The organism is Bacillus sp. (in: firmicutes) (assembly GCA_012842745.1).
GTDB lineage: Bacteria > Bacillota > Bacilli > Bacillales > Bacillaceae_J > Schinkia.
This window is the reverse complement of record DUSF01000035.1, coordinates 115,344-173,014: the sequence shown is the minus strand read 5'-3', so window position 1 is coordinate 173,014 and position 57,671 is coordinate 115,344. Positions and strand designations below refer to the sequence as shown.

The following is a 57,671-nucleotide window of genomic DNA, read 5'->3' as shown; positions in this document are numbered from 1 at the left end:
ATAGGCCATGGCATTTTAAAATGCAACCCTGGCTCAATAATGCCTGTATCCACTTTACCAAAGGTCAAAATAACAGCTTGTTCAGACTCATCAACTGTATACCAACTCGTTAAGCCGACCATTCCAAGAATAAATATGATGAAAAATAGTGCTATTGATGTATAAATTCGTTTCAAACTCACCAAGATCTACCTCCCCTAAATTGCTATGGTAGTCATTAATACGTTTTATGTTTACAATAAGTTTCAAAAATGATGAATCATTCTTGAATCTGATATTTCGGTAAAATTACCGCAAATATAGTTCCTTTATTTACATCACTTTTGACGGTTATTTTTCCACGATGGGCCTCGACTAAATGCTTGACAATCGCTAAACCTAAACCAGTTCCCCCAGAATGTCTGCTTCTTGCTTTATCAACCCTGTAGAAGCGCTCGAAAATTCTTGGTATTTCTTCTTTTTTAATCCCTATACCAGTATCTGTAATTATTACCTTTAATTTGTCACCGATATCAACACAATCGATTTTCACTTCACCACCATCAGCAGTATAGGTAAGAGAATTATTAATAAGGTTAATAAATATTTGTTTTAAGCGGTTTAAATCCCCTTCTATGATTAGACCTTCCTTTTCAATTACACTATGCAATGTTATCTTCTTTTCTTCCGCTTTACTTTGTAAAATGACGGTTACTTCATTAAGAATATTTTTTAAATCAACTTGTGAAATCGTTAGTTTAAAGCTGTCTTGTTCGATATGAGATAAATCTAATAGGTCATTTATTAAGCATTGTAAACGATCTGTTTCCTTTAACATTATATTTAAAAAATACTCAGACATTTGTTTATCTTCCAACGCTCCATCAAGCAGCGTTTCAGTAAACCCTTTTATCGATGTCATTGGCGTCTTTAATTCATGAGAAACATTGGCAACAAAGTCTCTTCTTACTTGCTCAAGTTTCTTTAACTCAGTTATATCATGAAAGACGAGTAAGACCCCTTTCCATTCCTCATTCGTCCCAATAATTGGTGCACCATATACATCAAAATGTCGTCTTTCTATTTTAAGAGGAAGATAGAGCTGTTTTCGAACAGACTTTTCAGTAATAAAAATTTGTTCCACCAATTCTTTGATTTCCTCATGCTCAAACGCATTATAATACAAACGAGTAAGATATTCATCAGCATTAATATCAAAAATATCTTCATAATACTTATTGACTAGATTTATATAACCCTTCCCATCTATTAAAATAAGACCGTTTCCCATGCTTTGGATTAATGTTTGCAAACGGTCTTGTTGTACCTCATAAGCAGCTGTCATTTGTTGTAGATTTCTTGCTAAAATATTCATGGACTGGGTAAGCAGACTTGTGTCGTTTATTCTATTTCCAAATATACGTGCCTTATAGTTGCCTCTTGCAAGTTCATTCGCAACAATAACCGCTGACTCCATTGGTTTAACATAATGCCCGATAAATCTAGCTCTTACTATTACTATAAGAATACATACTATTGCCATGATAGTAAAAATCAAAACGTAATTTTTCATATGAATGGATTGTAATAATTCCGCAAAGGTAGATAATTGCAAGCCAAGAAGAACCCCTAAAATCACTAACATGATCAATAAAATAAAAAAGGATAGAAAAAAAATATTAATCTTAAGTCTAATCATTAGGTGTATAGACCTCCATCTTATATCCTAATCCTCTAATTGTTTTTATATAATTTGGCTTTTTAGAATTTTTCTCGATTTTATCACGTAAATGGCTTATATGGACATCGACAATTCTCGAATCCCCGGCAAAATCATAATTCCATACAGCGCTTAACAGCTGCTCTCTTGTCAATACCCTTCCTTTATTCTTAACAAGATAGGCAAGCAATTCAAACTCCTTAGGTGTTAACTCTAATAATTCATCTTCAAAAAATGCTTCGTATTGCTCTGGTAAAATAACTAAACCGCCTAGAGTCATTTTTTCTGTATCTAATATGTCTTGTTCTGCTTTCTCATCAATAATTTGCGTTCTTCTTAATATTGCTTTCACACGCGCCACTACTTCTCTTGGGCTAAATGGCTTCGTCATGTAGTCATCAGCACCTAATTCTAGGCCTAATACTTTATCAAATTCATCATCTTTTGCTGTTAACATGATGATTGGCACTAATACTTTTTGTTGTCGAAGCTGTTTGCAAATTTCGATTCCATCTATTTTTGGTAACATTAAATCTAAAATCATTAAGTCCGGTGTTTCTGTAATCGCCATTTTCAAACCTGCTTCTCCATCCATCGCTGTTTCAACAGCGAAGCCGGCTTGCTCTAAATTATATTTTAATAGGGTAGCAATCGAATGTTCATCTTCAACAACTAAAATTGTTTTTTTCATATAACGCCCCTCCCATCACTATCATACTATGTTTTTTTCGTAATCTCAAAAAACATAAAATAACAAAAAGAGGCTGAATGGTTCAGCCTCTTTTAAAAGTTATTATGCTAATACGTTCATTACACTTTTAACAGATTCAACAGACTTGTCCAACGCTGCCTTTTCTTCAGCAGTTAATTCAAGTTCAATAATTTGTTCGATACCGTTTCCACCAAGAATTGTTGGTACGCCAAGGTAAATACCTTCATAGCCATATTCGCCTTCAAGATAAGCAATAGTTGGTAATACACGACGTTGGTCTTTAAGAATTGCTTCTGCCATTTCAACTAGTGAAGCAGCAGGTGCATAGTAAGCACTACCGTTACCTAATAGGTTAACGATTTCGCCACCACCAGTACGAGTACGTTGAACAATTGCTTCTAAACGATCTGCCGGGATTAGTTTTTCTAGCGGAATACCACCAGCAAATGAGTAGCGAACTAATGGTACCATGTCATCGCCATGACCACCTAATACGAACCCTGTAATATCTTTTACTGATAAGTTTAATTCTTGGGCAACAAATGTACGGAAGCGTGCTGTATCAAGAACACCTGATTGACCTATTACACGATTTTTAGGGAATCCAGATTCTTTGTATACTGTATATGTCATAGCATCAACTGGGTTCGTTAATACGATGATATAGCAGTTTGGAGAATACTTAACAATTTCTTGCGTAACAGCTTTCATTATTTTTGCATTAGTAGAAACTAAATCGTCGCGGCTCATGCCAGGTTTACGAGCAAGGCCGGCAGTAATGATTACTACATCTGAATCAGCAGTATCTTCGTAGTTTGAAGTACCAATAATATTTGCATCAAACATTTGAACTGGTGATGCCTCCAACATGTCTAGAGCTTTACCTTTTGTAGGATTCTCTAATTGTGGAATATCAACTAATACAACATCTCCAAGTTCTTTTTGTGCTGCTAAAAACGCCGCAGTAGCACCTGTAAAACCTGCTCCGATTACAGAAATCTTTTTACGCTTGATTGTCATTTCTATTCCCCCTGATTTATCTGATTTTGAGACTGACCGATACAGCCAGTCCCTAAAAAACAAACATTTTTCAGTAGTTTGTCCAATTTCATTTGGACCTAATGCTTAAAATTATGCCATATTTTTAATTAATTCGTTACCGAATTCTGAACACTTAACTTCAGTTGCTCCATCCATTAAACGAGCAAAATCATAGGTTACAACTTTGCTGGCAATCGTCTTTTCCATAGAGTTGGTGATTAGTTTTGCCGCTTCAGTCCAGCCTAAATGTTCAAGCATAAGCACACCGGAAAGAATAACAGAAGAAGGGTTAACCTTATCTAAGCCTGCATATTTAGGTGCAGTACCATGTGTTGCTTCGAAAATAGCATGTCCTGTTTCATAGTTGATATTAGCGCCAGGGGCAATTCCAATACCACCAACTTGAGCAGCAAGCGCATCAGAAATATAGTCACCGTTTAAGTTCATTGTTGCTACAACTTCAAACTCACGAGGACGTGTTAAAATTTGTTGTAGGAAGATATCTGCAATTGTATCCTTTACGATGATTTTGCCAGTAGCTTCTGCTTCTGCTTGTGCTTTATTGGCAGCATCTTTGCCTTCTGTTTCAACGAGACGGTCATATTGTGCCCAAGTGAATACTTTGTCGCCAAATTCTTCTTCAGCCACTTCATAACCCCAGTTTTTGAACGCACCTTCAGTAAATTTCATAATATTACCTTTATGAACAAGCGTTACACTCTTACGATTATTATCAATTGCATATTGAACTGCTGAACGAACTAAACGCTTCGTACCTTCTGCAGACACTGCTTTAATACCAATACCTGAAGTTTCAGGGAAACGAATCTTATTTACTCCCATTTCATTTTGAAGGAAGTCAATTACTTTTTGAACCTCTGGAGATCCTTGCTGCCACTCAATACCAGCATAAATATCTTCTGTATTTTCACGGAAGATTACCATATCAGTGTCTTCTGGACGTTTAATGGGTGATGGTACACCATTGAAATAACGAACTGGGCGTAAGCAAGTAAATAAATCTAATTCTTGACGAAGTGCAACGTTTAAAGAACGAATACCGCCACCAATAGGTGTTGTTAAAGGTCCTTTAATTGCAATTATGTATTCCTTAATAACATCTAGTGTTTCTTGTGGTAACCATTCCCCTGTTTGGTTAAATGCTTTCTCACCAGCTAATACTTCTTTCCATACAATTTTTTTCTCGCCATTGTATGCTTTTTCAACAGCTGCATCTAATACGCGTGATGATGCTGCCCAAATATCAGGTCCGATTCCATCTCCTTCAATGTACGGAATAACAGGATTATTCGGTACATTTAATACCCCATTGTCTACAGTGATTTTTTGTCCTTGTGTCACTTTCCCTTACCTCCTAAACATTTTGTTGGTCCTCTCTCTCTATTTGACCAAAAAACAATTATTTATTTTCACACTGAGAAAGAGGGAAGTAATATCCCTCCCTCAATGTAATTATAGTATAAAGTTTTTATTAACGATTTTCAATCGGTACCCATGCTTGTTTTTGTGGGCCAACGTAATCTGCACGTGGGCGAATTAAGCGGTTGTTGTCATATTGTTCTAAAATATGAGCTAACCAACCAGAAACGCGGCTAACCGCAAAAATTGGTGTGAATAAATCATGCTCAATGTCTAAACTATGATATACAGACGCTGAATAGAAGTCCACATTTGGAGGAATATTCTTTTTCTCTCTTACAATCGCTTCCATTTTAACAGACATTTCATACCATTTTGGCTCGCCTGTAAGCGTTGTTAATTGTTGAGACATTTTTTGTAAGTGCTTTGCACGTGGGTCGCCTTGACGATATACGCGGTGACCGAAGCCCATGATTTTTTGCTTGTTAGCAAATGCATTTTCTAAATATGAATCAACAGCTTCAACAGAACCAATTTCTGCTAGCATTTTCATAACTTGTTCATTTGCGCCACCATGTAAAGGTCCTTTTAATGCACCAATCGCAGCAGTGATACCTGAATATACATCAGAAAGTGTCGCTACGCAAACACGAGCTGTAAATGTAGACGCATTCAATTCATGGTCAGCATGTAATACTAATGCTTTATCAATCGCTTCGATTGCAATTGCCTCAGGTTCTTTTCCACTAAGCATATATAAGAAGTTTGCTGCAATGGATAAATCAGTACGAGGTGCTACTGGGTCTAATCCTTTGCGAATTCTTGAGAATGTAGCAACTAATGTTGGCATTTTTGCTTGGAGACGAATAGCTTTACGATAATTTGCCTCCTTGTCCATTACATCTGCTTCATCATCAAATAGACCTAACATTGACACCGCTGTACGTAATGCAGCCATTGGATGTACTTTATCGATAGGATATGATCTAAAATGATCAATAATCTCTTGAGGTATACTTGCATTTTCAGCAAGCTGTTGCTTTAATTCGGCTAGTTCCTCTTTATTTGGAAGTTTAAAATGCCATAAAAGATATACAACCTCTTCAAAACTTGCATTTTCAGCCAAATCATCGATTGGATGCCCCACATACGTTAATTGATCATCAATAATTGAACTTACTTTTGATTGTGTTGCTACTACCCCTTCAAGACCACGAGTTACTAATGTCATACTTGACCCCTCTCCTTTACTAATAAAATTTACTAATAAATTTACCCCAACCCTAAAGACTTTTTCTAAAAAGAAAATGCTTACATTTCCTTCATGCGAAAAATGTCGGAAGGATAGACACAAAATTATTATAAACAATAATCAGACTTTTGTGAATCAAAAGTGAATAGAAAATTAATAAAAATATACTTTTTTTCCTCAAAAAACTGAAATTGTAATAATAATTGATTGTTTTCTACCAATTACTGTTATAATTAACAGTAGAAGTAGAAATACAATTGGATTTACAATGTGCGTCAACCTTCCAATTTGCACGTTAACATTATCGTAACATATTCGACAAAAAATCGCCACAACTTCATGGCAACATGGCCGACTTTTTTTCTTTCTTTAAATCTTATTCCATTGTAAAATATTACAAAACAACAAAATGAAAGGAAGTTATCGTTGAACTCAGTATATATTTATAGAGCCTTACGGTTTTTGCTTGTCCTAGCCATTATAATTGTTGTGCCAATAGGCCTTTATTTTGTCTCATCCGTTACTTACCCATTTATTATTGCCTTTGTGCTCGCTTTTATAATGAATCCTTTAGTAAATTTTTTTGAGTATAAAACAAAAATGCCGAGGACCTTGGCGGTTATCATTGTATTAATATTAATTATCGGGGTTGTTGCAGGTCTTTTAACTTTACTAATTGCGGAAATTATTTCAGGCTCTAATTACTTAGCTAAAGTTGTTCCTACACAATTTGAAAATCTTGTTGCATATGTAGAGGAGTACGTAACGAATCAAATTATTCCTTTTTACAACCAAATTCTAATCTTTTTTAATGATTTAGATGCTGGGCAGCAGGATACAATCATAAAAAACATTCAAGATGTTGGCACAGCAATTGCATCTAGAGTAAGTGCATGGATCGAAGTGATTTTAAGGGCGATTCCGAACTTTCTAGGTGTTTTGCCTAATATAGCTACCGTCTTAATCTTTTCACTCTTAGCAACTTTCTTTATAAGTAAGGATTGGTACCGTTTAAAAGATTACGGACGTAAATTTTTACCGATGAAATTTCAATCAAGCGGCAGAACTGTTTATGATGATTTAAAGAAAGCTTTAATAGGATTTATTAAAGCCCAGGCTACGTTAATTTCAATCACGACGATTATCGTATTATTAGGCCTTCTCTTCTTTAAGGTTGAATATGCTGTTACGATTGCTTTAATTATTGGATTCGTTGATGTTCTACCTTATTTAGGAACTGGAGCAATCTTTGTGCCATGGATTGTTTATCTTATCTTTGCAAATGATATTTCGTTAGCAATTAAATTAGGAAGTCTATACATAGTTGTTTTAATCGTTAGACAAGTGATGGAGCCGAGAATTTTATCCTCGAGCATTGGACTTGATCCGCTTGCTACGTTAATTGCCTTGTTTGTTGGTTTTAAGCTTTTTGGATTTCTTGGTTTAATTATTGGCCCTGTTACCCTAGTCCTCTTTAATACGTTACATGATGCTAATGTGTTTAAAGACGTGTGGACGTATATTGTCGGCAAAAAAGAAGCGTAGAAAGTTATGTTACTTTCTACGCTTTTTTATCTAATTATATAAAAGACCAGTTTTCAGATGACGCTGGCAAGACCATCGTAAATATCGCCGCGGGCGGCATCGACAGTAATTTCCTGTCCATCTTTAAATAATGTCGTCGCATTTTGAACACCAACAATAACAGGTAATCCAAGACTTAGGCCGATAACGGCTGCATGGCTAGTTAAGCCGCCTTCCTCTGTAATAATCGCTGCTGCGTTCTCTAATACTGGCATCATATCGCGATCAGTATTCGTTGTAACAACAATCGCTCCATCTTTCATTTTCTGTTCTGCTTCTTTGACGTTCTTGATAATAACAACTTCACCTGTTGCACTTCTGCGGCCGATTCCTTGCCCTTTTGCAATTACATCGCCAATAATATGAACCTTCATTAAATTTGTCGTTCCAGGCGTTCCAATTGGTACACCTGCGGTTAAAACGACAAGGTCACCATGGGAAACTAAACCTGTCTCAAGTGCATCTTGAACGGCATTATCAAGCATTTCATCAGTTGTCTCCGAAGATTTCCCTACTTTTGTAAAAACACCCCATACAAGCGCTAATTTTCTTGAAATTTTATTGCTTGGTGTAACAGCAATGATTGGGGCTTTAGGACGATATTTAGAAATACTTTGCGCTGTTGATCCGCTTTCGGTTGGCGTTATGATTGCTTTTACATTTAAGTTTAAGGCTGTATGGGCTACAGATTGACTGATAGCGTCTGTTATCGTTACTTCGCTTTCTTTTCTACGATTTGTTAACAGTTCTAAGTAAGATAAAGCTGTTTCCGCCTTAGAAGCAATCCTGTCCATTGTTTGAACAGCTTCGACAGGATATGTGCCAGCGGCTGTTTCACCAGAAAGCATAATCGCATCTGTCCCATCAAATATAGCATTGGCAACATCGCTTGCTTCAGCCCTCGTTGGTCTAGGATTTCTTTGCATTGAATCTAGCATTTGTGTTGCCGTTATAACTGGCTTACCAGCGGTATTACATTTTTTAATAAGCATTTTCTGAACTAATGGAACATCTTCAGCGGGAATTTCGACACCAAGGTCACCGCGAGCAACCATCATCCCATCAGAAACCTCCAAAATTTCATCAATGTTTTCTACCCCTTGTTGATTCTCGATTTTTGGAATAATTCGGATTGTTGTTCCGTTATTCTTTTCTAAGAGCTTGCGAATGGCTAAAACATCCTGTGCCTTTCTTACAAATGAGGCAGCGATAAAATCAACATTTTGTTCGATTCCAAACAAAATATCTTGCGCATCCTTTTCGGTCATTGCAGGAAGATTAATAACTACATTTGGAACATTAACACCTTTTCTATTTTTTAAAATACCGCTATTTAATATTTTTGTACGGATTTCATTATTGCCTTTATGCAATACCTCTAGTTCAATTAAACCATCATCAAGAAGTATTTTTGAGCCCACTTCAACATCATCAATTAGCCCCGGATATGAAATAGAAAATTTTTCTTCTGTTCCAACAACCTCTGTCATTGAAACGGTAACTTCATTCCCTACATTAAGGTGAATTTCTCCACCTGTCATTGTGTGTGTACGTATTTCTGGACCTTTCGTATCTAATAATATCGCAATATCTTTTTGTAATCTTTTAGCTGCTTCACGAATATTTTTAATACGCTCCCCATGCTCCTCATAGTTCCCATGGGAAAAATTTAATCTAGCTACATTCATTCCAGCTTTCATTAGTTCCATTAAAATATCTACTGATTCACTTGCTGGCCCAATCGTGCAGACAATTTTTGTTTTTCTCATTTTCTAGGCCTCCTGTTTTGTTTAGAAAGATAAATTTATATTGATAACTCCTGAGAAAGTTTGTACATTTCAACATCGAGCTTATGTTCTCTCGAAAGGATTTCGATTATATCATGGTCAACAACTTTATTGCATTCAACCCCGACCATTCTACCTTTTTTCCCTTCAATCAACAACTCAACGGCACGAGCGCCTAATCGGCTTGCCAGTGTCCGATCAAATGCTGTTGGTTTTCCACCACGTTGGATATAACCTAATACAGTGACTCTTGTTTCTAGGTTTGTTGCTTCCTGAATCTTTTTACTAAATTCTAAACCGCTGCCAACACCTTCGGCAATAATGATAATACTATGCTTTTTCCCACGCTCATGGCCACGTAAAATTCGACCTGCAATCTCATCCATATTATATTGAACTTCAGGGATAATAATCGATTCAGCACCACCAGCCAGTCCCGCCCATAGTGCAATATCACCAGCATGCCGCCCCATTGTTTCAATTACATATGTTCTTTCATGGGAGGTAGCTGTATCACGAATTTTATCAATTGCATCTAGGACGGTGTTTAATGCTGTATTAAAACCGATTGTAAAATCGGTGCCAGGGATATCATTATCGATTGTTCCTGGTATACCAATACATGGGAAGCCTTTTTCAGTCAGGTCTTTTGCCCCACGGAAAGATCCGTCACCACCAATTACAACAAGTCCTTCAATTCCATACCTGTTCAGTTCTTCGATGGCCTTTTGCCTACCTTCCTCTGTTTTAAATTCTTTGCAGCGAGCTGTATAAAGCATTGTTCCGCCACGATGGATAATATCACCTACAGAGCCAAGTTCCAGTTTTCTCATATCACCAGATATTAAACCTGCAAACCCATAATTTATACCATAGACTTCTACACCGTGAAAAATTGCCTTTCTGACAACTGCACGAATCGCAGCATTCATTCCTGGGGAGTCTCCTCCACTTGTTAATACACCGATTTTTTTCATCCTCGGGCCACCTCATTATCTATATTATCTTTCATTTTTTTGGTAAATTTAATACTATCAGTATAAGAAAACGTGCTTCCGATTCAATGAAAGCACGTTTATGACAGTAATTTACTTTGCTTCTATATATTCATTACAAAACGAAATCTTTCCTATGTTCTTATACTTTAAATACCTATTATGAACGATAGCATTTTCATCTAATACCATTAATTCATCCATTGATTTGGCAAGCACTTTGTCAATTTCTTCGGCTTGCTTCACGATATCACGGTGGGCTCCGCCTTTCACTTCTGGAATAATTTCGTCTATAATCCCAAGCTCTTTTAAATCAGGTGCAGTAATTCTCATCGATTCAGCTGCTCGCTTTGCTTGGCTAGCGTCTCTCCAAAGAATAGAAGCAGCGCCTTCAGGTGAGATAACAGAATATGTAGAGTTTTCGAGCATATGAATATGGTTTCCAACGCCTATTCCAAGTGCACCACCGCTACCGCCCTCACCGATTACAATGCTAATAACGGGTACTGTTAAACCAGCCATTTCAAATAGATTTTTGGCAATTGCTTCACTTTGGCCTCTTTCCTCTGCAGCCTTTCCGGGATAAGCGCCTTTCGTATCAATAAAGGTAATAATCGGACGTTTAAACTTCTCCGCCTGTTTCATTAAACGCAAAGCTTTACGATAGCCCTCAGGGTGTGGCATACCGAAATTGCGGCGAATATTTTCTTTCGTGTCTTTTCCACGCTGATGACCAACAATAGTAACGGGTATACCGTGATATTTTGCAATACCACCAACAATCGCTTCATCATCACTATAAAAACGGTCTCCATGCAATTCAATAAAATCAGTAAAAAGGTGCCCAATGTATTCAAGAGATGTTGGTCTATTTGGAAAGCGGGCAATTTGAACTCGATCCCATGGGGTTAAATTGCCATATACCTCTTGCTCTAATTTTTCTAGTCTTGATTCTAATTTTTTAATTTCATCGGAAAGATCAATTTCTTTTTCCTCAGTAAATTTTTTTAATTCGATAATTTTTTTGCGAAGTTCTATAACCGGACGTTCAAATTCCATTTCTCCTGCCAATTAAAAAACACCTCCTATAAATTTGCAAATTTATGAATATCAAGGACAGTCGCTAATGTCTCTTTTAATTCCATTCTATTTACTACTTTGTCTAATTGACCATGTTTAAACAAGAACTCGGCTGTTTGAAAATCATCTGGCAATTGCTCGCGGATTGTTTGCTCTATAATTCTTCTGCCCGCAAAACCGATTAATGCACCAGGTTCAGCGAAATTATAGTCTCCTAATGACGCGAAGCTTGCGGATACGCCACCTGTTGTTGGATGTGTCATCACCGAAATAATTAAACCACCACTATTGCTTAATGCTTTCAAGGCAGCACTCGTTTTTGCCATTTGCATTAAGCTAAGAACACCTTCTTGCATCCGCGCACCGCCAGATGCAGTGAAAATAATGAATGGAATTTTTCGCTCAATTGCTTTTTCAATAGCCCGGGTGATTTTTTCTCCAACTACAGAACCCATGCTACCCATTCGAAAACCCGAATCCATCACAGCAATAACCGTTTCAAGTCCATTTATTTTTCCTTCACCTGTTACAATCGCTTCATTTAAACCTGTTTTCCTGCGGTCTATTTCAATTTTTTCAATATAATCCGGAAAATTCAATGGATTTTCTGAAATCATATTTTGATCATATTCTACAAATGTCCCTTCATCAATAACACTGGCAATCCGTTCACTTGAATTCATTTGAAAATGGTGTCCACAAACTTGGCAGACCATTAAACTTTTCATTAATTCTTTTGTGTACATAATTTTTTTACAATCAGGACATTTCGTCATTAAGCCTTCTGGTACATCTTGTTTGCCTTGTTCAGAAGGAATTGCAGCATACTTCTTTCTTTTTTTCCCTAATAAATCCTTAAGCAACCAAATACCCCCCTAACAGCCTAGCTCATCAACTTTTTTTAAAAAAGCGATACGCCCTAATTTTCTTCTAGTAAAGATAGTTTTCTTGTTTTTTCTTTGATGTCTTCTGGATCTATAACTTTCCTAGCTACACCGGTTTCAATCGCCGCTTTAGCTACAGCCGCTGCTACCTCTGGTGCAACCCTAGTATCAAATGGAGCTGGAATGACGTAATCAGATGAAAGCTCCTCGTCTGAAATTAAGCCAGCAATAGCATTTACTGCTGCTATTTTCATTTCTTCGTTAATATGGGTGGCATGCGTATCTAATGCCCCTCTAAAAATACCTGGAAACGCTAAAACGTTATTAACTTGATTTGGAAAATCAGAACGGCCTGTTCCAACAACTTTAGCGCCGCATTCTTTAGCAAGCGATGGCAGGATTTCCGGATCAGGATTAGCCATTGCAAAAATAATCGGATCGTTGTTCATTGATTTTACCATTTCAGGTGTTAACGCACCTTCAACAGAAACACCAATAAATACATCTGCACCTTTAATAACATCTGCTAAAGTGCCTTCAATTTTCTCGAGGTTTGTCATTTTAGCCACTTGTTCTTTGATTTCATTCATCCCATATGGGCGGCCTTCAAAAATGGCTCCTTTCGTATCACACATAATCGCATTTCGAACACCAAATTGATATAGAAGCTTAACGATGGCGATTCCGGCCGCACCAGCACCATTCATAACAACTTTAATATCGGAAATTGATTTCCCAACTAATTTCAGCGCATTTACTAATCCTGCAACTGTAACAATGGCCGTACCATGTTGATCATCATGAAAAACTGGAATGCTCGCTTCTTTTTTCAGTCTTTCTTCAATTATAAAACAGTTAGGTGCTGAGATATCTTCTAAATTAACACCACCAAATGTAGGCTGTAATAATTTGACAGTTTCGATTATTTTTTCAACATCCGTTGTATTTAAGCAAATCGGGAATGCATCTACACCTGCAAAACTTTTAAACAAGACAGCCTTTCCTTCCATTACCGGAAGAGCTGCTTCAGGTCCGATGTTCCCTAATCCGAGTACGGCTGTTCCATCAGAAACTACAGCAACCATATTGCCCTTCATTGTGTATTCATAAACTTTATTTTTATCCTCATAGATTACTTTACACGGCTCAGCAACTCCTGGTGAATAAGCCAAGCTTAAATCATTCGCATTCCGAACCGGAACCTTTGATTTGATTTCTACTTTTCCTTTGTTAATTTGATGTATGTGTAATGCTTCCTCCCGTGTAACGGACATTCATTTCACTCCTTCAGTAATTGCCTAGCTCGTTTGTATAAAGTAAGACCTAGTCTTAAAAATAAATACTAAACTCCTTTATTATATCAAAAGTGATTATCCTGTAAAGATGCTTCATTTTTGTGACTATTTCTTTTATTTCAAATTTACTTTTTTATTACGACATTTTTCGCACCTAATACCATTTTTAGCTTTTTCAGGCATTCAGCAGTTAATTTTGCCGACCACTCTTTCGGAAGCAATACCGTTTTTTGTTCATCGGCATAATGGATATAAACTGCTGTTGTTCCTGGATATTGTTTTAAGATATTTTTGATTTGATGTAATTTTCCAGCTTGTTGTTGATTTTTATCTACTTTCAAATAAAGCTTTTCAAAAGCATGCGCTTTTAAAGTTTTTATTGATGTTACAGCATTTATAATGAGCTGCAGCTTTTCCTCTCTTTCTTCTATTTTGCCTTGAATAAATAAAATTTCCCCTTTATTTAATAATGTTACATATTTTTTGTAGGTCGCTGGAAAAGCAACGGCCTCGATTTCCCCAGTATCATCACTTAAAGTTAGAAACGCCATTTGTTCCCCTTTTTTTGTCTTAATCACCTTTTCATTAGCAATCAGTGCACCAACATGGATAGATGTGCCGACAAGCGCTTTGAGATGGGCAATCGTTACAGCATTCATTCTCGTTAATAAAGTTTTATAAGGCTCAATTGGATGATCGGACAAATAAAAGCCGAAAACTTCTTTTTCAAATTGCAGCTTAGCTTCAGTTGAGAATGGTTCAACCATTACATATTGCGGCTTTGGTACAATATCATCCGATAAAAAAAGGCCGCCATCCTCTTCATTTACTAATTCAGCATAGTTCACCGCTGCATCAAGACTAGCCAACAATTCGGCCCGGTCTTTTCCAAACTCATCCAAACTCCCTGATAAGATTAACGATTCAATTACTCTACGGTTAACGACTCTAAGTGATACCCTTGCACAAAAATCGAAAAGATCTGTAAATTTGCCTTTTTTCTTGCGATGATAAAGAATTTCCTTGAGCGCTGTCATCCCGATATTTTTGATCGAGGCTAAACTAAATCTAAGCTTTCCATCTTCAACCATAAAGCGGTACGTGCTTTTGTTAATCGATGGCGGAAGGATTTTTATATGTTTTTGCTTTGCCTCACCAATATATTGAGCAATTTTATCTTCATTTCCAACAACGCTCGTTAAGAGGGCTGCCATAAAATACAATGGATAATTCGCCTTTAAGTAAGCCAACCAGTAGGCAATAACACTATAAGCAACAGCATGGCTACGATTAAAGCCGTAATTTGCAAAACGGACAATTAAATCATACACCTGTCCTGCAACTATTTCGTCATAGCCATTTTTAAGACAGCCTTTCACAAAGTGTTCTCTTTCTTTCTCTAATATTTCCCGCTTCTTCTTGCTAACGGCACGTCTTAATAGGTCTGCTTCACCTAATGTAAAGCCAGCCATTCTCGAGGCGATTTGCATAATCTGCTCTTGATAGACGATGACGCCATAGGTTGGTGCGAGAATCTCTTTTAAATCCTCATGCGGAAAAGAAATCTTCCTTTCACCGTGCTTTCTTTCAATAAAAGTCGGAATATTTTCCATCGGGCCGGGACGATACAAGGCATTGACAGCTACAATATCTTCAAAATTAGTAGGCTTCAAACGGGATAATACTTTCCTCATTCCTGTCGATTCAAGCTGAAAGACCCCTGTTGTATCACCTTCTCCAAGCAAAGTAAATGTTTTTTCATCGTCCATTGGAATATCTTGGAGATTCATAGTTTGCCCCATTTCTTTCTGAATTAACGCTTGAATATTTTCAATAAGCGTCAAGTTGCGCAAACCGAGAAAATCCATTTTTAATAAGCCCACTTCTTCAAGTATTTCCATTGGATATTGAGTTAATAATACATCGCCATGCCCTTCCTGCAATGGAACAGAGTCTGTTAATGGGGAATCACTGATTACCACCCCTGCTGCATGTGTTGATGTATGCCTAGGAAGACCTTCAATTTTTTGAGCAATTGTAAATACTTTTCGGGCGACATGATTTTCTTTTAGTTCATTTTGTAGTGCTGCTGATTCTTTCAGTGCCTGCTCTAACGTGATGCTAGGCCGTCCAGGAATGACTTTCGCTAAGCGATCAATTTCATTTACTGGCACTCCAAGCACTCTGCCAACATCTCTGATTGACCCACGGGCAGCCAATGTGCCAAACGTGATAATTTGGGCGACATGCTCTTTACCGTATTTTCGTGAAACATATTGAATCATTTCATCGCGGCGGTGGTCAGGAAAGTCAATATCAATATCCGGCATCGAGATTCGTTCTGGATTTAAAAAGCGCTCAAATAATAAATTATATTTTAATGGATCAATATTGGTGATTCCAAGAACATAAGCAACTAGTGAACCCGCTGCAGAGCCCCTTCCTGGACCTACTAAAATTCTTTTTTTATGTGCATAGCTCATAAAATCCCAAACAATTAAAAAATAATCGCTAAATTTCATTTTTTGAATAACCGATAATTCATATTCTAATCGTTCCCCAGCACCACTTGGCGGCGAAGCTTTATATCTTTTTTCTAATCCTTTCAAGCATAAGCTTTTTAAAAACTGATCTGCAGACATCCCTGTTGGCAAGGGGTATTTCGGCAAGACCATTTCACCTAGCGGAATCGTCACTTCGCATTGGTTGGCAATTTTCACAGTATTGGCAATGGCCTCGGGAAGATGGTGAAACTGCCTTATCATCATTTCTTCATCTTTTAAGTAATTCTCTCGTCTTTCAATTGGACTTTCTTTTTCATTGAGCTTTGTGCCATGCTTTATGCATTGCAAACAGTCATGAATGAGCGCATCTTCCTTTTTTAAATAGTGAACACGGTTCGTTGCTACAGCTTGAATGTTTTTTTCTTTGCAAAATTTGATTACTAAACTATTGAGGCGCTCCTCCTCTTTTGTTGTACTTGGTTCAATGCCGATATAAAAATTTTCTTTAAACACTTGCACGTATTTTTCAACTGTTCGTTCAGCCTCTTGAAATGATTGTTTCAAAAGGTGTTGATTCATTTCACCTGAAGCAGGAGAAATGGCAATAAGTCCTTCTGAATGGGACATTAATATTGGTAAGGGGACACCGTTTTTATGTTCGGTTTGAACAATGGTTGAAAGCTTAAGCAAGTGGCGATAGCCAGTATTCGTCCGGGCTAATACGAGCATGGGATAACTGGCATGCTTACCTTCCATACTAACTTCAGTTTCAGCTTCTACTAAAAGTAACATACCTAAAATTGGTTTAATGTGCTGACGTTTGCATGCTTTGTAAAATGCAACCGCCCCGTACATTACATTTTCATCTGTGATTGCCAAAGCCGCATGTCCCTGTGTAGCTGCTGAACGTACAAGCTCTTCAACATTCATCGTACTATTAAGCAAACTATAAGAACTATGTACATGAAGATGTACAAATTTCATTTTCCTCACACCCTAATAAATATAAATGTCGATAGTATAAAACAAACATACTAGTCTGCTTTTGTCCATATGTATGTATTGATAAACTTTATTAAGCGGTTTTAAGGAGTTGGCTATATGGGTGAAGAACGCTTTATGGCTACGATGATCCATTGTTATTTTATAGCTCTAGGTGTCCTGTTAGGAGGCTCTTTAGTTGGCGGCATCTCAGCCTTTCTTATCGGAGAACCACCCCTTATCATTATTGGCAGAATAGCGAAAAGCTTAAAAATCTGGGCCATCGTTGCTGCTATTGGCGGGACCTTTGATGCGATTACAAACTTCCAGCGTGGATTATTTGACGGTGTCCCACTAGATATTTTCAAACAAGTGTTATTAATTGTTGCCGCAATGGGCGGGACGCAAACCGCTGCAAAAATCATTAGCTGGATCATTCAGGAGAATGTAACGCAATGAGAATCCCACCTTTTTATCAACTCCGCTCATGGCAGAGGTTTTTAGCAGGTGTTTTTGTTGGAACTATTGCTGGTTGGCTCGTCTTCCTATTCATGTATGGTCATATACAAGATAAACAGATTAATTTACTTTTAGAACAGAAGGCAACTATACGGGATCTTGAAAACGAGAAAGCCATTTGGCAAAAAGATTATGAAAAATTTAATGAAGAAAACAAAAAGAAGCTAATTATTGAAGAAATTAACTTTATTTTTACAAATGAAAAAAAATTAATGTTAAACGAATTTACTAAATTTAATTTAAAAGAAGCAATCAAGCAGGATATTAATTCATTAATAAAACAAGATATTGAAACGGTTGCTGCTAATACCCAATTAATAATCAACACGATTGAAAATAAAATCATCACACTTGAAGGTCAAAAATATCAAATGAAGGTCGAACAGCTTCATTTATATACAAGGCTTGATCTTTATTTAAAGGTTGAGTTGTTATAAGGAGGCAGGGGACGGTTCAGGAAGCAGAAAAGCCGTCCCCTGCTTCCTAATTTCTAAATTGCAGACAAGCTTCTTCCAAGTCTTTGATGACTAGGTCGGTATCTTCCCATTTGTAGATGGTTGCCCCAGATGCGAGCGGATGGCCGCCGCCATTGTATTTTTGGGCAATTGTATTGACAATCGGACCGCGCGAACGTAAGCGGACACGAATTTCACCATTTTCCTCAACAAAAAATACCCATGCTAAGACTTTTTCAATATTTCCAAGTACGCTTACTAATTGAGAAGCATCAGCAGGCGTTACTTTAAACTTCTCTAATATTTCCTTGGTGATTGAAATATAGGCAACACCCGATTCAAAATGTTTGAAATTTTCAAGAATGTAACCCTGTAGGTGTACAACCTCAATAGTAGTATTATATAGTTGATCGTATAGCGAAGTTGGATTAAACTTATATTCCAACAAATCGGCAGCATAGCGAAACGTTTTTATATTTGTACTTGGGAATAAAAATCGACCTGTATCCCCGACAATGCCGGCAAAAATTAATTGTGCCGCTTTTTCATTCATTTTTAATCCTTTTTCCTTACCAAATAGATAAAACTCATAAATTAACTCACTTGTGGAGCTTGATGTTGTGTCTACCCATAAAATATCGCCGTATTGATCATGATTCGGATGGTGATCAATTTTAATAAGCATCTCTCCACGATTATAACGGTCATCACTAATCCTTTCTTGGTTGGCAGTATCACAAACAATAACTAATGCACCGTCATAATAGTCGTCGGTAATATCATCCATTTTATTTAAAAATAAAAGCGAATCGTACATTTCACCAACAACAAATACTTTTTTTTCTGGGAAGGAAGCTTTAATCATTTCAGCCAAACCACCTTGGGAACCAACCGCATCTGGGTCAGGACGAACATGACGATGAATAATAATTTTTTCGTAGCGTTTAATTGCATCTAATATTTCAGCCTTCATGCCTATCTCCTTTTACAAACGAAAATTTAACACTTGCAATTCTCTTCATTATATATTGATTATATTCATCCTGCCACTTATAGCAGTGAGAGGAAACTCTGAATAAAGTTAAACCATAAGACTAGTTTTAATGTTACAATAATATTATCTAAAAGAGAAAAATAGTTGGAGGAGCTTCACATATGCCTATTTTCGGTATTCTTTCAGTCCTTTGTATAAGTCTTTATATTTTTTTTAGAGTAAAATATTTCAGAACGAAGCAGCCCTATCATCGTCAGTGGATTTCTAGCAAAGCGACGATTTCTTTAGGTCTTTTTATGCTTTTCTTTGGGGCCGACCAGCTTATCCTCTGGAAGGATAAAGTATCAACGATTGTTGGAATCGTCTTTTCCGTTGTTGGACTTGCCTATGCCTTTCAAGGATTTAGAACTTATAAATATTATCAGCCTAAAGCAATTGAGGAAGCAGAACAGAAAAATTAGGATGAACATAGTAGGCTGACAAGCTTGTCAGCCTATTTTTTAACGATCAATTAATTGTGCCATTAATAATGCCTTCCCGACATTTTTACCTTCATTGTAAACATCTACATCAACCTTACCAAACTTGCGACCAACTTCTAACACTTTCGGATGGATTTCTAACGTAGTATCAATTTGAACGGGCTTCATAAAATAAATAGTCAAGTTTTCGATAACAAGATCACCTTTTTTATAATTTCGTAAAACACGGCTACCAGCTTCTGTTACAATCGTCGTAAACACCCCGTAGGAAATTGTACCAAGGTGGTTTGTCATTTGCGGACTTACCTTGCAACGGAAAATATGCTGGCCTCCTTCACTTTCTTCTGTAAATTGGCTCGTCACAATATCATCTAATGTTTCACCCATTTGCGGCTGTCGCTGAATGACCTGCAAGGCCTTTAATACGTCCTGACGGCTTACTATTCCGAGCAGGCGTTGATGGTCATCAATAACTGGAAGAAGCTCGATTCCTTCCCAAACCATCAGGTGAGCGGAATTAGCTACTGATGTGCGCGCATTAACAGTAATTGGATTTTTCGTCATAACCTTTTCGATTGATACTGTCCTGTTAGCACCCATAATATCTTTAGATGTAATGATACCTTGGATTTTCATATTTTCGTCAACAACCGGAAAACGGCTATGTCTTGTTTCAGCATTTAATTCATACCACTCTTCAACCGTATCCGTTGTTTTCATAAAAAACGTCCGGTCAACAGAGGTTAAAATGTCATCGACAACAACAATTTCTTTTTTAATAAGCTGGTCGTAGATTGCCCTGTTGATCATCGTCGCAACCGTAAATGTATCGTAGCTTGATGAGATAATTGGCAGCTTTTTTTCATCTGCTAATTGTTTAACCTTCTCATTAGCATCAAAGCCTCCTGTTATTAATACTGCAGACCCAGCCTTAATCGCTTCCTCATGTGCCTTATCACGATTTCCTACGATTAATAGATCTCCAGCGCCAACATAGCGCAGCATCGCTTCAAGCTTCATCGCCCCGATGACAAACTGATTCAGCGTTTTATGTAGCCCTTCCCTCCCACCTAAAACTTGTCCATCGACAATATTAACAATTTCGGCATATGTTAGCTTTTCGATATTTTCCTTTTTCTTTTTTTCTATTCGAATCGTGCCAACTCGTTCAATTGTACTTACTAACCCTTTATTTTCAGCATCCTTTATCGCTCGATAAGCGGTACCTTCACTGACACTTAAATCTTTTGCAATTTGGCGTACGGAAATTTTATTTCCCACTGCCAATGATTCAATATGCTGTAGTATTTGTTCATGCTTTGTTGCCAACCATCTCACCACACCTTTAGCAGAAATTACGCGTTTTTTTAAATTATACTTGTTGATGAAGTTGACTTCAATGCATCAATGTTAGAAACTCGGATATTATCAAATCTTTTCGACAATAAATCCTTCCATTAAAGTAAAGACACGACATTTGTCGATAATAACAAATGTCGTGTCTTATTTAAAATTCTAATCCTTCACCAGGTTTTAGAAGCTTGCCATTAATGCCTTCTACTGCCAGTCTTGAAACAAATTCAACCCCATCCTGCTTAATCACGGGGAATGTATTAAAATGAATTGGAACAACTGTTTTCGCCTTTACCCATTTTGCTGCTAAAAGCGCATCTTCTGGGCCCATCGTAAAATTATCACCAATTGGTAGGAAGGCAACATCAATATTATTCAGTTCTCCAATTAATTTTAAATCAGAAAATAACGCTGTATCACCGGCATGATAAATTGTTTTTCCCTCATTCGTAAATAAAATTCCCGAAGGCATGCCCGTATAAGTGATTTCCTGCGTTTCTTCATTCATGATTGATGAACCATGGAATGCTTGCGTAAATTTTACCTTCCCAAAATCAAATTGATAAGAACCACCAATATGCATTGGATGGGAATGTAACCCTTGCCATCCTAAATAAATCGCTAATTCATTAGGTGCGACAACTACTGCATTATTCCTTTTCGCTAATTCAATCGTATCTCCTAAATGATCACCATGACCATGTGTAACTAAAATCACATCTACTTCAAGTTCATCGGCTTTCAAATCACATAAACTATTGCCTGTAATAAATGGGTCAATAATAATTCGCTTTCCTTCTGTCTCAATTAATACAACCGCATGTCCATGAAATGAAACCTTCATATAATCTCACTCCTTGAAATATATTTCCCTATAACAATACTACGACATAGAGGCCAAAATTCCTCTATACTATTCATTTTATTATCATTAAATTTTACTTCATAACCCTATTTCTGGTAAATTTATTGTAAAATAATGTTTAGAGGGGTTGCTATGATGGAACAACGTATTGGTGAACTTGTAAAGTGGCTTAAAAAGGAAAATGTAAGCTTTGCTTTTATTACTTCAACCGCAAATATTTTTTATGTAAGTAATTTTTATACGAATCCACATGAAAGAATTGCAGGTGTTTGTTTATTTCAAGATGAAGAACCATTTTTAATTTGTCCAAAAATGGAAATGACAGCCGCTAAAAATGCGGGTTGGGGCTATGAAATTATTGGCTATGATGACACTGACAATCCTTGGGAGTTTGTTCAAAAAGCTGTTCAAAAAAGAAAAATTGATGTGCATACAATTGCTGTGGAAAAAGGCCATCTAACCTTTGAGCACGTCGAAAAACTGCAAACTATTTTTCCAAACACTTCTTTTAAAGCTATCGAAGAAAAACTAAACGAGCTCCGTTTAATAAAAGACGAAAATGAATTAGCCATTTTAAGAGAGGCGGCAAAATTAGCTGATTTTGGAGTTGAAGTGGGCATTAGTGCCATTAAAGAAGGGAAAACCGAATTAGAAATTGTCGCGAAGATTGAGTATGAGTTAAAGAGCAAAGGCATAAGGGAAATGTCCTTTGCGACGATGGTGTTAACTGGTGCGAAAACTGCCTTGCCACACGGTGTACCTAATTTAGAAATAATCGAAAAAGGGGAGTTTGTTTTATTTGACCTTGGGGTTGTCCTTGATGGGTATTGCTCTGACATTACAAGGACTGTCGCTTATCATTCCGTTACTGATCAACAGCGGGAAATATATGAGACAGTATTAAAAGCACAGTTGGTAGCCGTTCAGGAAAGCAAGCCTGGCGTTGAAATTGGAAAAGTAGACCACATTGCTAGGGATATTATAAGCGAAGCTGGTTATGGAGAATTTTTCACACACCGAATCGGACACGGTTTAGGGATTGATGTTCATGAATTCCCTTCGCTTCATAGTGCTAATCAAGATTTTTTAAAAACAGGAATGACGTTTACCATTGAGCCTGGAATTTATGTACCTAACGTAGGTGGAGTACGCATTGAGGATGATATTTATATTGCAGAGAACGGAAGAGTGGTACTGACAAAATATCCGAAGGAATTGCAGATTATTAAATAAAATTCCGTCAATCGATTAGGGAACAATAATCGATTGACGGAATTTTTATCGAACCCAACTCCATGTCAATAATTCCTCATCAAAATATTTTAAGCGTACGACAAATTTTTCAAGTTTGTCATAGCCTTGCTTTTCAAGAATTTGTTTTATTTCTTCCACTTCCGTTGATTTTGTTAATTGTAAAGCGTTATACATTTTTTCAACTTCTTCTTTTGCATTTTGCCCTTTTATCACCGTACTCCCGACTTCATATTCAAACCCATCAGGATTTTCATACTCCCATTCGATTTCCTGTCCTTCCGAAACTAACGTTATTTTAAAGGCTACACAATTTATCAAATCGTCTGCAGCAGTATTGAAAGGAAAACCAGCGAGAATAACAAACGTCGAAATTGCGATTATAATAAAATGTCGCAACACTTCTATCACCTCTGCTAATTTTTTCATTATTTTTTCAACTTTTAGCCATTTATTAGAATTGTAAAATGATATAATGAGCTATAGTAGTTGCCTATATTACCATCTAGGGGGAATTTTTTATGAGTTTAGCTTATAAAAATGTTTTGGTCGCGATTGACGGTTCAAAGGAATCAGAAAGAGCTTTTAAAAAAGCAGTGGACATAACCAAAAGTAACAATGCTAAACTATTGATTGGACATGTTATTGATACAAGAGCATTTGCAACGGTTGAAGCCTATGACCGCACGATTGTTGAGCGTGCTGAAGTATTCGCAAACGAACTGTTGGAATCGCATAAAAAAGAAGCAGAAGAAGCTGGCATTGCTCAAGTTGATGTCATTATTGGATATGGCTCCCCAAAAGTAAAAATTGCTAAAGACTTTGCACCAAATCATAATGTTGATTTAATTGTTTGTGGTGCAACAGGTTTAAATGCTGTTGAACGTTTCTTTATTGGTAGTGTATCCGAACATATTATGCGTTATGCAAAATGTGATGTGTTAGTTGTTCGTTCAAACGATGTAGAATAAAAAAGCGTTGGGTTTAACCCAACGCTTTTTTTGCTTTATCTAATGCACTTTTCACTTGTTCAAAGCCTGTCCCACCAAGACTATTACGTCTTGCCACAACTGTTTTCGGTTGCAGAACTTCGTAAATATCCTCAGCAAACAATGCTGATGCTTCTTTGTAGTCATCCATTGAAAGATCAAGTAAATAGATTCCTCTTTGGATGCATGTGAAAACTAACTTGCCAACAACTTCATGAGCTTCACGGAACGGCATCCCTTTCGTTGCTAAATAGTCTGCAAGCTCTGTTGCATTTGAAAAGTCAGCCTTAACGGTCTCCTGAAGCACTTCAGTTTTCACCTTTAAAGTGTCAATCATGCCCGCAAATATTTCAAGAGAGCCTTTTACTGTTTTAACAGCATCAAACATGCCTTCTTTATCTTCTTGGAAGTCTTTGTTGTAAGCTAAAGGCGTACCTTTCATAACCGTTAACAAGCCAAATAATGCGCCATAAACTCGTCCTGTTTTTCCGCGGATTAGTTCTGCCATATCAGGATTTTTCTTTTGCGGCATGATGCTGGAGCCTGTTGCAAACGTATCATCGATTTCGACAAAATTGAACTCCGAGGAAGACCATAAAATTAATTCCTCACAAAAACGCGATAGATGCATCATCAATATTGATGAATTGCTTAAAAACTCTAAAATATAATCCCTATCACTTACAGCATCTAAGCTATTATTATATACACTATCAAAGCCCAACAATTCTGCCGTATACTCACGATCAATTGGGAATGTTGTGCCAGCTAATGCCCCCGCTCCTAACGGAGAAATGTTAATTCGTTTATACGATTCTTGCATTCTTTCGTAGTCACGCTCAAGCATCCAAAAATAGGCTAAAAGATGATGAGCAAACGAAACTGGTTGGGCCCGCTGCAGATGCGTGTAGCCAGGAATAATCGTTTCAACATGCTGTTCTGCTTGCTTCACAAGAGCTTTTTGCAGCGACCTAATTGCCTCTAAAATATCGAACACTTGGTTGCGCAAATATAGATGTACATCTGTTGCCACTTGGTCATTGCGGCTACGACCAGTATGTAGCTTACCGCCGACAGGACCGATTAAATCAATGAGCTGCTTTTCAATATTCAAATGAATATCTTCATATTGAACAGAGAATTCCAGCTCATTATTTTTCGCTTTTTCTAGCAATGTTTCAAGGCCTGCTTTGATTTTCGTAGCTTCGTCATTTGTTAAAATTCCACATTTCCCTAGCATTGTTACATGTGCTAGACTACCTTCGATATCCTCTTCAACTAACTGTTTATCAAAGTGGATCGATGCACCAAAGTCATCGACCCACTCCTCAGCTGTTTTTTGGAAACGGCCACCCCAAAGTTTTTTCACGCGTTCACCTTCTTCTTACCATTCACCATGCTGTTTACTTGTGTTGGTAGACCCCAAAGCTTCGTAAAACCAATGGCAGCTGTATGATCAAACGTATCTTCTGTTGTATATGTTGCAAGATTTTCATTATACAATGAATAATCAGATTTACGGCCATCAACAATAGCATTGCCTTTATAAAGTTTGACACGTACAACGCCTGTTACTGTTTTTTGTGTTTCTGTTAAAAATGCTTTTAATGCATCTGTTAACGGCGAGAACCAAAGGCCATTATAAATAACTTCTTCTAGCTTCATTTCAATAATTGGTTTGAAGTGTGCTACTTCACGTGTAAGTGTTAAATCTTCAAGCTCTTTATGAGCTTTAATTAACGTAATTGCCGCAGGTGCTTCGTATACTTCACGAGATTTAATACCTACTAAACGGTTTTCAACATGGTCAATGCGGCCAACACCATGCTTGCCAGCAATTTTATTTAAAGTAAGAATTAATTCATCTAAAGGATAATGTTTACCATTTAACGTAACTGGTTTCCCTTGAATAAATTCAATTTCAATATATTCAGGTGTATCAGGTGTGTTCTCAACTGGATTGGTTAACTCATAAGCATCTTCAGGTGGTGCTGCCCATGGATCTTCTAACACACCACACTCATTTGCACGTCCCCATAAATTTTGGTCAATCGAGTAAGGGCTGTCTAAATTGATCGGAATTGGAATACCATGTTTTTTTGCATATTCGATTTCTTCTTCACGTGACCAGCTCCACTCACGAACAGGAGCAATCACATCTAACTCTGGATTTAATGCTGCAAATGACACTTCAAAACGAACTTGGTCATTTCCTTTACCTGTACAACCATGAGCAATAGCGTCAGCGCCTTCTTGTTCGGCAATTTCAACTAGTTTTTTCGCAATTAACGGACGAGATAATGCTGATACTAATGGATATTTATTTTCATACATTGTATTTGCATAAATTGCTGGCAATACAAAGCTTTCAGCAAATTCATTTTTTGCATCAATTACGATAGATTTAATTGCGCCTACTTTTAACGCTTTTTCTTTAATAAAATCTAAATCTTTTCCTTCACCGACATCAAGGCAGACCGCAATAACATCAAAGCCTTGTTCTGCAATCCATTTAATTGCAACGGACGTATCAAGTCCACCAGAATAAGCAAGTACACATTTTTTATTAGCCACTTAAGACTCCTCCTTAAATTCCTGTATAAAGATTCTTAATAATTCATAAATATTCACACTAAACAAAAATGAAAAGGGATTGATTGTCCCTTAATAATTAAATGCAATATATGATTACTCATTAATAAACTATACTGTAACAAGTTTTACACCATTTTTCAATAGGTTATCATAAAATTATTTTTAAAATTAAAATCACATAAATGGATATGGGTTTTCAATGCATGTATAATGGAAAAAGGCTAAGATAAGGAGAGATTATTGCAATGAATCAATTTTTTCAAATGGATGATAGATTAGGAATTTTATTGCCGCTTTTAAATAAAGAATGGCATCAATATAGTGCGGTCGAGCAGCAAACAATTGTAGCCGCTTGGGAAAATAGTAGGGGACATATCCCAGACCGAATTAAAGAGCTTGAAACAACCATCAATGTAAAACAGTCCAAGTTAGATATAGAGGAGGACTTTGTGTGCTCATGTCAATTAAATTCTGAAATATCTGAGTTGGCATCGATTATTAATGATTTATGGATATGGTATCGAATGAACCAAAATGTTATTGAGGAGAAAATCCATGGGTAAGAAGCAGAGAGCGGTGCTCTCTGCTTCTTACCCCTTATTTATCCTTTCGTATTTCCCTAATGACATGAGCAAGCTCAGGGAGAATTAGTTTGTTCATCGCTAATCGAACAGCGCCCGTTGACCCAGGGGTTGAAAAGATTGGCTTGTCCATCGCAACCCCGGCAATCGCTCGACTTAAAAGCGCAGCAGAGCCGATATCCTCTGTATAGCTTAACATTCTAAATAACTCGCCAAAGCCGACGATTTCTTTCGTAATGATTTTCTGAACGGTTTCGATTGTTACGTCTCGTTTAGCAATTCCTGTTCCACCGTTTGTTACTATGGCTTCAACTTGATGATTATCAAAGCCTCTTATAAGCGCGGCCTTAATAGACTCCTCATCATCTCTGACAATTTCATATTTCACAATTTCATGTCCGTATTCTTCAAGTAACTGTTTCATAAGTTTGCCGCTTTTATCAGTCTCCTCAGTCCGTGTATCGCTTACCGTTATAACCATACAACGCACTGATTTTGGTGCTTCTTTTTTATGCTCTAGAACGCTCAAATGATCACCTCATTTTATTCTTCGCTGTTTTTTTCAAGTAAGTAGCGCATTTGATAAAAATGATGCGCAAAGTCAGTCACTTGGCGTGATAGCTTATAATTCATTCCTGCACCAAAAGCCATGCCGATTAGCGGAAGCCCTTGAATTACTTTTTTTCGAAACATAATAATAACCATCGATTTCAAAATCTGAATGAGTGGCTGCTCCAACCATGTCGCATTTGTCAATTCTTCATCTTTTTCATAATAGTAATACAATTGTTCATCGAATTGTTTCACTTCATTCACAAGATTGGACCACCCCTCTGCCCTCATCCGTTTAGGTAATGTGGCAGCATGAAAAACCTTTAAAGAGGTCATCGTTTCATACGGTATATTGACATCATACCCATATACATTTGCGATATTTTGCACAGCACGCAAATTTAGCATTATCATCGCTGGAATATCGGTCCCTAACAGGACGCCACCAGTTCCTGCTAAACTACCCTGTGCAAATGAATAGATGCGGTATTTTGCAATTTGCTGATCCGCTAAATAAGCGAGCTGGTCGACCGTTAGACTCTTCATATCCACAATTTGGTCAATATCCTCTTTTAGAATCCTCGCAGCTTTCAAGAGACGGTCTCTAGCAATCATTTGTGAATCCGAGCCTTGGATAAAAGCATGAAGATGAAACAACCAATGATCTAAGCTTTTGAAAAATTGTTCGCGGATATTTTCATCCAGCTTTTCAAAGCCAAGCTCTACCCATTTATCAAAGGTCCGTTCAAAATCTGTAGGTACGTATTCAAATAAGTTTTGCTCCCAATCTACTATTTGCTTGTAAACCCGTTGTTCACGATTGGTCCATGGTCCCATAGATTGTCCTCCCAACACTATCCGATATATTTACATTTTAGCGAATTTGGAATAAAAAGCAAAAGACCTATTCATTACATACCTACAATTAAAACGCTACCAATTTAAAGCGCTGCCATTGTTAACGCTAATCTTTCTGTATCTCTGGCAATCATAACTTCCTCGTTCGTCGGAATAACCATAACTTTAACAGATGATTGCGGGTGGTTAATAAACGCTTCTTCACCACGGGTCTTATTTAAGTCATCATCCGTATAAACACCCATGTATTCTAATCCTTGAAGAACGCGTGAACGAACGATTGCACTATTTTCTCCGATTCCAGCGGTAAAGATAATTCCATCGACCCCACCCATTCTCGCTGAATATGAACCTATAAACCCAGTAATTCTTTGGGTAAAAATGTTAAGCGCCAACTCCGCACGCTCATCCCCTAATTCTGCTTTTTCTAGGATGTCACGTAAATCACTCGAATGTCCTGAAAGCGCTAGCAATCCACTTTGCTTATTACAGACATTGATTACCTCTTCAGCTGTGCTGCCTGTTTTCTCCATAATGAATGGTATTAAAGCAGGGTCAATATTTCCACATCTTGTTCCCATCGTCAGACCTGCTAAAGGCGTGAATCCCATTGAAGTATCGAATGATTTTCCATTCTTAATTGCTGTAATACTAGATCCATTTCCTAAATGACATGTAATCAGTTTCAATGTCTCAAGTGGGCGATTTAACATTTTAGCTGCTCGCTCTGCTACATATTTATGGGATGTACCATGGAAACCGTATTTGCGAATACCAAACTCTGTATAATAATCATATGGCAAGCTATATAAATATGATTTTTCAGGCATCGTTTGATGGAATGCTGTATCAAACACTGCCACTGCTGGTACGTTCGGTAGCACTTCTTTAAAAGCTTGAATACCGACAAGGTTGGCAGGATTATGCAATGGTGCCAAATCAGATAATTCTTCAATGAATTTGATAACTTCATCTGTAATTAAAGCGGAATCACTAAATTTTTCACCGCCATGAACGACACGATGGCCAATTGCATTAATTTCATCTAAAGAAGAAACAACACCTAAAGTAATTAACTTGTCCAACAGCAGCTTAACTGCAACAGCATGATTTGGAATATCGTAAACATCATTATACTTTTCATCATTAACAGAAATATTAAAGACAGAATCATTTAAACCGATTCTTTCTACTAAACCCTTTGTTAATACCTTCTCACTAGGCATCTCGAATAATTGAAATTTTAAAGATGAACTCCCTGCATTAATTGCTAAAATTTTTGTCATATTATTACAACCCCTTTATATGATTTTAAAAACGCTTTCGCATATAGTATCAATTTATAATAATTTGGCTCTTTTTGCAATTTCAAATTTTATCAAAATTCATACTAATAAGTTTTCACTAAACCAATTGTTAATATTTTTGATGATTGCGCTCATCGCTTCTTTCCTTGAAAAGCTTGGTAATTCGGCAAGCAACGCCTGTTTTGGTGCTACTATACCTGCTCTATTTTTGCGGAGAATAAAAATACTTTTTGCATATTTATTATTTTTAAACATTGATAGAGGTAGGTGCAATAAGCCAATAACAACTGCATGTTTCCTCATAAACTGATGCAGCCTTTCCGCTTCTTCTCCCTCGAACAAAAAGTTCGGAACCATTGCAATGAGGTAGCCGCCCTCTTTAAGATGTCTTAAACTTTTTTCTATATATAAGTAATGAGAAAACGAATGTGCTCCGTCTTTAGCCCCCAATTCATAGTCATTTGCAACAATATCATTCGGATAATAACCTACCGGTATATCTGCGACAACGATATCAACATTTTCGACAAAAATAGGTTGAAGCGCATCCTGTCGAAACAAGTCAATTTCATGCTCTTGTAAATTCGCCCCAACATAAGCTAAGCGAATTAACGTTTCATCAACTTCGATTCCATAGGCTTTAATATATTTTTTTGAATTATTTAAAATTGCCGTTACTAAATTGCCTGTACCGTAAGCAGGATCTAGTAGACTAAACTGTTTTTTTGAGTGCATTAGTTTTTCAACTAAGTAGCTCATAAATAAACAAACTGCATCAGGAGTCATTTCATGACTGGGCTGAATCGCCTCTTTCATCCCTTTTAAAATTGCCAATTGAAAAGCTTTGCGAATCATTTCATTTGATGCTTCGGTCATATCGACTCCTTCGTATTCTTGAAGTAATCTTCTTTTTGTAAAAGTGTCTAAATCCTGAAGGATTTCGCCTTCAAACAAGTTCTCGCCTGTTTCAGCTAAAGCATCTAAATACGATATTTGTAATTCATTCATAAGCATTGTCGTTGAGTTATCAAATAATCGAAAAAGCTTCTCCATATCAACCATTTCTGAGGTCATCCAATCCCTCCTTTACTATTTTCCTAATGTATTTTACCATAAGAAATAAGAAAGCGCTTTACTACAAAAAGAAAAGGTTGCCTCAAATTGAAACAACCTTCAAAATTTATTCTCTTTTTAAACGGGTGGTTCCTGATAGTTTTGATTTAGATTTGATTGCTGTTGATTATGATGCTGATTTTGTTGAAAATTTCGATTTGGCTGCTGCCCATTGGCCTGTCCATTTGAATTTGAATTAGACTCGTTGTTTTTACTCATCATAGTTTGGATTTTTTCAATCGCTTGTGGTGCAAGATCTAAAATACGTTCAAATAAATGGGTGCTCTCATCTAAATGAATCATTTTAACCCCTGAAGCATTTACAATTAAAAATGCAATCGGTGTAATCGAAACGCCACCCCCGCTACCGCCTCCAAATGGAAGTTGGCTAGAGCTGCTATTGCCATCACTATCGCTCCCACCATTTTGCCCTTCTGTTTGAAACTCGCTTCCACCAGCAGCAAAGCCAAAACCAACTTTTGAAACCGTTAAAATAACACTGCCATCAGGTGTTTCAACTGGGTCGCCGATAATTGTATTCACATCAATCATTTGCTTCAAACTTTCCATAGCTGTTGTCATTAATCCTTGAATTGGATGTTCTGCCATGTGGTTTGCCTCCTTTAATGCTCTTCCAATATTTCACGACTCGTAATGCTCCGAGAATAGCATACCCGATTCGAAATGAAAAAATACATATAATGCTAGTTCGAATTATATTCTCTTGAAAGAAAGGGGTAACAGAAAGCTTAGGTCTTGTCTTTAGTTTCATGTATAGGCTTACTGTGCCCACTATTCCACCTTTTAATGACCATAAAGCACCCGTTGCCATACCTGTCGAGGCAGCTTCGCCGACTCCAATCGAACTGTTCCAGTTAAGCTTATGGATGGAAATATGACGCATAAATTTTTTGATAATGAGATGGAAATGTACAATCTGTTCCAAAATTTCTTTTGTACGCTTTATTTTTTCAATAACTTCATCTGGTGTAATCCTATACTTTTCCTTTGACGTTGTATTTTGCTCGCCCTGCCCTATTTTTTCTTCACTTTTTACTACAAGCGATGAAGATTCTTCATCAACTTTAAAAAGTGGAACTTCATATGTATAGGAGATTAGACCAAATAGTGTCATTGCTTTAATTTTTATATGATTTTTCTCCTCACTATGTAAAATATCAATTTTGACTGTTAGCTTCATGAATGAAATTAATAAAATTAGCGCGAGTAAGGCAATAATGACAATGAATACCCATTTCAACTCTTTCACATCCCCTCAATTTCATTATCACCTCCCGAAAATACAAATAAACCTGCTGATTGCTTGAAATCAGCAGGCTAGTAATTTAGATACTTTCATTAACTAATTTTTAAGTTGGATGTTTGCAACACGAAACCTTTACGTTCTTGAATCACGATTGTATCTGCAAAAAAATCATGCCATCCTTTTTTCTTGCTTGTAAAACTTATCGTAATAAAACCAAGAAAAAGCACTGTCTTACTAATAAATTTACCGATCAATTCTCTAAATAAAACAGTACCCCATGACAGTTCAGCATCCTTTTCGGAAATCACCTTCAATCCTAAAATCATTTTCCCTAATGTTTGCCCCCATATTTTTGTCATCACAACAAAATAGACAAACATCACAAGCGCCGTAGATATTGCAACTGTTGACAGCATGCTAGTTTCACTTATTGAAACATCAAGCCATCTTAAGATTGGATAAATTATGATTCGGTTTAAACTTCCGACAACGACCAAGTCTATTAAATAAGCATAAAAGCGAATCCAAAATCCAGCATAAATATTGTAAACTTGAACAGACGGCAATGTTTTTTCAACTGTTTGCTCTACATGCTCCTCTACTGTATGTTCCATTTGTCAAAGCCTCCTTATCGTGCATATAGATACATAAGCCGCGGTGAATGTGGTTGACTGATTAACTTCGTTAAGCCTAGCAGTTCAATATCATCCGTAAAAAGCCGTTGGCTTGCCATTTGGAAAAAGGAATCAAAGCCGAAGCTGGATTCATATCGGACAACATCGACATCTCCTACTTCTTCAAGTTTTTTCATCGCCACAATTGTATCATCTAAATAACCAAATTCATCGATAAGGCCAAGCGCTTTTGCTTGTCTGCCATCATAAATTCGACCATCGGCAATTTGGCTAACTTTTTCTTCTGACATTTTTCTTCCCTCTGCAATTACATGAACAAAGCCTTGATACGAATTGTTAACCATTTCCTGGAGGATTTTTCTTTCCGCTTCGGTCATTTCTCTCGTTGGACTCATAATATCCTTATACTGACCGCTTTTGATTGTTTCAAATTTAACGCCATATTTCTCCGCTAAATCGGCATAATTAATGCCCTGCATGATTACTCCTAAAGAGCCTGTCAGCGTTTCAGGACTGGCAAAAATTTTGTCGGCTGGGGTTGAAATATAATAACCGCCAGACGCCGCCATGCTACCCATTGATACATAAATTGGCTTTTCATATTTTTCTTTTATACCAACAATTTTATCATGTATTTCGGCACTTTCTAAAACCCCACCGCCAGGAGAATTGATTCGAATTATAATTCCTTTGACATTCTCATCTTCACCTGCATACTTTAGCATACGTAAAAACTTTTTATGATTATAGCTAGGGGAAGAAAAAATAGATTCCACATCACTAGTATCTTGAATGACGCCGTTTACTTCCAAGACAACAATACTTCCTAAATCAGCCCCTTTCTCAACAATTTTTTCTGTAAATTCTTGATCAAATCCTTCGAAAAAGCTAAACTTCCATTTATCTTTTTCACTAAATGCCAGTGACGACAAAACATTTACTCCTAACGAAAAGAAAAATAAAACAGCTGCAATTCCTAAGGCAATCCATCTTTTTGCATCCATATAAATAAAGCCCCCTTTTAAATTTTTAATTTGTCTTATTTTGTAAATAATTGCCTATCAACGTTCATTAGTTTAACAAAGTTCACAGAAAAAATCTTCTTTTCTACATAATTTGTTTGAAATTAGAAATAAGGGTTAGTATATTATTTAGTAGTGTTAAATTTTCTTAATAATAGTTTAAAAAGTTGAAACAATAAGATTAAAAGATAACTCATTTTGGCATAAAGTACATAGAAAGTTTTTGTAATATTTGTGTAATAAAATAAGCGGGCAGAAAATTTATTTCTGCCCGCTTACATTATCAAACATTATTATAAATTTTATGCATTTTGCTGTAATTCTTTTTGCCTCAGCTCAACACGCCGGATTTTCCCTGACGTTGTTTTTGGTAATTCATCAACAAATTCAACTTTTCTAGGATATTTGTATGGTGCTGTTAAGCTTTTTACATGTTCTTGTAATTCTTTTACCAATTCATTTTGATTTCCGTTAGTGCCCTCTCTTAAGACAATGAATGCCTTTACTACCGTTCCGCGAACTTCATCAGGGCTTGCTACAACAGCACACTCTTTTACAGCTGGGTGTTTTACTAGTGCATCCTCTACTTCAAAGGGCCCAATTGTATAGCCAGAACTAATGATAATATCATCGCTACGCCCTTCAAACCAAAAATAGCCATCTTCGTCTTTTTTCGCCCGATCTCCCGTCACATACCAATTACCACGGAATTGCATCGCTGTACGTTCAGGTTCTCGATAATAATTTTTAAATAAAGCAGGTGTTTCACGATGGACGGCAATATCGCCAACCTCCCCAACAACGCAAGGCTCTCCGTCATCATTAATAATCTCAACGCGATTACCTGGAGTCGGCTTACCCATTGAGCCTGGTTTTACTTCCATCCCTTCTAATACACCGACTAACAATGTATTTTCCGTCTGTCCATAGCCATCACGAACCGTGACGTTAAAATACTTCCTAAATGTATCAATTACTTCCCTATTTAAAGGCTCTCCGGCTGAAACTGCACTTCGAAGCGAAGGTAGATTATAATCACCAAGATTGTTTACTTTTGCCATCACGCGATATTCAGTTGGTGTACAGCAAAGAACATTTATTTTTTTATCCTGAAGAATTTGTAAATATTTAGTAGCATCGAATTTTCCATTGTACACAAACCCTGTTGCACCAGATCCTAAAACGGACACGAACGGACTCCAAATCCATTTTTGCCACCCAGGAGCTGCTGTTGCCCAAACTACGTCACCAGCTTGAATACCTAGCCAGCCACTCGCTGCCGTCCGCAAATGAGCAAAGGCCCAACCATGTGTGTGAACAACACCTTTCGGGTTACCAGTCGTTCCTGACGTATAAGATAAAAACGCCATATCTTCGGCTTTTGTATTTGCCATCGTCAGAACATCACTTGAATTTCTTTCAAGTGTATTCAAATGCTGCCATCCTTCCATCGGGTTGCCAATCACAAATTTCGAAAATTTAATATCGGTTATTCGGTTGAATTCGTTTACAAGAGAATCAACACTAATGACAGCTTTCATTTCACCATGCAATAGCCGGTAACGAATATCTTTTTCGCGCAGCATTTCCGAACCAGGACTTACCGTAATTCCAACTTTTAAACAACCTAAATAAACAGCATAGGCATCAATCAAACGTGGAATCATCACAATTGCCTTGTCGCCTTTTTTTAACCCGGCATTCAGTAGAGCATTCCCGATTTTATTCACTCTTTTTATTAAATCAACGTATGTAAGCTCCGCCTTGTTCCCTTCTTCATCTTCCCATTTTAGCGCCATTTTTTCTTGGTTGTCCGCAAATCGCTCAACCTCATTAACTAGATTATAAATTTCTGGAGCTAGCAAGTCCTCTCTTTTCATCCATTTCTCCCCCGTTCTTATATACTCATTGTACTAAAGAGTGTCAATTTTTAGAATATACTTTTCTGAGATTTTTTCAATCAAAGTCCGACAAAAAAATAAGGGCAAGTCGAAAGACCTGCCCTTAAGCCATGTTATTTAATTATGGTGTGTGAAAACCAGCCATTTGTTGTTGCGCCATTGATACGAGGCGCTTCGTGATTTCTCCACCGACTGAACCATTGGCACGAGAAGTTGTGTCAGCACCAAGGTTAACACCAAACTCTTGGGCAATTTCGAACTTCATTTGATCAAGAGCTTGTTGCACACCAGGAACTAGTAATTGATTACTATTATTACTTCTTGAACTAGGCATTTGCTTTTCACCTCCTTCATGTGTTAATAGAGTGTGAAAAAGCAAATAACCTAATACATTAAAACAGTTGGTAATGTTTGCAATAAGACATGATTACTTTTTAAAATAAATCTTCAAACTGTTTTTCAATTTCATTTGTTTTCGGATTCCATTCAATATCAATTGTTTCAATATTGTTAATAGCTTCTTCAATTAATTCATCGATGTTTGTTAATTTTGTTTCATAATAATTTATTCGGTCCTTTTTCGGCCTAGTTTTCGGATCAGCTGGCAAAAATATTGTACAACAATCTTCATACGGACGAATTGAAATATCATAAGTGTCAATTTTCTGGGCGATGTCAATAATTTCAAGCTTATCCATGGCAATGAGCGGTCTAATAATCGGATAATTTGTAACTTCATTAATGGTGTTCATACTTTCAATCGTTTGGCTCGCTACTTGGCCCAAGCTTTCACCAGTTGCAATGGCTAACGCCCCTTTATTAACTGCGATTTTCTCAGCAATCCGAAGCATCATTCTACGCATCGCTGTCATCGTGTAACTAGAAGGAATATGCTGATGAATTTCCTGCTGGATTGTAGTAAATGGTACGATATGAACACGAATTTTACTGCCGTATTTTGTTAGCTTTTGCGCAAGGTCTAATACCTTCTGCTTCGCCCGTTCATTTGTAAATGGTGGGCTATGAAAATGAATAGCTTCAATCTTGACGCCTCTTTTCATCGTCATATAGCCGGCAACTGGGCTATCAATGCCGCCGGATAGCATTAAAAGCGCCTTCCCGTTTGTTCCAACGGGAAAACCTCCCGCTCCTTTTACCACTTTACAAGTAATAAAAGTTATGCCAGAACGAATCTCAACGCGTACATTGACATCAGGGTTATGAACATCAACTTTTACGCCATTTGTATTTGTTAAAATATAGCCACCAATGATATGGTTTAATTCCTGAGAATGAATCGGAAAACCTTTATCAGCACGCCTTGCCGATACTTTAAATGTCTTTGCCTGTGGATTTGCTTCTAAAAAAGCTGTTAACGCCCCTTTTTTTATTTCTTCAAGATCACTTTTTGTTTTTATGGCAAGACTAAAGCTTTGGATTCCAAAAATTTCTTTTAAAATTCCACTAATTTTTTCATGGTCTTCACCGTTTAAATCAATAAACATGCGATCGTTTGTTCGATTCACAACCGCATTTGGAAAATCCTTTAGCCTATTTTTAACATTCGTTTTTAATACTTGTGTAAACCGCGAACGGTTCTTTCCTTTTAATGACATTTCTCCATAGCGAATTAATATATGATCATATTCCATCTTCTTTACCCCATTACCTTACGTAGTTTTGGAACAATTGTTGCTAAAACAGTTAAAAACTCGTCGACTTCAGCCATTGTGTTTTCATACGAGAAACTTACACGGATGGCACTATTTGCTCTAGCCTCTCCTAAACCGGCTGCCATTAGTACTCTACTTGGTTGAGCTAGCTTTGAGGAGCATGCCGATTGTGTTGAAACATAAATATTGTCGTTACTTAAGCTGTGAATTAATACTTCTGGTTTGACTTTTAATACGGAAAAATTAATAATATGCGGTGCGGAACATTGCTCCGGTGTATTGATGACAATCCCATCAATTTTTCTTAATCCTACTAACAGCTTTTCTTTCATTTGCAAAAGCTGCGCTACCTCTCCATCACGATATTTATCAATGGTTACGCGCAGCGCCTTCGTCATTGCCACAATTCCCGCGGTGTTTTCTGTGCCTGAGCGTACATTCATTTCCTGGCCCCCACCGCTTATAATACGTGCAATCTTGACACCATCGCGAATGTATAAAAGCCCTGTTCCTCTTAATCCATGAAATTTATGTCCCGATATTGTACATAAATCTACGCCTGCAGCCTTTAAATCCAAGGAAACTTTGCCAATACCCTGGACATTGTCAACATGAAATAATAGTTTCGGATATTTTTTTAAAATGTCCCCGACCTCTCTTATAGGCTGAACTGTTCCTAATTCGTTATTAACATGAATAATTGAAACTAAAATCGTATCCTCCCGCAACATGCGCTGTAATTGCTCCAAATCAATTCTACCATTTTTATCTACGTCTAAATACGACACAGAATAACCTAATGATTCCAATTGTTTACAGGCTTCCAGCACGGAAGGGTGTTCAATTCTCGTCGTTATAAGATGTTTGCCGCGATTCTGATATTCGATGGCCACACCTTTTACTGCAAGATTATTTCCTTCTGTTCCTCCTGATGTGAAGACAATTTCTGAAGACTTAACTCCTAATAATGAAGCTGTTAACGCTCTCGATTGGGATAAAACTTTTTCAGCTTCACTGCCTAATGTATGAATTGAAGAAGGATTACCAAAGTATTGCTCTGATACTTTTACATAAGCTTCTAGAACTTCCGGATATGGCTTTGTTGTTGCACTATTGTCAAAATATATAAAATCTGATGTCAACTATATTCACACACCCTTAAATCATTGATTTTACGGTATTTATTATATTTCAAACTGTCACAGAAAACCATAAACTTTTATTAAAATGCATCAATTGCCACCAGTCGGTCGCTTTTTGGTCACTTAAAGTCACTTATTTTTTCACCGAAAAAGACGTGACTTTATTAAATAAAACCGTGTTCTTATGAACATGGTTTTATTTTTGCTTACGTTTGATATGTAAGCAAAAAAAAAATAACCCCGCATGAGCAAGGGTTATTTACTTAAAGCTGGATGTTCGAAATATTCAAGTGCAATGTTTTTAAAATTATCATTAATAAAGTTTTTCCAATTTATTTTACCAGCTATTTCTTTATTGATTACTATACGTAGAACGTCGCTTTCCTTCTCGTTTCCGTATTGATCTACAAGTGGCAATTGCCACGATATAGATGTTTGAAATACACCGTCAATTTCATACATCTTCTCTAAAATCTTACTCGTTTTCATTAACATTCCAGTTTTCATCATGCCGGTTGTAAAGTTGTCATCTCCGTTTAATGTAACAGCAACTATTTTACTACCATCTGGTGTGTCATTTATCATCAATTCAGCGATACGAGGTTTGTCATTGTTAGTCTTTTCACCAACAGTTAAAATAGCGTTTTCAATCTCCTCTTCTATTGTTAGTTCTTTTTTAACATTTGAAACTTCGAGAGCTTTTTCTTTAACTTTTTCTTTTACTGTATTATCATTTGTTGTTTGTTTTTCATTTCCACCGGAACCTATCGCACCTACAACAATAACAACGATTACCCAAAACCACCATTTCTTCCAAATCTGTTTTTTCTTTTCCAATTCAATCCCCTCCTAAATCATTACATTCTATATTAGTACAAGTTATCATTTTTATTTGTCGTTGTTTGTCGAAAAGAAATTTTAAAAGTAACGATAAAAACAACAATATCTATATACTTATGTTAACAGATATGGTATAATTAAAATATCAAAAGGAAAGGAGGAAGGAAGATGGTTGATATAAAAGATGTTGCAATAACAGTCGCCGCCATTCTAGGCTCAATAAAAGTCATCCTAGACTTAAAAGATAGAGCCGAAGAAAAGAAAAAACGCTCTTCCGAAAAGGAAGAACGCAAATAACACACAGGGGATGTTTCCATCCCCACCCAATAAAATTATATCACATCAACCATCTTCGTATACCATGAAAAAATTGAGTGCAACAGATATTCTGTTTCTTGTGTTATTTCTTGTCTGGATTGACGGATTAAATTTCAAGCATTTAACTTGGATTCAATGGGCTGGAATAAGTGCGGTTACAGCGTGGTTTTTATTAATGATTTACAAGCTAACTAGGAGGAATTAAAGAAGTGCCTTATTATTTTGAAGACCGTGAACAACTAAAAAAATTTATTGAATCGAACGTCTTAAACTCATCTGAAACAACAGAGTTTTTAGGAATTAGCAGGGCTAGATTAAGCCACATGATTCGGGATGGAAAACTAGTACCATTAAAAAAACTCGCAAAAGACAGTTTGTTTTTATTAGAGGATTTAGAGGAAAAGAAAAAGGAATTAGAAATATTGAGAGAAAAATACAGACCGTATGATAATTAGCCCCGCTCAATTGAGTAGGGCTTTTTAAGTGACTTCTAAGCTGTACAGTTAGTATGTGAAATAAAACTAATTTTTATTTAAGTGTAACAGTACTTGTCTTTTCGTTCCAATCAACTTTTTTACCAAGTAGTTCGCTTAATTCACGCACGGGAGCATACGTAACGTTATTAATTTTAATGCCTTCGATTAGCTTTGTTCCTGCTACAATATTAACTTTTTGCATTTTTTCACCTTCTTTCTTTTCGTTAAAAATTTCAGCTAGAAATGTAAACCATTCTGTCCATTTACAGTCGTTATTGAGGATTCGTGGACAGTTCTTTTTTGACCAATCGTAGTGACGTACAACCTTTCGAATGTTGTGTCTATTCATGAGATACCGTACTAATTCCTGTGTCCGTTTAAGTACAAGCTGACGATTCCCGCTTTCGCACATTTCAATGCTAATCGAGGCCCTATTTCCTTGACCGTTTCCATCGCCAGCGTGCCACGCCACGTAGTCAGGAGGAATTGCTTCGATGATGTCTTTTTCGTCAACTACATAATGCCATGATGCTGTGCGTTTGTTTGTTGGATTCTCTAACCATTTGCGCTCACCTTTTGCATTAGATGAGGGGTTCCCTGTACTATGAACAGTGATACTATTTGGTACCATTTTAATATTTGGTCGGCGGTTACAATCTGTACTAAACGGTATATGGTCTTTTATTATGTTCATAACTTACCACTCTCCTCTTTTCGTTTTTCCGCTCTAGCAAACTTAGATTCTATTTCTGCTTTCACCCAATTTGTTAGTTTGACTAAAATCCAATCTGGCACCCACTCGCCCCATCCCGCCCTAATTGCGTTGGCTGTCATTGATTGTATGACGTGGTATAGCACGCCAAATGACAATAAGCCAAACACAACCGATGGTGCTCCTAATATCATGTCAAGTAAGTGTCCACCAGCCGGAAGTAAAATAATAAAAAATGATCGGAATACACCATCGATTCCATATTTACTTCCATATGAATCATCTTTTTTAGATGCTCGAATTCCACTTAGCCAATCCATACCAATAAAAAATAAAAGCGTGGTCATTGTATATTTAATAACCTCGCCCTCGCCATACATAAATGCAAATGATGGTGATAGTATGCCGCCAACAAATGCCGCATATAGTTTTTGTGTAAAATCCACGAGTTAAACCTCCTTTGCACATTAAAAATAGCACCGATTGACTCGAAGCTTATAACTGCGCTAGTATTTCTTTAATCTCTTGTGCCCTGTTTTTAAGTCGCTTTGATTCTTGAGCAAGTTCAAATAATTCACGATTTAGTTTTTGTTTTAAATCATCGACATCAGCAACATTTTCTATGTCAAATTCTTTTTCTTCTGTAATGATTAATCTGTTTGGTGTAGGAACGCCTTTGCTTTTTCTCTTTTTCTCAAATCTGAATTTCTTGTTATGCATTTTCAACCTCACCACCATTCAGTATTTCATCTTCCCAGTTGTCATCTAACGATGATAAGTCAGAAGTTCGGAATCTCTCCGTAAATCCTTTTCTTGTTGCTGATAGAGACCAAACAAATTCGCCGTTTTTACCATTCAATTCTTTTACTATAAAATAATTGTCTCCAATTTCGTCAACATAAGGCTGGATTGGTGAATACGGAGTTAACTGAACAAGCCAATTAAAGTCTTCATTTGCTTCAACACTTTCCAAAAACATATCATCTAATATTATTTTACATTCACCATTAATTAATTTATCTTTACCTTCATCAATAAATTTAGTTTCTGGCGACTCTCTTGCTGAAAAATGAACGTAGCCAAATGAATCTGTCAATTGTACTGCATCTTTATGCCCCATCACCATTAGTTTATTTAGAACAGTGGTACCGCCGCTTTGCTGAAAATCACCTTGTACAGACGTATCGCCATTAATGTCTAGATGGCTCGTGTCAATATAAAAAGGCTTGTATGGTAAAGTCCAGCCACGTGATTCAATGTGCAGCCCATCTCTAGAACCACCATTAATTTGACCGACCAAATTATCATTGGCATGATCTAGAATTTGTATAGAACCGCCTCGATTATATCTTCCAAATGTTATCGATTCCTTATTATTTGTAATTAATTTCAAAGGAAAGTCTGAACTATCTCTTATTTCTAAATAAGAAGTAGAGTATTCACTTCCGCTCCTTATAGTTGTTCCATATATTTCTCCGTTCGTTACTTTTAACCCATACTGATTCGGAGCATACTGTCCAAGTCTCACACGGTCAACGTTTGACGAGTCTTTAACCTTAATCCCATTGCCGTTGCCAATTACAATAGAATCGTCAAATTTTACACCAGTCGCAACTTTTTCTGTTGGATTATACCCCGACTCAAACTGTGTTTTAGAGCCTATTTTTAAATTAATAATCTCAACATTAGCAGCATTTAATTTTCCAGTCGTGATTCTGTCAGCTACAATACCATCGCCAGTAATTGCTGACAAAACACTTACTAAATTATTGTTGGAGATAGCCAAACCGCTACTATTCAGCACAACTAATTTGTTCTGGTCTTTTTTGTCCCTAAAAATCAACCATCCACTTTCGGGATATTCGATTTCAGATTCGGTATTCTTTATGATTTCTGTCGCACGTTGCACAGCTGCATCTAATGCGCTAAATGGTAGTTTGGTAGAACCTTCTAGGATTCCATCGACTTGCTTCTGCGTACGTGCAAAGGAGCTTAATATATCAGTAGCACTATTTTTAAAGTTTGCTAGTGTCACATTAGTTTTGATGATATTTCCATGAGCATCTTTAAGTTCGTCAATCTCTAATATTCTTGCAGTTATATCAATGTCTAAAGGCTCATAAATGACATAAACCTCATCGCCTTTTTGTGGACGGTCGTAGGGATAGCCTTGGTCTCTTAAGTCAACAAAATCAACAGTAAAGTTTATTTTTGGTTCATCTTGAATATCTCTTTTAAGGCGCTCCAACAACCCCTCTTTTGTTGTATAGCGTTCATCACGTACTGGCTTTGCATGTCTTTTTCCGTATTTGGTCCAGTTAGGTGATAAGTATTCGGCCGTCACACCTTCAGCTCCGTAGCCTTTGATATACGTTGATAAATTGTTAGTATCAACGCTTTTAGAAATAGCTTTTAAATTATGCTTAAATCGAAACTGAAAATCTGTTTCCCTACCAATTTGATTACGAAACACCAGGTGTTTATTATCAATTTCAACTTCGGCACCGTAGCGGTCTAAGATTTTTTGAACTAATGCTAAACAGTTATCATCACCGAAGTTTTCAAATTGGTATTGGCTAAATGCTCCGATGACTTCCCATGTGTATCCTGTACCAGGCATTATAAAATCTAACACCTCGATGATAGATAAATAACCTGTCAACGTTTCATATTTATAATGGTCGATTAAATCAAAAAAAATGTGGTCTGCTTTAATTTGTTTAATAGCACTAAAGCCAACAGGTCTTTCTTCTGTTTGCTTTATTCTGTACTGTTGCCCATCATATTCAAGAATTGATTCTTCAATCGCTAACGGGTAACTATGCTCATTTCGCTCAGATTTGAGCAAAAGAAAAGAGAGTGAATATTCTCCGTTCACTCTCTGCTTACTTTGTAATGATTTTATATCAGTTAACATTTCAGATTGTCCTGACATATTAGTAACTATCAAGCTATCACCGCCTAACTATTAGATTAATAACACACCTTTACAGCTTCATAATATAAGCCAACGCATAATACGGAGGTCTATTTTCATGTGATTGTCCACTACCAACACTAGCAGTAGCTCCAGTGATAGCATGCGCATGTGCTCCTCCACTCGCGGTAGCACCTGAGATAGTATGTGTGTGTGCCCCAGATGAACTTGTAGTAAAGTTTTTATTTCCCGCCGGAAAGGCAGCACTATAATCACCTCTTCCAACCTCTGTTTGATATACTATGTCAAGAGTAACAGTGTGCGTGTGTGCACCAGATGAACTAGTTGTCAATGTTCCTGGAGCGTGTGTATGTGCACCATCTGATGCTACAGTTAAAGTTCCTTTATCATGGGTATGGGCAGGTAGTTGTGCCGCAGTCAATGCAATAGTACTTGCTCCACCAGTGGCTCCAACTGCATATGTGCTACCTGCACCTACAATGAATCTATCTCTTAAGTCAGGTGTACCATTCGAACCGTTACATAATGCCCAACCTGTTGGGATACTTGAAATAGCACCTGACCACATTGATATAAGACCTGAAGGGATACCTCCTCCTGCACATTCTGTTACTGCGATTTTACCGTTTGCATCAAAACCTAAACCTGAACCTAAATTAACATCAATTGTACCGCTAGAGTTAATACTGATACCGCGACCTTCTTTTACGTGACCAAGTTTTGTTTTTGATGCTGCGACGACTTCATGAGTGGCAATGTCGTTTTCAACAGTGGTTACTCTTAGTGCTAAATCGTCAATTTGTTCTTGGCTTCCACCTCCTCCACCCGCTTGCAAGTCTATTATTTCTTGCTGCAACTCTCTAATAAAATCGCCAAGCGTTGTTCTAGACGTTCCATCAACGCCCATACGGGCATCCACGATTTCTATATTGCTATCGCCTGCCTCGGGGATAATACTTGCTAATCTGTCGTACAACTCTTTAAGTTGTGCATTTAAACTATTTCTATATTCTCTGTTTAAGTTAATTCCGAGAGGTTGATATGGCATAAAAACACCACCTTAAAAATTGTAAAATCTAAAGTCGAATTTTATTTCAAAGTTACTAGCACCTTCGATTGTAAAATTATTAAAGCCTTTTGCAAGCGATAATATTTTTCTGTTTGTGTTGCCAAATATTGATACACCATTTTTTAAAGACTTAACACCGTTTAAAGCAATCACGTCACTTGCGTTTGTCGTGCCAGCTAATTTCCAACCATCACCAGTAGTTTTATTAGTGATTTTTAAGTTGCTCGATGCGCCTTTAAATGTGATTAATAGCGGCAACTCTCTCGGGTCAATCTCAACGTCACTACCGTTATAGATACTAAAATTAGGAGTGTTATAAACGTATTTTAAATCTTCGCTAATTACCCCTTGACCGACTGCCCACAGTTCGTTATTAAAATCAAACGGGGCAAGTGTTGTTCCAAAGCTTTCAGCAAATGGCAAAGGCGAAATGAACTGTATTTCAAATTGACCAACTCTTGACGTTATTCGCTCAATGTCATATGCCGATGCAGTCTTTACTTTCCAGCGCCTTTTCGGTTGGTCTGTTTCGATTAAATAAAAAAACTTCCGGCCATCAAATAATCCAAATATCTCATCACGCAAAAGCAAATAGTCAAGACGATCTTTAGCTTTAAGCATAAAGCGCCCTTTTAAAGAGCGCCCTTCAAATGTTGTTCCCATATCGATATGACCATGACGGCCTTCAATTTTTTCTGTGTTGTGAATCGGGTTTGGAGACGAGATAATAAGTCCTAAAGATTTTATGCCGTACTCTTCTAAATTGTACCGATTGCCAACTAAATCTTGTAAAACAATACTCATTATCTCACCCCGTTGTAGCGATTATTTGAATTTATGTTATTACCTTGCATGTTGTCGATGTGTGGATATGTTGCTCTAGCAATCTCGTATCCGTCTAAATATACAGGTACTATGATTGTTTGCTCTGCAAAACCAAATGCGGTTCCGCCAGAAATGTTTTGAACAGATGGCATAGTACCAGATTGACCTCCAAAAGATGCATTAACCGGTGCGATGTTCGGTATTGCCGCCATCGCCATGTCATTAGCTGTTCCGCTAATGGCATTAATCATGCTTCCAAGTCCATCGTCTAAGCCCTCGCCTGTCCATTTACCTAACTGGAACATAACTTTTGATGGTGATGCGATTTTCAAAGCACCTTTGATTGTTTTCGTTACACCATCGGCTATAGATTTCGCTTTATCCCAAACAGCGGAAGCCATAGAACCTATGCCGTTAATAAGTCCTTGTATTATGTCCTTGCCAATTTGCACAAGATTTATATTTTTGAAAAACTGTTCTACGTTTCTCCAAATGTTTTGGGCTGTATTTTTTATAGATTCCCAAGCACCTTTCCAATCACCCTGCATCAGCTTCATGCCTGTTTGGATGATGCCTAACACAATATCAATTGTATTTTTTACTATTAATTTGATATACTCCCAAGCAACTTTTACAACGTTGGAAATGATTGGCCACACAATCTCAAATACACCTTTAATTAACCCCATGACCATTTTAATAGTCGAAAGTGTATCATCCGTGTATTTTTTAACAATTTGCAAGATGAAATCGCCGTTTTCTTTCCAAAAGTCTTTAAACTTATCAAGTAGACTCTTAACAAAATCAACAACGTCTTTTACTATTTTTGAGATAGTATCACTAATTGCTTTAAACGCTGCCTCAGTAAAGGATTTAATTTGATTCCAAGCCGTGTCAACCACGTTGCGGAACCACTCAACTTTGTTGTAAGCCAATACTAGCGCCGCAACAATCGCTACTATAGCCGCTACAGCAAGTCCGATAGGATTTGTTAATAGCCCAATCATACCACCCATTTCTGTAACTGCTGCAACTACAGGTGCGATTACCTTAACTATTGAGCCGATTGAGGAGATTAGGGTACCTATCACAATAAGTACAGGACCGATCGCTGCGGCTATCCCTGCGATAACTACGATCGTCTTCTGTGTAGCTGGTGACATATCGTCAAACTTTGTAACAAGATTACCAACTTTTTCGGCAATATCTCCAACAATTGGTAGTATAACATCACCAAGACTCGCAATTGCATTTTTAATCTTAGTCACAGCGATTTGTACTTTATCACCAGATGTGTCAGCCATCTTATTAAAAGCTTCTTCTGTTGCCCCAGCTGAATCGCCCATAGCTTTAAGCATTTCTTGATACTCTGCGCCACCATCTTTAGCAAGTACAAGCGCAGCAGAACCAGCTTGAACAGAACCAAATAAATCTGATAGTTTCAATCCAGATTGTTCGGCATGTCGGTTTAGTATCTGTAGGACATCGCCAACATTTTTCCCTTCTGCTTGAAGCTCAGAAAATGATTTACCTGTTTCTTGCCTTAAAATCTTGTCCACTTTTGATCCGGATTTACCTAATTCGGTAAACATGGCTTTCATGTATGTTCCTGTTTGAGCCGTAGCGATACCGTTTTTCGTTAATGCTGCATATCCAGCTGACAATTGATCGAATGAAACATTCTGAGCCTGAGCAACAGGAATGACAGCCCCCATAGATGATGCTAGCTCGTCTACGGTCGTTTTTCCTAAGTTTTGGGTAGTGATAAGCATATCTGAAATGCTAGTAGCTTTATCAGACGATAGACCGTATGCATTTAAAGCTGTTGTCATTACATCTACAGCTTTTGATGTTTCCGTGAATCCGCCTCCCGCAAGTTTAACTGCCTTACGCGTAAATTCGATAGCATCGGCCTGATCCTGTCCAGCTGATATCGAACTATATACAGATTCTGCATAATCCTCAAAGGCTACACCCATTTCAGATGATGCGCTTCTGATGTCTTTTTTATACTTTTCATAATCCGCCGATGATCCTGTTAATAATGTGGATACTTTTGCGAATGCCGTTTCTTGATCCATAGACATTTTCACGGCTGCCGAACCAATAGCAACAATGGGAGCAGTTACTTTTAAAGAAAGACTTTTACCAAAACCGGTTATTTTACCACCAATGTCGCTAAGCTTGCCACCTAGTTTTTCAAACTTGCTTTCTGTTGCGGCAATACTTCTTTCTGCTTCAGTTGAGTCCACTAGGATACTACCAAATAATTTAAAAATTTCTATGTCAATCGCCCCCTTTGCAGGAGTCCAATATTTCTTTTACTTCAGATAGGATTTCAGATTCTGATTTTTGTTCAACTTGCTCTGCTAATTTTTGCGGATTAAAAAACTCATGAAACGGAATGAAGCTTTCTTCATCCATCCATGAGTAGCGCGCTGTATAAAGTTGAAAAGCCCTTTCCTCTGCTTGTTTTTCAAAAGCTTTGATAATTAGACTTTCACCATCATCAATATCTAAATCTAAAATTCTATCAATATTTCCATAACGTGAAAAAAGCAGGTCATAGACTTCAATGTGGTCTATTTGCCTGCTAGTTTTAAAAAATTGATAATTCCTTTTTGCTCTTTAAAGAGATTAAAGATTTCGAGCATATCCTCAATTGGCAGTTCGCTAAATTCTTTTACTTCTAGTCCAACTAATTCAGCTAGAAAAGCATTCACTTCATCTTCAGCTTGGTGCACGTTCTCAAGAATACTTTGAATGAGTTGCACACCAACCTGTGCTTGTGAAGCACCTTCTTCTAATTTGATTTTTAAATCCATTTTTTTTAGGATTTTACTCATTTTAAAAATATCTGCCGTTTTCAATGACCGCATTGCGTAAGACATAAAATATCGCTCCTTTTATATAAAATAAAAACAGGGACTAATTAAGCCCCTGCTGGTGTGGCCTTTGGGTAAAAAATCGCAAACGGTGGATTGTCTAAATCCGTATCTTCATAATGGCCCTCAAATTCCATGGCAATAACGGCTTCGCCTTTGTCTTTTGTTTCAAGTGAAAGTCCGGTTGTGTTTAATGCGTTGTAAATCTGAATAATAACCGGCTCCGTTGTTCCTGATTTCTTCCCAACAAACGTAATGTTTTCAATATAATCAGTTAATTCAATGAAATTTTTCGCTTTGATGATGTCATATGTTTCGTTTGTTGAAGTGTCGATTTCGCTTGCCGTAAGCGCCTTGGCAAGACCATCCTTCGTCACTTCAAGTACGTTAGCTGTCATCTTAACTGCCCAACTATCAATCACTTGTAGCCCTTTCGCTTTCCCCTTTACCCCATCTACTTCGATACTTCTAATTTCTGGAACTGCTGAAAAGTTACCGCCGCCTCGAGTGGCACCTAACAATTTGTTTGCCACCACGGCTGTGTCAAAGGTATCTTTTTCCATGTCGTAGTTAATAAAAAAAGCACCTGCATCGAGAAGTAAATTTTCTGCTGTTTTAGCCGTATAGCCGCTATATGTTTTTTTACTCATTCAAGTAGCCTCCTATCAAAACATTTTAATTGGAATATTAATTTCCTTCTTTTAATGCTTCTATCATTTTCATCAAGTGGCGGAAGTCTATTTTCGCGATAAATACTAAATTGAATGTTTTCATCAACGTGTCTGTAGTAGTTTAATTCCTTCCACAGCAGTGACGCCAATGTTTCTAATTCCGTCGTGTCTGTTCGGTTGTCCCAAATGTCTACATCAAAGGTGAATATTTCTTGTTGTTCATTATCAAAAGAGTTTGGTAAGTCATAAACGATGTAAGGCATTGTTGCGTTAGATGATGCAATTTGAAAATATATACGTGGATGGTATTTTTTAAGCAATTTCATTAATTCAGTTCGCAAATAAATCATGATTCTTCACCATCCGGGCTAACGTATTCTTCCTCACTGATAAGTCCTCGCGCTCTGTTCTCATCCTCAATCGCTGATAAATATTGACCTTGAATAATGCGTATTTGGTCAATATTTTCGTAAACAGTTCCTCGCAATATTCCCCTTGCAGGTTGTTTGTTAGTTCCCAATTCACTTTGCGCACCATACCAAGAATCATGCTTAAATCCTATTTGCAAGTCACTTTCCTTTCGCCTTACCCAGTATTGTGTACTGCGATATAAACGCCTGGAACGTTTCATCCCTCGCATTTTCTTTTCTTTTTCAATCATACGTTTCCTGATAAATTTTGCGGTATCTCGAAGGGCCGCCCTGGTTAATTCCTTAATTGTATAATTCGCTCTATCGACATTTGAAATAAATTCGACACCGTTTTTTTTAATTTTTGTAACTGATCTAGGCATCGCCATTTACTTCACACCTTCCTTACACATGATGGTAAGGGTTTTATTTAATTCATCATCATTCAAAACTGAGATAATTTCGAACGTGCGATTGTTATAAATGATACGCATGTCCGTGTGAATTTCCTCAGCATATCGAATGATAAAGCGCACAGTGTTTTCATTTTGCACAGCGGCAGCCGCAAAAAATTCACGACCTTTAACTGTGACGATTTTCGCCCACGCTTTTTTATATTCAACCCATTCGCTTACAACATCGCCCATGGTGTTTTCTGTTTCATCTAGTTTTTGAAAAATGATGCGGTGTCTAAATTCGCCGCTACTTAAATTTGGTTTATATTTAAACGGTTGCATCTTGGTCACTCTCTTCCAGTGCCTTAGCTAGAGATAGGCTGTTGATTCGACTTAAAAAGTTGTTGTCGAAAAACTCTAAAGCATCGTTGTATACGTACCGGGAGCGTTCGAATACAAGTTCTTTAAAGTCCTCGTCAGCGTTAATGTCGTAATCACCGCAAGCCTTTTTTAAGGATATTACAGACGCTGAAAGGATCCGTCTTAGATTCTCATCTTCATGATCTTCCAAGTGCATTCTGTCTTTAAATTCTTGTAAGATTTCAGCAGTAATCATCTGATTACTCCTTTTGTAAAGCATTTTCAGCTGCCAATGCTTCGTCCTTGCCGTGTACTTTTTCACCACTACTTAACATATACCAGCCGCCGCCAGTGTGTTTCGGAAATTCATTTTTGTTAGTGTTTTGTTCTGCAAGTTCCTTCGCTTCTGGTTTTTTTGCTTCACCTTCATCGTTTTCTTCATCAACTTCGATTTCAGCTAAATATATCTTTTTATATTTCTGATGAACTTGAGAAAGAAACTTTACGCGTTCCGAGTTAGCTTCGTATCCTTCCGCTGGATAAACATCACCTGGGCTATACACATGGTCATTGTGCTCTTTTTCTTTGAATAAATTTACAACTTTCGCTTTAATCATCACAATCCCTCCTTGAAAAAGTAAAGACCACTTAAAATTAAGGAGTCTCTACTGAAGTAGCAAACTTAATGTCTAAGTCATAAAGCAGCGCAGTTTTATTATCTTTTGGTTTACCATTAGCAAATTGTTTCATAGTATATAAACGAGCATCTTCAATCGCCAAGGTTTCGTCAAATTTATTAATCTTATAACCGCCAGCAATAGCGGCCAAGTAGGCATCTTTTACAAAGAATAATGCTTTTTTCGCTGGAATTTCTTCCGATTCCACAACTTGAATGTTGTAAGGAAGAGCTGTTACCCATTGCCCATTTGCAGTTTGAATTGTGTTACGAGCTTGTACGGAAATAGCATCAATTGGGTTTACAAGCATTACCACCTTGTTTAGCACCTTACGAGATTTACCTTTAGCATCTACAGATAAAGATTTAATCACGTCATGAAGTTCCCCAGCAACTACTTCGCCACGCTCAGAAGGAGCAAAAGTCAAAGTACCGCTTGGAGTCTTATTAGTGACAGCTCCATTTTCAGCAACATTTTTCATTAAGCCAATTGGCTCATTTTGAGATGGGCCACGTCCATTTACAAGACCATATTCCAAACCAACCGAATAAGATTCTACTAAAACTGTACGAACATAACGCTCAACATATTCTGGACCAAGTTCAAGCATGTCTTTTGGAATAACTGCGAATGCAGTAAGTTTTAATTGACCAATTTGCTCCTCACGGAATGCTGCTGAAATTTTACCTTTAATTTCACCGAACAACGCGCCCCAAGCATACGCCTTATTTGCATCTGAATAAATATAGCGAGTTACTGCTCCTAAATCCATTAAACCAATAACATTGAGCAATGGATGCTCTGCTACTAAATCCTCAAACACTCGTTCCTGAGTCGTTACTGGCAGAATAGTATCTTCAGCAAAGCCACCACTCGCAATAACTTCATTAAAGAATTTTCTCTCTGTCGATGTAAGGACATTTTGCCCACGAGCAGAAAGAATTTGTACATCGTGCACTTCATTGCGAGCCTCGTTAGTAATTTGCTCAGACAAATCTTCTTGTAATGCTGTGAACATTTCGTTAAATGCTGTTTCCAGTTGATCAGGAGTTGAGTTTTCATTTTTCATAACATTCATGTACGCTTGCTTCTTAGCTTCAAAGTTTTCCATCTTTCCTTTTAATTTCATAACCATAATTTTGTTACCTCCATTTTTTTAGTAAATTAAAAGAACCTTTCTCATTTTCCTCCACAGTTGATGTGGAAGTGGAAGAAGGTTCTTTCGTTTGATTATTTGGTTTTAAAATTCCGTTTAATTCATTAAGAATTTGACGTTTCTGATCATCATTTAAAATATTACTTGGTTCTGGTGGTATCTCTGCTTCTGAACCTTCTGCTTTACTAGCAAAGCCAATTTCTACGGCCTTTTTAGCACTAAACCAAGTTTCAGCATCCATTTTTTCTCGAATATCTTCACGACTCACATTGGCCTTAGTCATGTAAATATCGATGATACCTTCTTCCAGTTCCTCGAGTACATCGGCTTCTTTTCGCATATCGGTTTTGGTTCCCCAAACAATGTTACTGGCTTCGTGGATCATCATCATTGAACCAAGCCCCATTATTAATTCATCCGCTGCCATTGCGATAACAGATGCAGCTGAACATGCCCATCCATCAACATGGATAGTTACTTTACCTTCATGCCTTTTTAACCGATTGAAAATAGAAATTCCATCAAAGGCATCTCCGCCAGGACTATTTAAGTTAATGACAATATCATTACTTCCAGCTTCATTCAATGCATTGTCGATATCTGTAGCAGAAAAACTTTCATCCCACCAGGAATATCCGATGACACCATAGATTGTGATATTAGTAGTTTTCGTTTCTTCATTGTGGACGACATTAAATTTTTGAGGAATGTTCTTTAGTTGTTCCACATAAGATTGATTCTTAAATTGTTTGAAGAAATCTTCTTTAGTCATTTTTCTCACTTGCTCTCACCTCCCTCCATAGATTTAGCAGATTGATAGTTTTTCGTAATCACATACTCATCCAATGATGGATTATCCACCCGTTCATCCCCTAACTTCTCGCGGATTTCATTCCCGTTATAAACCCCGCTTGCTCGCAATTTATCAACCGCATTAGCAACTTCAAGAGGGTTCAATTCTGCAATCCCACGTATTTGAATTTTATCGCCCTTTAAATAGTCCTCTTTTTCAATCAACTTCGCATTGAGTTCATCAGCAATTTTTTTATTTAGAGGATTGATACAAAATTTTAAATATGCTTTAATGCTAGTCTCATAATCAGAGAGATCTCCATGTATGAGCGCATTGGGAATACCCAAAATATCAGCAACGTCATCAATTAACGATTTCTTAAGTTTAATTATCTCTTCAATGGATTTTCCGTTGACATCACCTTTAGCAACCTCAGTATAATCAAAGCCTTTTAATTTGGGGACGATGGCAACTAGATTATTTTTAAATGCATTGAATAATTTATCGATAAAATTCTGTAACTTGGTTTGATTTTCTTTGGTTAGTGAATGCGTAGAATCAATATCAACAGTCCCTCGAATCTGATTGGCTCGTTTACTTGTTTCAATCATCCGACTAAACAAATCGCCAAAGTCATCAAACATACCTTCCATAAACTTTGACAGTTTTTCATTGTTGTAGCTAAGGTAAATCACTTCATCCATTTTGAACGAGCGTTTGAATGTATAGTCTTTGACTGTAACATCAGTAAAAACGTCAGGATAAACCGCGTATTCATTTCGAGTAAAATCATCTGCAATCAACAAATCATTATTATCCGATAAGATGACTAGGACCTCATTCTCGTTAATTAATTCATAAATAAACCTCTGCCAAAAATCAGAAGCTGACTGATCTGTATTTGGTCGGACGTTTAAAAGATAATGCCAATCGTTTAACTCGCGCTTTCCGTTTTGCATAAATCTAAAATCAGACTGGCTAATAGTACGACTAATAAAATTTATACAAGTCTGTAATGCCATATTTTTTAAGTAAGCTCGATGTGGTACTTGTTCAGAAAATAAATCTAAATCAAACATTGAATCTAATTCTTTGTTTCGCCTTAATACAGTGTCTAAAAATCCCATTTCACATGTTCACCCCCTCCCCTAAAAATTGAGTGCATCCAATGCATCTAACGCATCCGAAACATCATAATCATCCAAATCTCTTGATGCCCACACACCATAAAGAAACATCATGAAACCATCCGTCTTTCGTTTTACTTCTTCCTTCTTTCGATAAACCTTATTGCCGTTAGGAAGTCGCTTAACTAGGACATTATTTGTGTACCATCGCATAAGAGGGTTATCGCCAAATATGACCTGTTCATTCTCGAAAGCTATTTCGATACGTGGAGCTAACAATCCACTTGCAGCATCTGGGTTCCGTATAACTTCAACTTCAAAGCCAGCAGCTTCAAATAATGGTCTAAGAATATCCATTTTGAAGTTATCCCCAATAATCTTTTTAATGTTCCAACCTTCATCTCGCCTATCGACAAACCATTTAACAACAAAGTGCGGATCCATCGTTTCAATGTCTAGGACAGACAAAAGACCATCGTTTTCCCATTCGCGTATCGGTGCGAATTTACGATGGTCCTTCTTATTGTTGTTTTCAGCCTTTTTCTTACTATACGCATAATGCTTGTCCGCAAATGGCTTGCAAACATACGAATGTGTCAGTTCTCTAGGTATAAAGAAATTGTCATTTCTTAAAAATAACAATCCCATTGAAACGAAGTCGCGAACGGAAGCATAGTCTAATGAGCCAATACATTCACGTTTTCTTAATTCCTCTAAATCATAATCTTGATTTGTCGCCTTGATTTTTTTCCATGACGTTACACTTTTCTCTAAATTTACTTTTGGTAAGTTCATACGTTTTGTAACAAACTCTTCATAACCGTCTGGATTATGTTCTAACTTGTTATACTGTTTCATCACAGTTCTTAGCAGCGTTTTCGCATAACTTGTTAATGGTGGATGAAATTGCGAATTTGCTTTCTGCCACATTTCCGAATTATGCATTTCTTCCTCTTCATCCAAACAGCACATGAACGGAAATAATCCATCTTCACGAATACTTACATGGCCGTCTAGAATATTGTCAGCTCGTTCTAGCAATTTATCTAAAAAGCCTTCACGAACGTAACCATCCGAACCAACATAAAAGATTCTTGGATTTGATACTTTACCTAGACCAGAGGTAAACACATCAACTGTGGAGGAATTTTCATATTGATGAATTTCCTCAAAAATTACACAGCCATCACGCAAACCATCTTTTGTATTTGCATTGGACGTATGATATTGAAACACTGATTTTGTGATACGAGACTCAATTAATGCCTTTTTGTGATAAAAATGTTCTTTCATTCTGTCGTCTTTATCAATCGTGTTAAAAACTTCTGTAAAGGACATTTTAGCTTGTTTTTCACTGTTTGCCACAACAGATACATTATAATTATCAATACCATGCAACTCGCTAATGAAATAATTTGCTAGTGTAGAAATACGTCCAGTCTTACCACCGCCACGACCTTCATAGTCTAAATGTTCATCGAATACCAAAGAGCCGTCTTTGTAATATAGGAAAATGAAACAAGTTTTGAATTTTTGTGTTAGTGTGAGTGGAAAATAATACTTCTCGGTAAAAGCAATATAATTCTCAATTTGCTCACTATCAAAATACATGTCATCGGCAGTTAATATGTCTCGCCCTATCAATTCAAGTAGTTTTATCCGTCGCTTATTTAAAATAATTTTACCTTCTCGCCACTGGTGAATATATTCTTCGATGTATGGATAACTAATCAAAGTAAACTACCACGTTTCGGTTTACTTTTCACAGAAGATGCTGCTGGGGCAGGGGCCGCCTTTAATTTAAATTTTATTGATTTCTCCAGTGCGATTTTTTGAGCATTAATTTTCATTTTTTCATTCATACTGGGATGACTCTTTATAAATTTCTGTGAACCGTTCTCGATGACAATACTTACACCATCACGTGCAATTGCTTCATCGCACGCTGCATCCAATTCATGCAGACGAATTAAATCATTTACTTTTTTCACTTCCAATAAATCTTCAGTATCAATTCGTGCTAATAATTGCTTTTTCAGTTTTGCTAGATTTACCTTTCTCATTTGCCCCTCCCCACTATACATCCCCCTAATGTGAATGTCTTATTTTAAATATTTTCAGAGAGTTGACCCCACCTACGGTCCCCATGGTTTTTCATTTTCACAAAATTTTTTGACGGGGGGTACCTACCATCTTTCGTCATGAGTCCATTTGTTTTCTTTTTTAGAAAATCGACCATGCTTCTCATTGTGGTGACGAATACACAGCGTCTGTAGATTATCAAGTTCGAGAGCTAACTCCGGATGAGTTTCAATCTCTTTGATATGGTCAACGTTCAACTCAATTGACTTGCGCTCACCATCTATTTTTTTCGAGTCAACATGTACATGACCAAGACGCTTACATTCTTTGCATTCATAGTTGTCGCGTTTCAAAGCTTCCTGTCTTAGTTTTTCCCAGCCTGAACTCTTGTAGAAAGTCCTTTTTTGTTCGTATGTTTTGTATTGCTTCATATTCACACCACCAATAAAAAAGCACCACCTCTATTGGTGACGCCATCACTTCTTCCTCATCTTCAATTTATGTTGTTCAATCTCGCTTCTTAAAAAAATCGAATCCCTAGCAAATGCCTTAATTGGTACAAGTGTGCCATACTTAACAAGTTGGCTAATATTCTGCCTCGAACATTCTAATATTTCAGATGCTTCTGCAGTATTCACTACCTCGTTTGCAATGTAAGCCTTAAACTCATCAACGGTTTTGAATATCAATTCTTGCCCATGTAGATTGCTTTCCACACGATCACCACCATTGCGATTGATAATGTTACTAAAGTAATCCAGCTTAATACCGTCATGCTACTGAAATCTAAATCAGCTAAGAACAAAAAGAAAATAATAATAAGCAAACCGTCCGAACTTGAAAAGGCACTCATGAATTTTTTCATAATTTTAGGGAGAATGTGATATACTGTTATTATGGTCAGGGAGATTGTTCTCCCTGTTATGGTTACTTGCGCTTCTTCGTGGAGCGCTTTTTCTTTTTCTCGTTCTTCTTCTCTCTGATTAACGTCAAGTCCTTATAGATACTAACTAGTCCTGCCGCTATTAGAACGAGATTTCTAATAAGTTCTATCACATCCACCCTTACACCTCCCTTCTTTGTATATCCTTATTTTAACACTTATATTTACATATGTCAACAAGGAAGATAGGTTGTTGTATTTTTATATTTAAAAAGACACCATCTCAATAAGTCGTGATGATGTCTT

The 57,671-nt window shown here is 37.1% G+C and carries 60 protein-coding genes and 1 pseudogene (1 of these 61 only partly in view); 8 read left to right on the top strand and 53 right to left on the bottom strand.

Translation table 11 applies throughout. The annotated features are described in order from the left end of the window. The 6 genes from hflK to citZ all read right to left on the bottom strand — a co-directional run. Positions 1–185 carry the 5' end (the start) of an FtsH protease activity modulator HflK gene (gene hflK / locus GX497_05910; GenBank protein HHY72749.1) on the bottom strand. It extends 787 nt beyond the left edge of the window, so 185 of the gene's 972 nt are visible here — the first part of the coding sequence; its start codon is at positions 183–185; its stop codon lies off the left edge, out of view. Between the two features lie 74 nt (positions 186–259). Next, positions 260–1,678 carry a PAS domain-containing protein gene (locus GX497_05905; GenBank protein HHY72748.1) on the bottom strand — a complete coding sequence of 473 codons (1,419 nt, stop codon included), beginning with the start codon at positions 1,676–1,678 and terminating at the stop codon, positions 260–262. Next, entirely contained in the window at positions 1,671–2,390 is a 720-nt protein-coding gene (locus tag GX497_05900) for a response regulator transcription factor (GenBank protein ID HHY72747.1), read from the bottom strand. The genes GX497_05905 and GX497_05900 overlap by 8 nt, the downstream gene beginning before the upstream one ends. 102 nt (positions 2,391–2,492) lie before the next feature. Then, positions 2,493–3,431 (bottom strand): malate dehydrogenase, encoded by a 939-nt coding sequence (gene mdh / locus GX497_05895; protein HHY72746.1) that lies wholly within the window; start codon positions 3,429–3,431, stop codon positions 2,493–2,495. Positions 3,432–3,542: 111 nt separating this feature from the next. Further along, positions 3,543–4,814, bottom strand: a complete 1,272-nt coding sequence (icd, locus tag GX497_05890; protein ID HHY72745.1) for an NADP-dependent isocitrate dehydrogenase — start codon at positions 4,812–4,814, stop codon at positions 3,543–3,545. Between the two features lie 130 nt (positions 4,815–4,944). Beyond that, positions 4,945–6,063, bottom strand: a complete 1,119-nt coding sequence (citZ, locus tag GX497_05885; GenBank protein HHY72744.1) for a citrate synthase — start codon at positions 6,061–6,063, stop codon at positions 4,945–4,947. 447 nt (positions 6,064–6,510) lie between these two features. Between citZ and ytvI the strand changes: the two genes are divergently transcribed. Continuing rightward, positions 6,511–7,629 carry a sporulation integral membrane protein YtvI gene (ytvI, locus tag GX497_05880; protein ID HHY72743.1) on the top strand — a complete coding sequence of 373 codons (1,119 nt, stop codon included), beginning with the start codon at positions 6,511–6,513 and terminating at the stop codon, positions 7,627–7,629. 53 nt (positions 7,630–7,682) lie between these two features. Here ytvI and pyk read toward each other — a convergent pair whose 3' ends face one another. From pyk to dnaE, 6 genes are all read right to left on the bottom strand, one after another. After that, positions 7,683–9,437 carry a pyruvate kinase gene (gene pyk / locus GX497_05875; protein ID HHY72742.1) on the bottom strand — a complete coding sequence of 585 codons (1,755 nt, stop codon included), beginning with the start codon at positions 9,435–9,437 and terminating at the stop codon, positions 7,683–7,685. 35 nt (positions 9,438–9,472) lie between these two features. Next, positions 9,473–10,432, bottom strand: coding sequence for a 6-phosphofructokinase (pfkA, locus tag GX497_05870; protein ID HHY72741.1), 960 nt, complete (start codon positions 10,430–10,432; stop codon positions 9,473–9,475). 111 nt (positions 10,433–10,543) lie between these two features. After that, positions 10,544–11,521: an acetyl-CoA carboxylase carboxyl transferase subunit alpha gene (accA, locus tag GX497_05865; protein ID HHY72740.1), complete on the bottom strand. Its 978-nt coding sequence runs from the start codon at positions 11,519–11,521 to the stop codon at positions 10,544–10,546. A gap of 14 nt (positions 11,522–11,535) precedes the next feature. After that, a complete protein-coding gene (locus GX497_05860) occupies positions 11,536–12,393 on the bottom strand; it encodes an acetyl-CoA carboxylase carboxyltransferase subunit beta (GenBank protein ID HHY72739.1) in 858 nt (285 codons plus the stop codon). Between the two features lie 56 nt (positions 12,394–12,449). Beyond that, positions 12,450–13,688, bottom strand: a complete 1,239-nt coding sequence (locus GX497_05855) for an NAD-dependent malic enzyme (GenBank protein ID HHY72738.1) — start codon at positions 13,686–13,688, stop codon at positions 12,450–12,452. Positions 13,689–13,834: 146 nt separating this feature from the next. Further along, entirely contained in the window at positions 13,835–17,197 is a 3,363-nt protein-coding gene (dnaE, locus tag GX497_05850; GenBank protein HHY72737.1) for a DNA polymerase III subunit alpha, read from the bottom strand. 117 nt (positions 17,198–17,314) lie between these two features. On the opposite strand from dnaE, the gene GX497_05845 reads away from it, so the two are divergent. Further along, positions 17,315–17,653 (top strand): sporulation protein, encoded by a 339-nt coding sequence (locus tag GX497_05845; protein HHY72736.1) that lies wholly within the window; start codon positions 17,315–17,317, stop codon positions 17,651–17,653. After that, complete coding sequence (locus tag GX497_05840; protein HHY72735.1) at positions 17,650–18,150, top strand: sporulation protein; 501 nt, start codon at positions 17,650–17,652, stop codon at positions 18,148–18,150. The genes GX497_05845 and GX497_05840 overlap by 4 nt, the downstream gene beginning before the upstream one ends. 46 nt (positions 18,151–18,196) lie before the next feature. On the opposite strand, the gene GX497_05835 is transcribed toward GX497_05840, so the two are convergent. Further along, positions 18,197–19,141, bottom strand: coding sequence for a bifunctional oligoribonuclease/PAP phosphatase NrnA (locus GX497_05835; GenBank protein ID HHY72734.1), 945 nt, complete (start codon positions 19,139–19,141; stop codon positions 18,197–18,199). A 182-nt stretch (positions 19,142–19,323) separates the two neighbouring features. Here GX497_05835 and GX497_05830 point away from each other — a divergent pair, with 182 nt between their 5' ends. Further along, the gene (locus tag GX497_05830) at positions 19,324–19,623 is read left to right on the top strand and encodes a hypothetical protein (protein HHY72733.1); all 300 of its coding nucleotides are present in this window, start codon (positions 19,324–19,326) and stop codon (positions 19,621–19,623) included. A 39-nt stretch (positions 19,624–19,662) separates the two neighbouring features. Here GX497_05830 and GX497_05825 read toward each other — a convergent pair whose 3' ends face one another. Further along, entirely contained in the window at positions 19,663–20,973 is a 1,311-nt protein-coding gene (locus GX497_05825) for a CBS domain-containing protein (GenBank protein ID HHY72732.1), read from the bottom strand. A 178-nt stretch (positions 20,974–21,151) separates the two neighbouring features. Beyond that, a complete protein-coding gene (locus GX497_05820) occupies positions 21,152–21,841 on the bottom strand; it encodes a metal-dependent hydrolase (GenBank protein ID HHY72731.1) in 690 nt (229 codons plus the stop codon). A gap of 156 nt (positions 21,842–21,997) precedes the next feature. On the opposite strand from GX497_05820, the gene GX497_05815 reads away from it, so the two are divergent. Next, positions 21,998–23,095 (top strand): aminopeptidase P family protein, encoded by a 1,098-nt coding sequence (locus GX497_05815; protein HHY72730.1) that lies wholly within the window; start codon positions 21,998–22,000, stop codon positions 23,093–23,095. 45 nt (positions 23,096–23,140) lie between these two features. Here the strand turns inward: GX497_05815 and GX497_05810 are convergent, their stop codons facing one another. After that, positions 23,141–23,542 (bottom strand): hypothetical protein, encoded by a 402-nt coding sequence (locus tag GX497_05810; GenBank protein HHY72729.1) that lies wholly within the window; start codon positions 23,540–23,542, stop codon positions 23,141–23,143. A gap of 92 nt (positions 23,543–23,634) precedes the next feature. Here GX497_05810 and GX497_05805 point away from each other — a divergent pair, with 92 nt between their 5' ends. Then, positions 23,635–24,084, top strand: coding sequence for a universal stress protein (locus GX497_05805; GenBank protein HHY72728.1), 450 nt, complete (start codon positions 23,635–23,637; stop codon positions 24,082–24,084). Positions 24,085–24,097: 13 nt separating this feature from the next. On the opposite strand, the gene argH is transcribed toward GX497_05805, so the two are convergent. Both argH and GX497_05795 read right to left on the bottom strand, forming a co-directional pair. Further along, complete coding sequence (gene argH, locus GX497_05800; GenBank protein HHY72727.1) at positions 24,098–25,471, bottom strand: argininosuccinate lyase; 1,374 nt, start codon at positions 25,469–25,471, stop codon at positions 24,098–24,100. After that, positions 25,468–26,676, bottom strand: a complete 1,209-nt coding sequence (locus GX497_05795) for an argininosuccinate synthase (GenBank protein ID HHY72726.1) — start codon at positions 26,674–26,676, stop codon at positions 25,468–25,470. Before GX497_05795 ends, argH begins: the two co-directional genes overlap by 4 nt. A 266-nt stretch (positions 26,677–26,942) precedes the next feature. Here GX497_05795 and GX497_05790 point away from each other — a divergent pair, with 266 nt between their 5' ends. Then, the gene (locus tag GX497_05790; GenBank protein ID HHY72725.1) at positions 26,943–27,260 is read left to right on the top strand and encodes a hypothetical protein; all 318 of its coding nucleotides are present in this window, start codon (positions 26,943–26,945) and stop codon (positions 27,258–27,260) included. Positions 27,261–27,294: 34 nt separating this feature from the next. On the opposite strand, the gene GX497_05785 is transcribed toward GX497_05790, so the two are convergent. From GX497_05785 to GX497_05725, 13 genes and pseudogenes are all read right to left on the bottom strand, one after another. After that, on the bottom strand, positions 27,295–27,807 hold the full coding sequence (locus GX497_05785) for a MogA/MoaB family molybdenum cofactor biosynthesis protein (protein HHY72724.1): 513 nt from the start codon (positions 27,805–27,807) through the stop codon (positions 27,295–27,297). Between the two features lie 14 nt (positions 27,808–27,821). Then, entirely contained in the window at positions 27,822–28,667 is an 846-nt protein-coding gene (locus GX497_05780) for an EcsC family protein (GenBank protein HHY72723.1), read from the bottom strand. Between the two features lie 104 nt (positions 28,668–28,771). Next, complete coding sequence (locus tag GX497_05775; protein ID HHY72722.1) at positions 28,772–29,974, bottom strand: acetate kinase; 1,203 nt, start codon at positions 29,972–29,974, stop codon at positions 28,772–28,774. A 99-nt stretch (positions 29,975–30,073) separates the two neighbouring features. Next, positions 30,074–31,048, bottom strand: coding sequence for a class I SAM-dependent methyltransferase (locus GX497_05770; protein HHY72721.1), 975 nt, complete (start codon positions 31,046–31,048; stop codon positions 30,074–30,076). A 138-nt stretch (positions 31,049–31,186) separates the two neighbouring features. Beyond that, the gene (gene ytfJ / locus GX497_05765) at positions 31,187–31,717 is read right to left on the bottom strand and encodes a sporulation protein YtfJ (protein HHY72720.1); all 531 of its coding nucleotides are present in this window, start codon (positions 31,715–31,717) and stop codon (positions 31,187–31,189) included. After that, the gene (locus GX497_05760; GenBank protein ID HHY72719.1) at positions 31,653–32,369 is read right to left on the bottom strand and encodes a DUF2953 domain-containing protein; all 717 of its coding nucleotides are present in this window, start codon (positions 32,367–32,369) and stop codon (positions 31,653–31,655) included. Before GX497_05760 ends, ytfJ begins: the two co-directional genes overlap by 65 nt. Before the next feature lie 98 nt (positions 32,370–32,467). Beyond that, a complete protein-coding gene (locus GX497_05755; GenBank protein ID HHY72718.1) occupies positions 32,468–32,989 on the bottom strand; it encodes an RDD family protein in 522 nt (173 codons plus the stop codon). Positions 32,990–33,003: 14 nt separating this feature from the next. Then, a complete protein-coding gene (sppA, locus tag GX497_05750; GenBank protein ID HHY72717.1) occupies positions 33,004–34,014 on the bottom strand; it encodes a signal peptide peptidase SppA in 1,011 nt (336 codons plus the stop codon). A gap of 320 nt (positions 34,015–34,334) precedes the next feature. After that, a complete protein-coding gene (locus GX497_05745) occupies positions 34,335–35,912 on the bottom strand; it encodes an acyl--CoA ligase (GenBank protein ID HHY72716.1) in 1,578 nt (525 codons plus the stop codon). 142 nt (positions 35,913–36,054) lie between these two features. After that, on the bottom strand, positions 36,055–36,267 hold the full coding sequence (locus GX497_05740) for an alpha/beta-type small acid-soluble spore protein (GenBank protein HHY72715.1): 213 nt from the start codon (positions 36,265–36,267) through the stop codon (positions 36,055–36,057). A 100-nt stretch (positions 36,268–36,367) separates the two neighbouring features. Beyond that, positions 36,368–37,585, bottom strand: a complete 1,218-nt coding sequence (gene thiI / locus GX497_05735; GenBank protein ID HHY72714.1) for a tRNA 4-thiouridine(8) synthase ThiI — start codon at positions 37,583–37,585, stop codon at positions 36,368–36,370. Positions 37,586–37,590: 5 nt separating this feature from the next. Continuing rightward, the gene (locus tag GX497_05730) at positions 37,591–38,733 is read right to left on the bottom strand and encodes a cysteine desulfurase (GenBank protein ID HHY72713.1); all 1,143 of its coding nucleotides are present in this window, start codon (positions 38,731–38,733) and stop codon (positions 37,591–37,593) included. Between the two features lie 666 nt (positions 38,734–39,399). After that, positions 39,400–39,585 (bottom strand): annotated as a pseudogene (locus GX497_05725) (hypothetical protein). A 530-nt stretch (positions 39,586–40,115) separates the two neighbouring features. Here GX497_05725 and GX497_05720 point away from each other — a divergent pair. After that, positions 40,116–40,361: a DNA-binding protein gene (locus tag GX497_05720; protein HHY72712.1), complete on the top strand. Its 246-nt coding sequence runs from the start codon at positions 40,116–40,118 to the stop codon at positions 40,359–40,361. Positions 40,362–40,434: 73 nt separating this feature from the next. Here GX497_05720 and GX497_05715 read toward each other — a convergent pair whose 3' ends face one another. The 22 genes from GX497_05715 to GX497_05610 all read right to left on the bottom strand — a co-directional run bounded on the left by GX497_05715 (position 40,435) and on the right by GX497_05610 (position 57,171). Beyond that, positions 40,435–41,076: an N-acetylmuramoyl-L-alanine amidase gene (locus tag GX497_05715; GenBank protein ID HHY72711.1), complete on the bottom strand. Its 642-nt coding sequence runs from the start codon at positions 41,074–41,076 to the stop codon at positions 40,435–40,437. Further along, on the bottom strand, positions 41,073–41,474 hold the full coding sequence (locus GX497_05710; GenBank protein HHY72710.1) for a phage holin family protein: 402 nt from the start codon (positions 41,472–41,474) through the stop codon (positions 41,073–41,075). The genes GX497_05715 and GX497_05710 overlap by 4 nt, the downstream gene beginning before the upstream one ends. Positions 41,475–41,589: 115 nt before the next feature. Then, positions 41,590–41,814: a hypothetical protein gene (locus GX497_05705; GenBank protein HHY72709.1), complete on the bottom strand. Its 225-nt coding sequence runs from the start codon at positions 41,812–41,814 to the stop codon at positions 41,590–41,592. Beyond that, complete coding sequence (locus GX497_05700; GenBank protein ID HHY72708.1) at positions 41,807–44,044, bottom strand: hypothetical protein; 2,238 nt, start codon at positions 44,042–44,044, stop codon at positions 41,807–41,809. Before GX497_05700 ends, GX497_05705 begins: the two co-directional genes overlap by 8 nt. Before the next feature lie 37 nt (positions 44,045–44,081). Further along, the gene (locus tag GX497_05695) at positions 44,082–45,080 is read right to left on the bottom strand and encodes a hypothetical protein (GenBank protein HHY72707.1); all 999 of its coding nucleotides are present in this window, start codon (positions 45,078–45,080) and stop codon (positions 44,082–44,084) included. A 12-nt stretch (positions 45,081–45,092) separates the two neighbouring features. Next, a complete protein-coding gene (locus tag GX497_05690) occupies positions 45,093–45,905 on the bottom strand; it encodes a phage tail family protein (GenBank protein HHY72706.1) in 813 nt (270 codons plus the stop codon). After that, the gene (locus GX497_05685; protein ID HHY72705.1) at positions 45,905–48,178 is read right to left on the bottom strand and encodes a phage tail tape measure protein; all 2,274 of its coding nucleotides are present in this window, start codon (positions 48,176–48,178) and stop codon (positions 45,905–45,907) included. The genes GX497_05690 and GX497_05685 overlap by 1 nt, the downstream gene beginning before the upstream one ends. A gap of 34 nt (positions 48,179–48,212) precedes the next feature. Then, entirely contained in the window at positions 48,213–48,350 is a 138-nt protein-coding gene (locus GX497_05680) for a hypothetical protein (GenBank protein ID HHY72704.1), read from the bottom strand. A gap of 158 nt (positions 48,351–48,508) precedes the next feature. Next, the gene (locus GX497_05675; protein HHY72703.1) at positions 48,509–48,817 is read right to left on the bottom strand and encodes a hypothetical protein; all 309 of its coding nucleotides are present in this window, start codon (positions 48,815–48,817) and stop codon (positions 48,509–48,511) included. 41 nt (positions 48,818–48,858) lie between these two features. Continuing rightward, positions 48,859–49,461, bottom strand: coding sequence for a hypothetical protein (locus GX497_05670; protein ID HHY72702.1), 603 nt, complete (start codon positions 49,459–49,461; stop codon positions 48,859–48,861). Then, positions 49,458–49,832 (bottom strand): hypothetical protein, encoded by a 375-nt coding sequence (locus tag GX497_05665; GenBank protein ID HHY72701.1) that lies wholly within the window; start codon positions 49,830–49,832, stop codon positions 49,458–49,460. The genes GX497_05670 and GX497_05665 overlap by 4 nt, the downstream gene beginning before the upstream one ends. Beyond that, positions 49,829–50,281: a hypothetical protein gene (locus GX497_05660; GenBank protein ID HHY72700.1), complete on the bottom strand. Its 453-nt coding sequence runs from the start codon at positions 50,279–50,281 to the stop codon at positions 49,829–49,831. Before GX497_05660 ends, GX497_05665 begins: the two co-directional genes overlap by 4 nt. Next, positions 50,282–50,629 (bottom strand): phage head closure protein, encoded by a 348-nt coding sequence (locus tag GX497_05655; protein ID HHY72699.1) that lies wholly within the window; start codon positions 50,627–50,629, stop codon positions 50,282–50,284. Then, positions 50,616–50,927 (bottom strand): hypothetical protein, encoded by a 312-nt coding sequence (locus GX497_05650; protein ID HHY72698.1) that lies wholly within the window; start codon positions 50,925–50,927, stop codon positions 50,616–50,618. The genes GX497_05655 and GX497_05650 overlap by 14 nt, the downstream gene beginning before the upstream one ends. Then, on the bottom strand, positions 50,908–51,267 hold the full coding sequence (locus tag GX497_05645) for a hypothetical protein (GenBank protein HHY72697.1): 360 nt from the start codon (positions 51,265–51,267) through the stop codon (positions 50,908–50,910). The genes GX497_05650 and GX497_05645 overlap by 20 nt, the downstream gene beginning before the upstream one ends. 34 nt (positions 51,268–51,301) lie before the next feature. Beyond that, entirely contained in the window at positions 51,302–52,459 is a 1,158-nt protein-coding gene (locus GX497_05640) for a phage major capsid protein (protein HHY72696.1), read from the bottom strand. Between the two features lie 7 nt (positions 52,460–52,466). Beyond that, positions 52,467–53,252, bottom strand: a complete 786-nt coding sequence (locus tag GX497_05635) for a Clp protease ClpP (protein ID HHY72695.1) — start codon at positions 53,250–53,252, stop codon at positions 52,467–52,469. Positions 53,253–53,257: 5 nt separating this feature from the next. Next, complete coding sequence (locus tag GX497_05630) at positions 53,258–54,400, bottom strand: phage portal protein (GenBank protein HHY72694.1); 1,143 nt, start codon at positions 54,398–54,400, stop codon at positions 53,258–53,260. A 21-nt stretch (positions 54,401–54,421) separates the two neighbouring features. Beyond that, positions 54,422–56,134 (bottom strand): terminase large subunit, encoded by a 1,713-nt coding sequence (locus tag GX497_05625; protein ID HHY72693.1) that lies wholly within the window; start codon positions 56,132–56,134, stop codon positions 54,422–54,424. Continuing rightward, positions 56,131–56,463, bottom strand: a complete 333-nt coding sequence (locus GX497_05620) for a terminase (protein ID HHY72692.1) — start codon at positions 56,461–56,463, stop codon at positions 56,131–56,133. Before GX497_05620 ends, GX497_05625 begins: the two co-directional genes overlap by 4 nt. A 123-nt stretch (positions 56,464–56,586) precedes the next feature. Next, a complete protein-coding gene (locus tag GX497_05615) occupies positions 56,587–56,913 on the bottom strand; it encodes an HNH endonuclease (protein HHY72691.1) in 327 nt (108 codons plus the stop codon). Positions 56,914–56,958: 45 nt separating this feature from the next. After that, positions 56,959–57,171, bottom strand: coding sequence for a DNA-binding protein (locus tag GX497_05610; GenBank protein HHY72690.1), 213 nt, complete (start codon positions 57,169–57,171; stop codon positions 56,959–56,961). Positions 57,172–57,671: the final 500 nt, after the last annotated feature.

Bases quoted from the DNA above. Each gene is read 5' to 3' on its own strand.
- GX497_05630 (HHY72694.1), bottom strand. From the start codon at position 54,400: ATGGGATTTTTAGACACTGTATTAAGGCGAAACAAAGAATTAGATTCA.
- GX497_05855 (HHY72738.1), bottom strand. From the start codon at position 13,688: ATGTCCGTTACACGGGAGGAAGCATTACACATACATCAAATTAACAAA.
- thiI (HHY72714.1), bottom strand. From the start codon at position 37,585: ATGGAATATGATCATATATTAATTCGCTATGGAGAAATGTCATTAAAA.
- GX497_05670 (HHY72702.1), bottom strand. From the start codon at position 49,461: ATGAGTAAAAAAACATATAGCGGCTATACGGCTAAAACAGCAGAAAAT.
- dnaE (HHY72737.1), bottom strand. From the start codon at position 17,197: ATGAAATTTGTACATCTTCATGTACATAGTTCTTATAGTTTGCTTAAT.
- GX497_05715 (HHY72711.1), bottom strand. From the start codon at position 41,076: ATGAACATAATAAAAGACCATATACCGTTTAGTACAGATTGTAACCGC.
- citZ (HHY72744.1), bottom strand. From the start codon at position 6,063: ATGACATTAGTAACTCGTGGTCTTGAAGGGGTAGTAGCAACACAATCA.
- pfkA (HHY72741.1), bottom strand. From the start codon at position 10,432: ATGAAAAAAATCGGTGTATTAACAAGTGGAGGAGACTCCCCAGGAATG.
- ytfJ (HHY72720.1), bottom strand. From the start codon at position 31,717: ATGGCAGAACATCCAATTCAAGGATTAATGACAACAGCTATGGAAAGT.
- GX497_05780 (HHY72723.1), bottom strand. From the start codon at position 28,667: ATGGGACCATGGACCAATCGTGAACAACGGGTTTACAAGCAAATAGTA.
- GX497_05620 (HHY72692.1), bottom strand. From the start codon at position 56,463: ATGAGAAAGGTAAATCTAGCAAAACTGAAAAAGCAATTATTAGCACGA.
- GX497_05830 (HHY72733.1), top strand. From the start codon at position 19,324: ATGCCTATTTTCGGTATTCTTTCAGTCCTTTGTATAAGTCTTTATATT.
- GX497_05845 (HHY72736.1), top strand. From the start codon at position 17,315: ATGGGTGAAGAACGCTTTATGGCTACGATGATCCATTGTTATTTTATA.
- GX497_05740 (HHY72715.1), bottom strand. From the start codon at position 36,267: ATGCCTAGTTCAAGAAGTAATAATAGTAATCAATTACTAGTTCCTGGT.
- GX497_05810 (HHY72729.1), bottom strand. From the start codon at position 23,542: ATGAAAAAATTAGCAGAGGTGATAGAAGTGTTGCGACATTTTATTATA.
- GX497_05905 (HHY72748.1), bottom strand. From the start codon at position 1,678: ATGATTAGACTTAAGATTAATATTTTTTTTCTATCCTTTTTTATTTTA.
- GX497_05650 (HHY72698.1), bottom strand. From the start codon at position 50,927: ATGCTTTACAAAAGGAGTAATCAGATGATTACTGCTGAAATCTTACAA.
- GX497_05635 (HHY72695.1), bottom strand. From the start codon at position 53,252: ATGACTAAAGAAGATTTCTTCAAACAATTTAAGAATCAATCTTATGTG.
- GX497_05640 (HHY72696.1), bottom strand. From the start codon at position 52,459: ATGGTTATGAAATTAAAAGGAAAGATGGAAAACTTTGAAGCTAAGAAG.
- GX497_05775 (HHY72722.1), bottom strand. From the start codon at position 29,974: ATGACAAAAATTTTAGCAATTAATGCAGGGAGTTCATCTTTAAAATTT.
- GX497_05615 (HHY72691.1), bottom strand. From the start codon at position 56,913: ATGAAGCAATACAAAACATACGAACAAAAAAGGACTTTCTACAAGAGT.
- GX497_05690 (HHY72706.1), bottom strand. From the start codon at position 45,905: ATGAGTATTGTTTTACAAGATTTAGTTGGCAATCGGTACAATTTAGAA.
- GX497_05660 (HHY72700.1), bottom strand. From the start codon at position 50,281: ATGGCGATGCCTAGATCAGTTACAAAAATTAAAAAAAACGGTGTCGAA.
- GX497_05665 (HHY72701.1), bottom strand. From the start codon at position 49,832: ATGATTTATTTGCGAACTGAATTAATGAAATTGCTTAAAAAATACCAT.
- GX497_05655 (HHY72699.1), bottom strand. From the start codon at position 50,629: ATGCAACCGTTTAAATATAAACCAAATTTAAGTAGCGGCGAATTTAGA.
- GX497_05805 (HHY72728.1), top strand. From the start codon at position 23,635: ATGAGTTTAGCTTATAAAAATGTTTTGGTCGCGATTGACGGTTCAAAG.
- sppA (HHY72717.1), bottom strand. From the start codon at position 34,014: ATGGATGCAAAAAGATGGATTGCCTTAGGAATTGCAGCTGTTTTATTT.
- GX497_05695 (HHY72707.1), bottom strand. From the start codon at position 45,080: ATGCCATATCAACCTCTCGGAATTAACTTAAACAGAGAATATAGAAAT.
- GX497_05745 (HHY72716.1), bottom strand. From the start codon at position 35,912: ATGAAAAGAGAGGACTTGCTAGCTCCAGAAATTTATAATCTAGTTAAT.
- GX497_05755 (HHY72718.1), bottom strand. From the start codon at position 32,989: ATGGAACATACAGTAGAGGAGCATGTAGAGCAAACAGTTGAAAAAACA.
- GX497_05790 (HHY72725.1), top strand. From the start codon at position 26,943: ATGAATCAATTTTTTCAAATGGATGATAGATTAGGAATTTTATTGCCG.
- GX497_05680 (HHY72704.1), bottom strand. From the start codon at position 48,350: ATGGATGAAGAAAGCTTCATTCCGTTTCATGAGTTTTTTAATCCGCAA.
- pyk (HHY72742.1), bottom strand. From the start codon at position 9,437: ATGAGAAAAACAAAAATTGTCTGCACGATTGGGCCAGCAAGTGAATCA.
- GX497_05815 (HHY72730.1), top strand. From the start codon at position 21,998: ATGGAACAACGTATTGGTGAACTTGTAAAGTGGCTTAAAAAGGAAAAT.
- GX497_05675 (HHY72703.1), bottom strand. From the start codon at position 48,817: ATGTCTTACGCAATGCGGTCATTGAAAACGGCAGATATTTTTAAAATG.
- mdh (HHY72746.1), bottom strand. From the start codon at position 3,431: ATGACAATCAAGCGTAAAAAGATTTCTGTAATCGGAGCAGGTTTTACA.
- GX497_05900 (HHY72747.1), bottom strand. From the start codon at position 2,390: ATGAAAAAAACAATTTTAGTTGTTGAAGATGAACATTCGATTGCTACC.
- GX497_05835 (HHY72734.1), bottom strand. From the start codon at position 19,141: ATGAAGGCTGAAATATTAGATGCAATTAAACGCTACGAAAAAATTATT.
- GX497_05840 (HHY72735.1), top strand. From the start codon at position 17,650: ATGAGAATCCCACCTTTTTATCAACTCCGCTCATGGCAGAGGTTTTTA.
- GX497_05710 (HHY72710.1), bottom strand. From the start codon at position 41,474: ATGTATGGCGAGGGCGAGGTTATTAAATATACAATGACCACGCTTTTA.
- GX497_05770 (HHY72721.1), bottom strand. From the start codon at position 31,048: ATGGAGAAGCTTTTTCGATTATTTGATAACTCAACGACAATGCTTATG.
- GX497_05705 (HHY72709.1), bottom strand. From the start codon at position 41,814: ATGCATAACAAGAAATTCAGATTTGAGAAAAAGAGAAAAAGCAAAGGC.
- GX497_05820 (HHY72731.1), bottom strand. From the start codon at position 21,841: ATGAAGGTTTCATTTCATGGACATGCGGTTGTATTAATTGAGACAGAA.